The following is a 47,949-nucleotide window of genomic DNA, read 5'->3' on the forward strand; positions in this document are numbered from 1 at the left end:
CCGGACAAGAAAAGAAGATCAGAGAGTCTTCACGCGGCCGCGACCTGCGGCGCGGATCCATCTCACGGAGCTGACACAACGACCGGCCCCGGTCGGCCATTCCCCCGCCCGATCAGCGGCGGGACCATATACAACCACCGGCACCGGCCGGTCATTCCACCCGCCAGCAGCGGGACCATATACAACCACCGGCGCTACCCGCTCATTCCGCCACCCGACCGGCCGATCAACAGCCCCGGCGCGGGGACCATGTACAACGTCGGGGGCACCCGCCGCCTTCCCCGATCGCGCACCCGCCTTGCTCGATCGGCGCACGAGGGACGAATCCGGCATCGGCCACCAGGTGGTTCCCGTGCCCGTGAGCCGAAGGCGCCCCCTGCGCCCCTCGGTCAACGCCGGCCCCGTAGCCACCACGACGCGCATCGCCCGGGTGGCATGAGCGCGACGCGCCTCGACGACGTCGAGCAAGAGAGCTCAGCTCGTTGCCGGATCACCCGATAGGCCCAGCAGCCCGCCCGTACGCCGACCGCTTGGGAGTTACCTCAGTGGCGCTCAGTGACATCCAACTCCGGATCTCACAAATTCAGTCGCTCATCACCACCGGGGCCGGCCAGCCCGTCCTGGCACGGACCGGTACGACCGGTGGCGTCACCCAGAGCTCGTCGGTTCGCTTCGCCGCCGCATTGGACGCGGCCGTCACGGCGAACCAGCCCACCGGGGCTTCCGGGTGGACGGCGCCGACCCGTGGCCAGGTGAGCAGCGAGTTCGGACCGCGCTGGGGACGCCAACACGAAGGCATCGACATCGCGGCGGCCGCCGGAACACCGGTGCGGGCCGCCGCTGGCGGTGTCGTGCGCAAGGCCTCCTGGTACGGCGACTACGGCAACACAGTGATCATCGACCACGGCGGCGGCGTCTCGACCCTCTACGCGCACAACTCGGCCCTCTCCGTGCGCCCGGGCCAACGGGTCGAGGCCGGACAAGAGATCGCGGCCGTAGGCAGCACCGGTGACTCGACGGGCCCGCACCTGCATTTCGAGGTCGAAGTCGAGGGGCGACCGGTCGACCCGCGCCCCTGGCTCCGCCAGCGCGGCATCACCCTCTGACGCCGTCGCACGATCTCCTCCGCGCACGCGACCGGGCGGTAGCAGTGTGGCGCGGCGGCCACGGGCCGCCGCGCCTGCGGTGCGGTGTTTCGGGTGTTCGGGGTCAGCCCGAACTGCAGGAGACCGTCGGCCAGGTTGAGTTGCCGTTCGTCTGGATGGTCACACCCCAGTTGTTGCCGTTGCCGTTGGGTGTGGCGGTCAGGACCTGGGCGCTGGGGTAGCTGGCGTTGATGTTCCAGGTGGCGATGATCTTCGCGGGCGACGGGACGTTCATCGTCACGGTCCAGTTGCTGGAGCCGCTGACGGAGACGTTGAGGTTGTAGCGGTCGCTCCAACTCTGGCCCGCCGACAGCGTCGCGGAGCAGCTACCGCCTCCTCCGCCGCCACCGCCCCCACCACCGCCGCCGCCACCGCCACCGCCGGAGCCGCCGATCGTGATGTTCGAGCTTCCACTGCTCTGATATCCCTCTGTCGCCATGATCATGTAGTCATGACTGCCCAGACTCATCCCATTGCGGGCCCACGCGTCAAAGTGGTTGCCGGAGGTGATGGTGCCGCCCGTCTTCTTCGACTGTCGCACGCTCCAGTACTGGTTGAACGTCCTGGTGCCTTCGATGGACGGGGCGTTGTATCGCGTCGTCTGGTAGATGTCGTACGTGCCGCCATCGCTGGTGACCGTCCCCTTGTACGTTCCGGTCGGTCGGTACGTGCCCCAGTTGTCAACGATGTAGTACTCGACGAGCGGATTTCTCGTCCACCCGTAGAGCGTCAGATACGCGTTACCGGACGGGTTGAAGCTGCCCGAGTAGGTGACGCTCCTGCGTCCGCCGGTGCTCCAGCCCTTACCGGCGACGAAATTCCCGGTGTTGCGCCATGAGGTGCTGTAGTTACCGCCGGATCCCAGCTCCATCGAGACCGACCCTTGGCTATCAGTCCAGAATGAATAGAAGTAGCCGTTGTTGGTGCCGGTCTGGTTTGTGGTGATCGCCGCGTGGGCGGCGGTCGGCAGCATCATGGTGGCCGCGACCAGCACTGCCGCGCAGGCACCGGAGAAGAGCGCCCTGATGCCGCCGCGTCTGCGGCTCCGGCGGGCGGGGACGTCGTTCATGTGCGTGCTTCCTCCTCGTGAAGGCTGGCGGCGGGCCAGGCAGCGTGTTCCGACCCGGCGGAGTTGTTGGCGGCCGGGGGACGACCCGGATCGACAATGGTTGATGCCTCTCGATGGCGACAGTATTGGCCCGACGCTGCTGGGTTGTCAACGCTTCCCGGAAAGATTGCGGAACCACGTCGCGGCTCAGATGCCCTGGCTGCCGGCCGTTACTACCGGACGAGGCGCGGTGATCTGGCAGCGGTAACCTCCGTTGACGAGCGACATCCGGGCTCGCGTATCGGAAAGTTTCGAGGACTTTTCGGATCGTGCTCCGCGCCGCGCGATGGGGACCGCGGTGAGCAGCCGAGCGCGTTCCGCGGTGTCGCCGATCGGTCGGGGGCAGGCATCGGGCCGACTCGTTCGAGTTCGTGGAACCGCCACGGCGGGAGCTGGGCACCCGGGTCGGCTCCCGGGTGCCCAGCGGGACTGGCGATTACAGGGTGATGCCCAGTGCCTGTCGCAGCCGGTCGGCGATGGCCCGGTACCCGCGGGCGTTGGGATGGAAGGACTCCTCCGGGTCCGAGAGCACGAACCCGTTGGACCAGGGATCACCGCTGCACACGCGGTGCCCCTGGAACGCGTCGAACGCGTCCACGAACACGACCCGCGCGTCGCCGGTGGCGCGGACGGCCGCGGCGATCATGTCGCGGGCCTGCGCGGTCCCCTCGGCGATCCGGGTGAGTTCGGCGGTGTCGAGGGTCGCGTTCGTACCGAAGCAGCTCCCGCTCGTGGGCAGCGGGTCCACGCCCGGGATGGGGAGGAAGGCCGGGTAGCTCAGCACGACCAGCACCGCATCCGACCGCATCCGCGAGGTGATGTTCTGGTACAGCGACACGAGCCTGGCCTGGGTGGTCTGCAGCTCCGTCGGTGTGACGAGCGGAGCGCCGCCGCAGTCCGACAGGGCGCATTGGCGCAGCTTCGAGGCGAAGCCGAGATCGTTGCCGCCGATCGTCAACGTCACCAGCCGCGTGTACTGCTTCACGTACTCGACCTGCGGAAATTCCTCCAGGCTCTGCGGCGCGGTGAGCTCGTTGATCCGCGCGCCGTGACACGCCTTGAGGTTCGTTCGGTCGATCGACAACCCGCGGAAGCGGTCACCCTGGATCTGGACGGAGTAGGTGCCGTTGCCGCGCCGGCAGTTCGCCGGGTTCGGGCTACCGAGGTACGGCGGCGCGCCTGTGCCGGACGAATAGGAGTCGCCCAGCGCGGTGTAGCGGATCACCGGTTCCGACAGGCCGCTGGTGAACGCCCCCGTCCCGAGCACGATGTGCAGCAGGTCGGTACCGAGCCCGTCGCACAGCAGGTACCGCAGGCCCGGCAGCGGGCCGCACGCGCCCCACGCGGTGCCGATCGGCGCCAGCAGGTACAGCTCGAAGATCACCTCCACCTGGCGCCCGCCGTCGTAGAAGTCACCGGGGATCTGGATCCCGCCGTAGGTGGCTCCGTAGTAGTACTGGGAGAACGAGAACGGAGACCCCACGTACAGCAGCGTGCCGTCGTATCCGGCGCTCCGGTCGACGATCCCGGCGACGCCGTAGGCGTAGTCGAGGTAGAAGTTGCAGCCGAGCTCCGCCACATACTGGACGGTGGCAGAGTAGTTGTCCGAGTCGGCGTTGAGGGACGTCCGGGGCGTCACGTACTCCGTGCAGTACCAGGGCTCTCCCGGCTCTGCGGCCGCGCTCCGGCCACGGACGGCCGCTCCGGTTCCGGCCCGCAGCCCGTTCCCGGTGGCCTTCTCCGAGCCCCGCAGCGCCTTCGGGCTGATCGGCTTCGTCTTCGTCGTGAACGGTGCCGGCTTGGTGCCCTTGCGCGGAACCGCCACCGGTCCGGGAAGCTCGGGCTCCGGGTTCCAGGGCTTGTGCGACCCGGCCGCCGGCGCGGCCGCCGTGCCCGGCGGCGCGGACGGTGCCGCCACCGCCGGCGGCGCGGCCGCCAGCACGCCGACCGCGATCAGAATCGGCACGACGAGTCGCGGCCGTCGCCGCGCTGCCCAGCACTGTGATGCCATCTCCTACCCCCCTCGTGTGGGATCGGTTACCGGCAGGATGGCAAGCCGCGGCAGGGGTGCGGATCCGTAAAACTACGCAACCGACTACGCAGGCGGCCGGTGGTCGCGGGCGTGATCGGTGAGCCGGCGGGCCATCGCGGTACGGGAGTGCACCTGGAGCTTGGCGAAGACCCGGTTCAGGTGGGACTCGATCGTCCGGGGGCTGAGGTAGAGCCGGGCGGCGATGTCCTTGTTGCTCAGGCCGGTCGTCGCCAGGCTCGCGATCTCGTGCTCCCGCGCGGTGAGCACCGCGTCGCCGGCCGGTCGCCCGGACCGGATCGGCCCCGCGGCACGGTGGCCGGCGAGCACCGACGAGGCCCACGCGGCGCCGCAGGCGCGGTAACCCGCCTCGGCCCGGTCGAACGCCTCGCCGCCGCGACGCGGCTGCCCCGCGGCGAGGTAGCCGGCACCGGCGAGGTGGCGGGACAGCGCCTCCTCCATGGGCGTGCCGGCGGCGGCGAAGCCGGCCGCCGCCCCCTCGGCCAGTGCCGTCGCCCGATCGGGACCGCCCATCCGGTACGCGGTGAACGCCTGGGCGAAGCGGGCCAGCGCGACCTCGTACGACAGCCCGGCGGCGCGCGCCAGCCGCTCCGCGCGGTCGCCGGCGTCCTTCGCTGCGGCGAGGTCGCCCATCCCGGCGGCGGCGATGGCGGCGATCACATCCCGCGCCACCAGCACCGGCGGGTGGGCCGACAGTAAAGCCACCGGGTCGGCGAGCAGATCGCGCGAGCCGGCCCAGTCACCGGCGGCGGCGTGGGCGAGGGCGAGCTCCACGCGGTGGATCCGCCACCAGGCCCGGGATCGCGGCTGGCCGGCGGCGGCCACTTCGCCATGCCCCGCGGCGGTCGGGCCAGCGGTGGCGAGCGCGGCGGCCGGCCCGGCGGTCCACACCAGCGGGCGCAGCCGGACCGCCGCCGCCATCGCGCGCATCTCCGCACTGCCCACCCGGTCGGCGGCCGCCGACGCCTCCTCCGCGACCGCCACCGCCCGGGCCAACCGGCCACCGCGGGTGTGCATCAGGGACTCCATCACGAGCAGGTACGGCGAGGCGCTGCTCGGCCCGAGCGCGTCCAGGATCCGCCGGGCGCGGGCGAGGTGGCGGGCGGCGTCGGCCAGGTGCCCCAGCTGGATCTCGGCCAGCGCCAGCGGGGAAACGATCTCGACGTACGCGCGCAGGTCGGCGTCGCTGGTGGCGTCGACGGCGACGACCGCGGTGCCGAGGTGTTCGCGCGCGGACCCGGCGCACCCGAGGTACAGCGTGGCGAGCGCGCGCAGCGTCCGCGCGGCCGCCACGAGCACCGAGCGGCGCTCGTCCAGCAGCTCCAGCGCCCTCTCCGCGTGGTGCACCGCCGTGGCCGGCTCCTCCCGGAACGCGTCGACAGCCGCGAGTTCCACGTGCAGTTTCGCCTCCTCGACCGGGTCGAGCCCGCCGCGGGCGAGCCGGGCGCCCAGCGTCGCGGCCGCCTCGGCGAAGTCGCCGAGCTGTCGCGCCACCGCCACGCTGAACGTCTCGGCCTGCACGCGTACCGGCCCGCCGGCGCGGCACAGCTGCTGGAGCACTTCGCGGCTGCGTGCCAGCTCGCCGCTGCGGCCGAGCGCGCGGGCGTACCACATCGCCACCTCGGCGCGCCGGTCGTCCTGCGGGCCGGTGTCCGGCATGATGCGCAGCGCGGTGCCGAGCCATCGGGCGGCCTGGGCGGGAGCCTCGTGCGCGAACGCCATACCCGCGTCGACCAACGTCGTCGCCGCCGTCTCGTCGCCGTACCGCGCGGACTGCTCCGTGTGGTGGGCCACCACCTGCCGCGACGCCCGCTGCGTACGGAGGTATCCGGCCGTGCGCGTGTGCGCCTCGAACCGCCAGGCCGGTCCGGTCAGCGCGTACGCCGCGGCCCGCATCAGCGGGTGCCGGAACCGCAGCCGGCCGCCGTCCGCGTCGAGCAGCCCGAGCCGCCCGAGGTGGTCGACCGCGCCGGTCACCACGGGCATCGGCAATCCGGCGACGTGCCCGACGAGGTCGATCGTGGTGTGGTCGCCGACGACCGCGGCGACGTGGGCGACCCGCTGCACGGGCTGCTCCTGCGCGGTGATCTCCGCGGCGAGTCCGGCCAGGATGGACCGTCGCGACCCGGCAAGCCAGTCGGCGTCGACCGGGCTGTGCCGTCGGGCCAGCGTCGCCAGCCCGTCCAACGTGCGGTCGGGGAGCCGGGCCAGCGCCTGGATATACAAGGGATTGCCGAGGCTGGCACGCAGGATCAGCTCCCGGCGGCGGCGCGGCACCCCGGTCAGCAGGGCATCGACGCCGGCGGCGTCCAGCGGCAGCAGGTCGATCAGCACCGCCGCCGCGCCGAGCCGGGCGATGGCGTTCACCAGCCGCGCCGGCGGGCAGGCGCTGCGGAATGCCACCGCGAGCAGCATCGGCAGCTGAGGCGGCTTGCGGATCAGGTGCTCGGTCAACTCCAGCGAGGCCGAGTCGGCCCAGTGCACGTCGTCGAGCAGCAGCGCGACGCCCGGTCCCGGAGCCGCCGCGAGCATCCGCCGCACCATCGTCGGCATCGAGGGCTGCTTCCCGGCGCCCGGGGTGATGGTGGGCGGCTCCAGCATCTCCGCGTACATCCCGAACGGCACGCCCTGCTCGTACTGGGTGGCCCGCCCGGAGCAGACCAGCAGCCCGGCGCCGGCCGCCCGCCGTTCCAGCTCGGCGAGGATGCGCGTCTTGCCCAGGCCGGCCTCGCCGCACACCTCCACCGCCACGGACCGCCCGTCGCGCACCGTCGCCACCGCCTTGTCCAGCAACGCCAGCTCGGTGGCCCGGCCCACCAACGCCGGATCGTGCCCGAATCCCATCGCTCGGCTGGCCGCCATCTCGCCTCCCTCATTCGGAAGTGTTCCAGCGACATCGACCAGCGCCTATCGACTAATGGCCCGATCGCGTCAGGGGGTGGTCGGATCCCGCACGACCGGCCTGTTTGCGGACGCGCGCCGTGGGAACTCGCCGGGCCTGTCGGCGAGAGGAAGGCCTGAACGTGGACGACAACGAGTTCCTCGCCCTCGTGGCGACGCGGTCCGGGCTCTCGTCGCAGCAGGCCACGGCCGTCACACAGGCCACGCTCACCACCCTGGCCGAACGTATCGACGGCGGCGAGGCGCGCGATCTGGCCAGTCAGCTTCCCGCCGGACTTCGGGCGTACGCGTTCGGTGCCAGCGAGAGCAGCGATCGGTTCGGACTCGACGTGTTTCTCGCACGAGTCAGTGGCCGCGCGGGCCTCGACGGCGACCGGGCAAGAGACGGAGTGACCGCGGTCTTCGACGTCCTGCGGGACGCTCTCGGTCCCAGCGCGTATGAACAGGCGGTCGCACAACTGCCCGCGCAGTACGCCGACGTCGTCGACCAGACCGCACCGTTCATCCGGCGCGAGGGCTGACCGTCACACCGCGATCCGCAACGTCCGCGGGGGGTGCCCGTTGGTGGGTTGTCATGGGAGGCTTGCCCGCGTGACTCAGCAATCCGTCAACCGGTGTCCCTGCTGTGGCTACCGGACCGGGTGCACCACCTGCCCGGTCTGTTTCTGGACCGATGACGGACAGAGCGATGCGGACGCCGGCATGGTGGCCGGTGGCCCCAACGGGGAGGTCAGTCTGAGCGACGCACGGCTCAACTTCGCCATCTACGGGGCGAGCCACCGACGGTACCGGGACGTGGTACGTGCGCCCCGCAGCGATGAACTGCCGTAGCGGCGCATAGCACGGTGGCGTAGCGGCGTGATGTCACAGGACGCCGCCGGCCGGCGTCTCCATGTCACACGAGCGACAAGGAGACGACGATGACCAGTACGACTCGCGTTCCCCGCACGGAGATCACCGGGCTGTACGGCGGCCTGCTCAAGGTGGCGATGCGCAAGATGCTCGGCGGCGTGCCGGAGGGCGCCGAGGTGATGTGGCACCACCGGCGCGTCTTCAAGGACATGATGAGGTTCGGTGGCCGCACCGAGAAGTGGGACCGGCTGGAGCGCAACCTGGCGTCGTTGGCGACCATGGCTGCGGCCGCCGAGGTGGGCTGCAGCTTTTGCCTGGACCTCCACTACTTCATGGCCCACAACAAGGGACTGGACGAGGCGAAGGCGCGCGAGGTCCCACGGTGGCGGGAGTCCTCGGTGTTCACGCCGGTGGAGCGCCGGGTGATGGAGTACGCCGCGGCGATGTGCCAGACCCCGGTGACGGTCACCGACGACATGACCGCCGCGCTGCTGGACGACCTGGGCGCCGCCGGGGTGGTGGAGCTGACGGCCCGGGTGGGCGTCATGAACCTCACCGCCCGCGCCAACGTCGCCCTCGGTATCCGCTCGCAGGAGTACGCCGCGTCGTGCGGCCTGCAGCCCTTGGCCAGCAGGGTCGCGCACACGTGAGCGGGGACCCGTTCGTCCGGCACCGGAGCCTGCTGTTCACTGTCGCCTACGAGATGCTCGGTTCGGCCGCGGACGCCGAGGACGTCGTGCAGGAGGCCTGGCTCAAGTGGGACGGCGTCGATCAGGCCGAGGTGCGCGACCCGCGGGCCTTCCTGGTCCGGGTCGTCACCCGGAAGGCGCTCGACCGGCTGCGGACGCTGGCCCGGCGGCGCGAGGAGTACGTCGGTCCGTGGCTGCCGGAGCCGCTGCTGACCAGCCCCGACGTCGCCGAGGACGTCGAACTGGCCGACAGCCTGTCGATGGCGATGTTGCTGGTGCTGGAGACGCTCACCCCCACCGAGCGCGCGGTCTTCGTGCTGCGCGAGGTCTTCGACCTCGGGTACGACGAGCTGGCGGAGGCGGTGGGCAAGACGCCCGCGGCGGTGCGACAGATCGCGCACCGGGCCCGGGCCCGCGTCGCCGAGCGGCGTCCCCGCGGCGTGGCCTCCCCGGCCGACACCCGGAGAGCGCTGGAGGCATTCCAGCGGGCGATCGAGACCGGCGACCTCCAGGGCCTGGTCGACCTGCTGGCGCCGGACGTGGTCGCGCTGGGCGACGGCGGCGGCGTGAAGCAGGCCATGCCGCGCCCGGTCGTGGGCGCCGACAAGGTGGCTCGCCTGATCACGGCCGGTCTGGCGACGGTCGTCGACCGGATGTCGGCGGAGCTGGTCCAGGTCAACGGCGGGCCGGCGCTGCTACTCCGGGTGGACGGGGAGATCGACAGCGTGATGTCCGTGCGGGTCGTGGAGGGACAGGTCAGCGGCATGTACTCCGTCCGCAACCCCGAGAAGCTCTCGCGGATTCTGCAAGAGGCGTCGCTCAGTCGCTGACTCCGACTTCCGGACCGGGGACGGGCACGGGGAGGTCGGTTCAGCGGCGGGGCGGAGCACCGACGCTGCGCCGTGGGACCAGGGTCGGTGCGATGGTCTGCCGCAGCGGGCCGGCGATGTCCGACTCCATCTGGGCCAGCAGCAGGTCCAGGCTCGCCCGGGCGACCGCGGCGAAGTCGGGTCGCACGGTGGTCAGCGGCGGGATGAAGTACGCCGCCTCCGGCACGTCGTCGAACCCGACCACGCTGATGTCGTCCGGCACCCGCCGGCCGTGCTCGTGCAGCGCCCGCAGCACGCCGAGCGCCAGGTGATCGTTGGCGGTGAAGACCGCGGTGACTTCCGGCATCCGGGCCAGCATCTGCCCGCACCGGTACCCGGCCGCCGCGGACCAGTCCGCCGGGACCAACGGCGGCACCTCGGCGCCGGCCAGCTGCAATGCCTCCCGCCAGCCTTCGATCCGCCCGGCGCTGTCGAACCAGTCCGACGGGCCGGACACGTGCCAGACCGTCCTGTGCCCGGCGTCGAGAAGATGCTGCGTGGCGGCGCGGGCACCGGCGACCTGGTCGACGGTCACCAGGGGAATCGGCCGGCGCGGGTCGCCGTCGACGGTCACCAGGGGCACGTCCTGGGGTAGGCGTTCGAGGGCCTCTCCGGCCGACTCGACCGGTGCGATCACCACGATGCCGGCGACCCGGTGCGCCAGGTGGCGTTCCACCGCCGCCGAGATGGACTGGTCGTCGAGGTCCCGCACGCTGCCGACGCTGACGGCGAAGCCCGCATCGGCGGCGGTCTGTTCGAGGGCGGCCAGCAGCGACGCCGGGCCGTAGAGGGTGGTGTTCTGCGCGACCACGCCGATCACCTGGGATCGGCCGGTGACCAGCGCGCGGGCGGCACGGTTCGGTCGGTAGCCGAGTTCGGTGATCGCCGCCTGGACCCGCAGCCGGGTCTGCTCGCGCACGTTGGGGTGCCCGTTGAGGACCCGGGACACCGTCTGGTGCGAGACGCCGGCGAGGCGCGCCACGTCCGTCATCGCAGGACCGCGCACGGCCACCTCACCTTCCCCGCCTGCCCGTGGCGACCGCACCCGGTCGACGTCAGCTGGACCGGCCCGGTGATTCCGACCCTTGGCGCGGCCGCCACAGTGGTGTTCTCCGCGCGACCGACGCCGGATCGCCGACAGTCTACGCCAGCTGTCCTGCCGGCCACGGCGGCTGAGTCGCCGGTCAAGCCTTCGTGTCGGGATATCGATGAATTGACGGAGAGGTTCTCCCTTCCTCGGCGCGGAACACGAACTCGTTCGGCGCGACCGCCGTCACGGTGTTGTCAGAGAGAACCGTCGCACCGTCGCGGCACCGCCCAGGGACTGTGTCGCGTAGTTGAAGATGCCGAACCGGTACCCCATGAAGAACTGCCAGGCGTTGTTGAGGGTCAGCGAGTTGCCCAGTGCGACGAAGGTGACCCCGTCGGTGCTGTACGAGAACCTCGCCTGCCGGCCCGAGCCGGGTCGGATGTCGGCGTCGGCCCGCAGCCAGATCCGTCCCCCGGACACCGGGGCGCTGGCGATCTCGGTCCCGGTGCCGGTGGTGTTCCAGTTGTCGGTGCCCATGGTCAAACCGTTGGTCATGACCACCCGGGTGGCGCCGTTGTCCCGTTTGACGCCGATCCACGCCGACGTGTCACGCAGCATCGCCAGTCCGGCCCGGTCGCCGTCGCGCATCTCCGAGTAGTCCAACTCGATTGTTCCGGTGGAGGTCGGACCCTGGATGCGGTGGGTCAGTGTGTTGCGGGCCCGGTAGAGGTCGTTGGTCACCGAGGCGGTCTGCAGGCGCAGGCCGTTGTTCACCGACCACCGGCTGTTGTCCGGGTTGTGGTTCCATTCGTACTGGACGCCGAGGGTGGTGCCGGGGAAGGTGTCGGTTCCGGTGAGCGGCTTGACCGGACGCAGCGGCAGCGGGTTGGGATAGTTGACGCCCCAGGACCCGTTGACGGTCTGCACCTGCGGCCAGCCGTCACTGGTCCAGGTGATCGGCGCCAGGGTCGGCATCCGACCCCCGGGGTACGCGTCGGTGAACGCCATGTAGTACCAGGCACCGTTCTGGGTCTGCACCAGCCCGCCCTGGTGAGGCACGCCGCCGCCCGAGATCGGTCCCGGCAGGTTGAGCAGCACCTGCCGCTGCTCGTACGGGCCGAACGGGCCGTTGGTGGACTTGAGTACGTACTGACCGTTCGCCGGTCGGGTGAGCCAGATGTAGTAGGCGCCGTTGCGCTTGTAGAAGCGGGCGCCCTCCAGGGTGCCGATGCTCGACGGCGTCTGGTACACCTGCTGGGCCCGCACCTGGGTACGCCCGTCGGCGGAGAGCTGGGCGACACTGATCGTGCCGTTGCCGTACGCGACGTACATGGTGTCGTTGTCGTCGATCAGTAGCCCGGCGTCGTAGTAGCAGGTGGGGATGGTGGTGTGCCGGGTCCACGTGCCGTCGACGGCTGCCGCGGTGTAGATGTGGGTCTGGGCGAAGTCGATGCAGCCGGCCCAGTAGAACGTCCGGTTGCTCGGCCGGTAGTTGAGCGTCGAGGCCCAGATGCCGTCGACGTACGCGTGGCTGCCACCCGACATGTCGTACTTGGAGCCGAAGTCCAGCCGGGGCACCGAGTGCCCGGCGAACTCCCAGTTCACCAGGTCCCAGGAGCGGAGCACGGGCGCACCGGGCGAGTAGTGCATGGTGGAGGCGGACATGTAGTAGACGTCGCCGACGCGGATGATGTCGACGTCGGCAAAGTCCTGCCAGACGACCGGGTTGGTGAAGGTGCCGCCGGGGTTGCCGCTGCCGCCGACCCGGACCAGCTGCCACTGCTGGTGGGTGCCGTTGAAGTCGTCGTACTGCACGATGTTGCCGCCGTCGGCGGTCGAGGCGTTCTGCACCTCCAACGCCCGGTTCGAGTTCCGGTTGATCAACCGCACGTACCCATCGGCCGAGTCCGCCAGCCGGAACTGCTGGTTCGCCCCGTTGTGATCCGCCCACTGCACGATGCTCGCGCCGTTGGCCGTCGACCAGTTGTACACGTCGAGCACCTTGCCCGAATGCCGCGCCCTCAGCCGGTAGTAGCCGTCCCCCGAGTCGACGAACTGCCACTGCTGGCCGTTGCCGTCGTTACGTGACCACTGCGTGATTCGCGCCCCGTCGTTCGTCGCCAGGTTGTACACATCCAACGCCTTGCCGCTGTTCCGGTTCACCAACACGTACCAGGCGTTCGTATCGACCGACGCCGCCGACGCCGGCAACGGCGCGACGCCCACCAGGGCACCGCCCATCACCACCGCCGCAGCGACCGCCGCGACGGCCCGCGACAACCACCCACGGTGAAGCGGTACGACTCGCGAAAACCCACCGATGGCAAACATGATCCTCCTTCGATGACAGGAACTCGCGCTCCCCCGCCTTCACGCGGAGGGAGGCCGCCGCTCAGAACCCCCGGGCGAGCCGGTAGTACGCCTGGTTCCACCGGAGTTCGTCGGCAAAGCGGCCCGGATCGGTGTCCGCGTCGATGACCACCAGTTCCGTCCGGCTCATCTCGGCCAGGTCCCGCAGTTCCTCCACTCCGACCGCCTGCGTGAGCACGGTGTGGTGGGGGGCACCGGCGGTGATCCACGCCTCCGCCGAGCGGGGAAGGTCGGGACGGGGCCGCCAGACCGCCCGGGCCACCGGCAGCCGGCGCAGCGGGTGTGGCGGCGGCACGACGTCGACGACGTTGGCCACCAGCCGGAACCGCTCCCCCATGTCCGCCATGCCGAGCACCACGGCGGGACCCGGCGCGGCGTCGAAGACGAGCCGCACCGGGTCCTCCCGGCCCCCGATGCTCAGCGGGTGGACCTCCACGTTCGGCACACCCGCGGCGATGCTCGGGCAGACCTCGAGCATGTGCGCGCCGAGGACGAGCTCCGCACCGGGGGTGAGGTCGTAGGTGTAGTCCTCCATGAAGGAGGTGCCACCGTCGACACCGACCGCCATCGCCTTCAGCGTGCGGACCAGGACGGAGGTCTTCCAGTCACCCTCGCCGCCGAACCCGTACCCGTCGGCCATCAGGCGCTGCACGGCGATCCCGGGGAGCTGGCGCAGGCCACCGAGGTCCTCGAAGTTGGTGGTGAACGCTTCGAAGCCGCCCTCGCCGAGGAACGTCCGCAGGCCGATCTCCAGGCGTGCGGCGTACCGCAGGGAGTCGTGCCGCTCACCGCCGGGACGCAGGTGCGGTTCGACGCGATAGGTGTCGTCGTACTCCTTGATCAGGTCGTCCACCTGCGCCTCGGACACCTCGTCGACCACCGCGACGAGGTCGTTGACCCCGTAGGTGTTGACCGACACGCCGAAGCGCAGTTCCGCCTCGACCTTGTCGCCCTCGGTCACGGCGACATCGCGCATGTTGTCCCCGAACCGGGCGAGCCGCAGGGATCGCATCGCCGACCACCCGATCGCGGCCCTGGCCCAGGCCCCGATCCGCGCGACGACCCGAGGGTCGGTGACGTGGCCGGCGACGGTCTTGCGGGCCACGCCGAGCCGGGTCTGCACGTACCCGAACTCCCGGTCACCGTGCGCGGCCTGGTTCAGGTTCATGAAGTCCATGTCGATCTCGCCCCACGGCAGCAGGACGTTCGCCTGGGTGTGCAGGTGCAGCAGCGGCGTCCGGAGAGCGTCGAGCCCGGCGATCCACATCTTCGCCGGCGAGAAGGTGTGCATCCAGGCGATCACCCCGACCGCTCCCTGCACGGCCGCGTCCCGGCAGGCCGCGAGGATGTCGGTGCTGGAGGTCAGGACCGGCTTCCAGACCACCCGTACGGGAAGGTCCGGCGCCTGGTCGAGCAGCGCGGCGATGTGCCGGGACTGGTCGGCGACCTGCCGGAGCGTGTCCTCGCCGTACAGGCCCTGGCTGCCGGTGAGGAACCAGACCTCGGGCTGGGGCTGTGTTGCCATGTTGTTGCCTTCCGCGGTAGGGACGGTCACGTGAACCGGATGCCGATCAGGCGCTGGAGCAGGATGAAGGCGAAGAGCAACCCGCCGATCACGATCTTGGTCCACCAGGAGTTGAGGCTGCCGTCGAACGTGATCAGGGTCTGGATGACACCCAGCACCAGCACACCGAGGACGGTGCCGAAGACGTAGCCGGACCCCCCGGTGAGCACGGCGCCGCCGATGACGACGGCGGCGATCACATCCAGCTCCATGCCGACGGCGATCAACGGCGCGCCGGACAGGGTGTAGAAGGACAGCAGGATCCCGCCGACGGCCGAGCACAGCCCGCTGACCGTGTAGACCGCGATTCGGGTCCGGCCGACCGGCAGGCCCATCAGCAGCGCCGACTGGGCGTTGCCGCCGATGGCGTACACGTTGCGGCCGAAGCGGGTGTAGGCCAGCACGTACGCGGCGACGAGGACCACCGCGAACGCGACCAGCACGCTGATCGAGACGAAGTTCCCGGCGGGGTTGCCGATCCGCGCCTGCGACATGGTGGTCCAGAAGCCGTCGGTGATGGGGATGGAGGCGTCGCTGATGAACGTGCAGATGCCACGGGCGAAGAACATGCCGGCGAGGGTGACGATGAAGGGTTGGATGTCGAAGACGTGGATCGCGCAGCCCATCAGGAAACCGAGCGCCGGGCCGATCAGCAGCGCGATGACGAGCACCAGGGCCGGGGGCAGCCCGTCCTGGAGCAGGGCGGCCGACACCATGGCCGTCATGGCGACCACCGAGCCGACCGACAGGTCGATGCCGCCGGTCAGGATCACGAAGGTCATGCCGACCGCGACGACGAGCAGGAACCCGTTGTCGATGAAGACGTTGAAGACGACCTGGATGTTGGAGAAAGCACGGTACTGGGACACGCCGATGCCGTACGTGACCAGCAGCAGGACGAGGGTGGCCAGGACCGGGACGTGCCGCCGGGGAAGGTGCGGCCGCCAGGTGCGCCCGGTGGTCAATGACGTGCTGCTCATGCCGGCACCTGCTCCTTCTTCCGCTGCGGCGCGGCCGGCCCGGGCGTGCGGTCGCTGCGGCGCCGGCGGAACTTCGCCCGGAAGGCCGGCGACTGGATCAGGCAGACGGCGATGACGACGACCGCCTTGAACAGCAGGGACGTCTGCGGCGAGATGTTCATGGCGTACACCGTGGTGGTGAGGGTCTGGATGATCAGCGCGCCGAGGACGGTGCCGCCGAGAGAGAACCGGCCACCTGCCAGCGACGTGCCGCCGATCACCACCGCGAGGATCGCGTCGAGTTCGATCCACAGGCCGGCGGCGTTGCCGTCCGCGCTGGACACGTTCGCGGTGATCATGAAACCGGCGACCGCTGCGCAGGCGGCGCTGAGCACGTACACCAAAAAGACGACGCGACCCGAGCGGATGCCGGCCAGCCGGCTGGCCTCGGCGTTGCCGCCGACCGACTCGACGATCAGCCCGAGGGCGGTGCGGCGGGTGAACGCGGCGACCAGCAGGGCCGCCGCGAGGGCGATGAAGATGGCCAGCGGCAGGGTCAGGAAGTGGCCGAGCCCGATCGCCCGGTACGGGGCGGAGTTGATCGTGATGATCTGGCCCTCGGTGATCAGTTGGGCCAGTCCTCGGCCGGCCACCATCAGGATCAGCGTGGCGATGATCGGCTGAATGCCGATGACGGCGACCAGCAGCCCGTTCCACGCGCCGAGCACGAGCGCGGCGCCGAAGGCCAGGGCCAGCGCGGTGAGGACGGTGGACGGGCTGTTCCGGTCAGTCGCCGTACTGATGTGGAGACAGGCGATGGCACCGCTGATGGCGCAGAGCGAGCCGACGGACAGGTCGATGCCGCCGGTGGCGATGACGAGGGTCATGCCCAGCGCGACGAGGATCAGCGGGGCGCTCAACCGGAGGATGTCGATCGGGGTGCCGTAGAGGTGGCCGTCGTTGACCTCGATGGAGAGGAAGCCCGGCCGGTAGACGGTGTTCACGGCGATCATGAGCCCCAGCACGAGGACGGGCCAGAACAGGCGGTGGCCGGTCAGCGGGCGGAGGCGCTCGGCGACGGTGTTGATCGGTTCACCTCCTCCCGGTGGGTTCCGCTGGCGATGGTCTGCATGACGCGGTCGGCGTCGAGGGTGGTGTCGTTGTCGAGCTGGGCGACCATCGTGCGGTCGCGCATGACGGCGACCCGGTGACTCAGGCGCAGCACCTCCTCGAGCTCGGCGGAGATGAACAGCACGGCCATGCCGCCGTCGGAGAGCTCCACCACCAGCTTCTGGATCTCGGCCTTGGCGCCGATGTCGATGCCGCGGGTGGGCTCGTCGAGGATGAGCAGGCGCGGCTCGGTGATCAGCCAGCGGGCCAGCAGCACCTTCTGCTGGTTGCCGCCGGAGAGGTGGCGCACCGGCAGGTCCGGATTCGCCGGGCGGATGCGGAGCGCCTTGACGTACTTCTCGACGAGCTCGTCCTGCCGGCGGCGAGGGATGGGCCGCAGCCAGCCGCGCGCCGCCTGCATCGCGAGGATCATGTTCTCGCGGACGGACAGCTCGGGGACGATGCCCTCCGCGCGGCGGTTCTCCGGGCTGAACCCGATGCCGCGGTCGATGGCCTGGATCGGGGTTCGCAGCGACGCCTTGCCGCCGTCCACCCGGACCTGACCGTGGTCGGCGCGGTCGGCGCCGAACAGCAGCCGCGCCACCTCGGTACGGCCGGAGCCGAGCAGGCCGGCCAGGCCGACCACCTCGCCGGCGTGGATGCGCAGGCTGAACGGGGTGACCCCGCCCTTGCGCCCCAGTTCCGCGGCTTCCACCAGCGGGGTCGAGTCGGACGGGGCGGCGATGTTCCGCTTCTGCTGCTCGTCGAGCCGCTCCAGGACGTCGAGTTCCTTGCCGATCATCTTCTCGACGAGGGTGAGCTGCGGCAGCTCAGCGGTCCGGTACTCCCCCACCAGGCTGCCGTTGCGCAGCACCGTGATCCGGTCGGCGATGCCGTAGACCTGGTCGAGAAAGTGCGTGACGAACAGGATCGCGACGCGCTCGTCCCGCAGTTGACGCATGATCCGGAACAGCTGCGCGACCTCACCGGCGTCCAGGCTGGAGGTCGGTTCGTCCAGGATGAGCACCCGGGCCCGCACGTCGATCGCCCGGGCGATGGCGACCATCTGCTGCACGGCCAGCGAGTACGTCCCGAGCTGCGCGGTGACGTCGATGTCGAGGCCGAGCCGGGCCAGCAGATCGCGCGCTCGCCGGCGCATCTCACCCCACCGGATGAGGCCGAGACGACGGGGCTCCCGTCCGATGAAGATGTTCTCGGCGACCGAGAGGTTGGTGCAGAGATTGACCTCCTGGTAGACGGTGCTGACACCGGCCGCGGCGGCCTGCATCGGCCCGGTGAGAAAGACCTGCTCCCCGGCGAGGGTGATGATCCCCTCGTCGGTGTCGTAGACGCCGGTCAACACCTTGATCAGGGTCGACTTGCCGGCGCCGTTCTCGCCCATCAGGGCGTGGACCTCGCCCGGGAACAGCCGGAAGTCGACGTTGTGCAGCGCGCGGACCCCGGGGAAGGTCTTGGTGATTCCGGTCATGGTCAGGACCGGATGGCTACCCGTCATCCCATCGGACCTCTTCTGGATGGCGTCGGTGCGGCAACGAGGTGGAGTCAGTACTTGCGGTTGGGTAGCGCCTCCTTGGCCTGTTCCTGGGTGAAGGTGGTCTCCTCGGTCTCAATCCGGGCAGGCACCTGCTCGCCGGCGTGGATCTTCTTCACCAGGTCCATCAGCTGAGGACCGAGTAGCGGGCTGCACTCCGCGATGAAGTTGAACTTGCCGTCCGCCAGCGCCTGCATGCCGTCCTTCACCGCGTCGATGGTGACGATGACGATGTCCTTGCCGGGTGTCTTGCCGGCGGCGGTGATCGCCTCGACCGCGCCCAGACCCATGTCGTCGTTGTGCGCGAACAGCACGTCGATGTCCGGGTTGGCCTTGAGGAACTGCTCCATGACCTGCTTACCGCCGGCGCGGGTGAAGTCACCGGACTGGGAGGCGATGATTTTGAGGTTGGGGTTGGCGGAGATCGCCTCGGCGAAGCCCTTCTTGCGGTCGTTGGCCGGCGCGGAGCCGGTGGTGCCCTGCAGCTCGACGATGTTGACCGGCCCGGTCGCCGACCTGGTGTGCTCCACCAGCCACTCCCCGGACAGGCGGCCCTCCTTGACGAAGTCCGAGCCGAGGAACGTCTTGTAGAGCGTCTTGTCGGCCGAGTCGACGGCGCGGTCGGTCAGAATGACCGGGATCCCGGCGTCCTTGGCCTCCTTGAGGACGGTGTCCCATCCGGACTCGACCACGGGCGAGAAGGCGATGACGTCGACCTTCTGCTGGATGAAGTTGCGGATCGCCCGGATCTGGTTTTCCTGCTTCTGCTGGGCGTCGTCGAACTTCAGCTCGATGCTCGCCTCGGCGGCGGCCGCCTTGATCGAGCTGGTGTTCGCCGTCCGCCAGCCGCTCTCCGCGCCGACCTGGGAGAAGCCCAGAACGATGTTGTCGTCGCCGCCGCCGGTATCGCCGGTGTCGCTGTTGCCGCAGGCCGCCACGCCGCCGGTGAGCAGCACGGTGGCGAAGGCCGCGATGATGGTACGTGCGGTTCTCCTGGTTCTCATCTGTTCGCTCCTCAGGGTTGGGCATCCGGACCTCGGGTGCGCCGGGCGTGCGATCCGGGTGTGGCGGTGGGGTTGGCGCGAGAAGGGGTGGTGCCGGATGAGCGGTGCTGGTCAGGAGGTTGCCGGTCGCCCGGTCGCGCCGCGCTGGCCGTAGACGTTCTGGTACCGGTCGTGCAGCGAGTCGATGTCGGCCTGCGCGATCGGCAGCGGCTGCCCGAGTGCGCGGGCGAGGTGCGCGGTACGTGCGACGTCCTCGCACATCACCGCTGCCTTGACCGCCGCGCGGGCGTCCCTGCCGATCGTGAAGACCCCGTGGTTGCGCATGAGCACCGCGGGCGATCGGTGCCCGGACAGCGTGCTGACGATCCCCTTGCCGATGTCATCCCCGCCGATCAGCGCGAACGGCCCGACCGGGATCTCTCCGCCGAACTCGTCGGCCTGCGCGGTCAGCCAGCACGGGATCGCCTCGCCGCGGGCCGCCCAGGCGGTGGCGTAACCGCTGTGCGTGTGCACGACACCGCCGACCTCGGGCATCGCGCGGTAGACGTAGGCGTGGGCGGCGGTGTCGCTGGACGGGGAACCGGCCCCGTCGACGACCGTCCCGTTCAGGTCGCAGACCACCATGCAGTCCGCCGTCAGGTCGTCGTAGTCGACGCCGCTGGGCTTGATCACCATCAGGTCCTGGCCGGGCACCCGCGCCGAGACATTGCCGGCGGTCCACGCCACCAGGTCGTACCGGGTCAGCTCGCGGTGCAGGCGGGCCACGGTCTCCCGCAGCCCGGTCACCTGCCGAACGACGTCGCTGTTCATCCGGCCACCTCCAGAACCGTGTCGGCCGGCACCGCGGTCGCGTCGACCGCGTTCCGGATCGCCCGCAGGCGGAGCATGACGTCGTTGGCGCCCCGGCCGAAGTGGTCGTGCAGCGCCCGGTACTCGGCGTACAGGGCGTCGTACGCGCGGACGTTCTCCGGGTTCGGCTGGTAGACACCCTCGTCCACCCGCCCCATCGCCGCCGAGGCCTCGTGGATCGTCGGGTACGCCCCGGCGGCGACCGCCGCGTGGATGGCCGCCCCGAGCGCCGGCCCCTGGGCGGAGCCGATGATGCTCAACGGTCGGTTGGTGACGTCGGCGTAGATCCGCATCAGCAGCCGGTTCGAGGTGAGCCCGCCGGCGACGACCAGGTCGGTGACCGGCACCCCGGCCGCGACGAACGCTTCGATGATCATTCGGGTGCCGAACGCGGTGGACTCCAGCAGCGCACGGTAGATGTCCTGCGGCCGGGTGGCCAGCGTCAAACCGACGATCAGACCGCTGAGGTCGTGGTTGACCAACAGCGAACGGTTGCCGTTCCACCAGTCGAGCGCCACCAGGCCATGAGCGCCGACCGGCTGGGCGGCGGCCAGCTCGGTGAGCCGCTCGTGCGAGTCCACCCCGGCCGGGGCGGCGTGCCGGACGAACCAGCCGAAGATGTCGCCCACCCCGCTCTGCCCGGCTTCGTAGCCCCACGCGCCGGGGCTGATGCCGCCGTCGACGACACCGCACATGCCGGGCACCTCGACGGGATGGGTGCCGTTGAGGATGTGGCAGGTGGAGGTGCCCATGATCGCCACCAGCCGGCCGGGCCTCAGGGCCTGGGCGGAGGCGGCCGTGACGTGCGCGTCGACGTTGCCGACCGCGACCGCGATGCCCTCCGGCAGGCCGGTCCAGGCCGCGGCCCGGGCGCTGAGGCTGCCGGCGCGGTCGCCCAGGGGCAGCAGCGGGCCGTCCAGCTTGGTCAGGAAGTCCGCGAAGCCCGGGTTGAGCGCGCTCAGGTAGTCCGTCGACGGGTACCGGCCGTCCTGCCGGAGACCCTTGTAGCCGGCGGTGCAGACGTTGCGGGTCTCGGTGCCGCACAGCTGCCACACGATCCAGTCGGCCGCCTCGACGAAGCGCTCGGCGCGCCGGTATGTCTCCGGGTCCTCCTCCAGGATCTGCAGACCCTTGGCGAACTGCCACTCGGCGGAGATCTTGCCGCCGTAGCGGCCGATCCACGACTCGCGGCGCTCGTACGCCAGCGCGTTGATCCGGTCGGCGTGCGGCTGCGCGGCGTGGTGCTTCCACAGCTTCACCCAGGCGTGGGGCCGGTGGCGCAGGTCGGGGATCTCGCACAGCGGGGTGCCGTCGGCAAGGGTCGGCAGGACGGTGCAGGCGGTGAAGTCGGTGCCGATGCCGACGACCCGGGACGGATCGACGCGGGCGGCGGCCAGCGCGGCGGGGACGGCGTGGCGCAGCACGTCCCGGTAGTCCTCCGGGTCCTGCAGGGCCCAGTCCGGAGGCAGCGCCGGCCCGCCGTCGGGGAGCGCGGACTCGATGACGCCGTGGCGGTACTCGTGCACCGCGGTCCCGACCTCCGCGCCGTCGCTCACCCGGACCACCAGGGCCCGCCCGGACAGCGTGCCGAAGTCGACTCCGACAACGTACCGCTCGTCTCGGCCGTCCACACTGGTCATAACCACCTCCGTGCGAACAGTGTTAGCGCTCACATCGAGTGCCGTCAAGACGTCTGCCCGCAACAGCTCCGTAACGGAAGCGACGGCACGCGCGGCGCTTCCCGGGCGGCGGGCCGCATCTCGAACGAGCTGACCGCCGGAGTTTGAACTGTGGGCTGCGGAACGAGGACCGTCATCAGTCATTTACATCGAACGATGTAATCGCTAACATGCGTCGTGTCATCCCGGCACGTTGAGCTACCACCACGGCGTACCGACCGGGTGGGCGCCGGTGAACAACCCGGCGTGATCCGATACACCGTCGGCCAACTGCGGGTAACTGGGCGGACCCCCGGCGGACCAGCGGCCGGTCCGGGCGAATCACGTCATCCGTCTCGCCGACCGGGGCAGCTCAACCATTCGCCGTATTCCGGCGCCGGCAGCCCTCCGCCGCCGCCGGTCACGTCTCGGTTGAGGAGGAGCACGTGCGCACACGCAAGAAATGGCTGATGGCCGTCCTGGGCGTCCTGTCGGTGACCCTCGCGGCGACGGTCGCCGGCGGGGCCGTCGCGCCCCGGCCCGCGCAGGCGCTGAACAACGGCGTCGCCCGCACCCCGCCGATGGGTTGGAACACCTGGAACACGTTCGGCTGCAACATCAACGAGACCCTCATCCGGCAGATGGCCGACGCGATCGTCAATCACGGCCTGCGCGACCTCGGGTACAAGTACGTCGTCGTCGACGACTGCTGGTTCAACCCGGAACGGGACGCGCAGGGCAACCTCCAGGCGCACCCGCAGCGGTTCCCGAGCGGCATGAAGGCACTCGGCGACTACCTGCACTCCCGGGGGCTGCTGTTCGGCATCTACCAGGGGCCACTGGACCAGACCTGCGCCCAGTACTTCGACAGCTTCCCCGGCTCCACCGGCAGCCTCAACCACGAGTACCAGGACGCCCGGCAGTTCGCCGCCTGGGGGGTGGACTACCTGAAATACGACTGGTGCTCCCCCACGGGAACCATCAACGACCAGGTGGCGCGGTTCGGCATCATGCGCGACGCGCTGGCGGCCACCGGCCGGCCGATCGTCTACAGCATCAACCCGAACAGCATCCATGAGAAGACCGGGCCGCAACGCAACTGGAGCGACGTGGCGAACCTCTGGCGGACCACCGAGGACATCACCAACGCGTGGGACACCGGCCAGACCAACGGCTACCCGATGGGCATCCAGAACATCGTCAACGTCAATGTGCCGCTCGCCGGCTACGCCGCGCCGGGCGGGTTCAACGACCCGGACATGCTGGAGGTCGGCAACGGCGGCATGACCGACACCGAGATGCGCAGCCACTTCGCCCTGTGGGCGATGATGGCCGCACCGCTCATGATGGGCAACGACCTGCGCTCGCCCAGCGCGGCGACGCTGAGCATCCTGCGTAACCAGAACCTGATCGCGATCAACCAGGATGCCCTCGGCCAGCAGGCGGTCCAGGTCTCCCACGACGGCACGCGGCGGGTCCTGGCCAAGCGGTTGGCCAACGGCGACGTCGCGGTCGCCCTTTTCAACCAGGGTGGCTCCACGACGACGATCTCCACCACGGCGGCGGCGATCGGCAAGAGCGGCACCTCGTTCACCCTGCGGGACGCGTGGACCGACGGCACCTCCACCACCAGCGGGACCATCTCCGCGAGCGTTCCGGCGCACGGCACGGTGGTGTACCGGGTCAGCGGCGGCGGCACCACCGAGCCGCCCACGCCGAGCACGTTCCGGCTGCGCAGCGAGTCCGCCGGGCGCTGCCTCGACCTCGACAACTCCAACACCGCCAACGGGACCGGCACCCTGATCTGGGACTGCCACGGCAACGCCAACCAGCAGATCACCCAGAGCGGCCAGACGCTGCGGATCCTCGGCAAGTGCCTGGACGTGCCGACGAACGCCGGCAACGGCACCCGGGTGCAGATCTGGGACTGCACCGGCGGCACCAACCAGCAGTGGACGTTCAACGGCAACGGCACGGTGAGCAACGTCCGCTTCCCCACGCTGTGCCTGGACGTCAACAACGCCGGCACCGCGAACGGCACAGCGGTGATCCTCTGGTCCTGCCACGGCAACGCCAACCAGCGGTGGAGCCGGGCCTGACCGCCAGCCGGGACCTGTCGGGCCGGCCGGGGCGGACGCACCCCGGTCGGCACGGCAGGTCCCGCGGGCGGAGCCGTCAGCGGCTGCCCGCGCGCTTGACCACCCGCCGCCACACCCTTCGACGACCTGGGAGTCACCGTGAAACTGACAGTCCCGCGCCGGGCCCGATCGACACTACGGCGCGGCGTCGCCGCACTCGCCGGCCTGGTCTGCGCCGTCGCCCTGCTGCCCGGCCCGGCACAGGCCGACAACCCGATCGTCCAGCACATCTACACCGCCGACCCGGCGCCGTTGGTGCACAACGGCCGGGTGTACCTCTACACCGGACACGACGAGGACGGCTCGACCTACTTCACCATGCGCGACTGGCGGGTCTTCTCCTCGACCGACATGGTCAACTGGACCGACCACGGCACCCCCATGAGCCTGGCGACCTTCGCCTGGGCGGATGCCAACGCGTGGGCCGGGCACGTCGTGCCGCGCAACGGAAAATTCTACTGGTACGTGCCGGTACGCCAGCGATCGACCGGGCAGATGGTGATCGGCGTCGGCGTCGCGGACAGCCCCACCGGCCCGTTCCGGGACGCGCTCGGCCGGCCACTGGTCGGCAACAACGAGATCGATCCGCACGTCTTCATCGACGATGACGGGCAGGCCTACCTCTACTGGGGCAATCCCAACCTGTGGTACGTGCGGCTCAATCCCGACATGATCTCGTTCTCCGGCAGCCCGACCCGGATCCCGCTCACCACCGCCGGGTTCGGCACCCGCACCGGCAACGCCAGCCGCCCGACCCTCTACGAGGAAGGGCCGTGGGTCTTCAAGCGCAACGGGCTCTATTACCTCGTGTTCGCCGCGGAGTGCTGCTCCGAGTTCATCGGATACTCGACCGCGCCCGGCCCGACCGGACCGTGGACCTACCGCGGGACGCTCATGCCCCGGCAGGGCAGCAGCTTCACCAACCACCCCGGCGTCATCGACTTCAACGGCGGGTCGTACTTCTTCTACCACAACGGCGCCCTGCCCGGCGGCGGCGGCTACACCCGCTCGGTCGCGGTGGAGAAGTTCACCTACAACGCCAACGGCACCTTCCCCACCATCAACATGACCGCCGCGGGCGCTCCGCAGGTCGGCACCCTCGACCCCTACGTGCGCCAGGAGGCCGAGACGATCGCCTGGGGCTCCGGCATCGAGACCGAGCCGTCCAGCGAGGGCGGGATGAACGTCGGCTGGATCGAGAACGGCGACTACATCAAGGTCAAGGGCGTCGCCTTCGGTGCCGGCGCGACCTTGTTCTCGGCGCGGGTGGCCTCCGCCACCAGCGGCGGCCGGATCGAGGTACGGCTGGACAGCGCCAGCGGCCCGCTCGCCGGCACCTGCACCGTCGGCGGCACCGGTGGTTGGCAGACCTGGACGACCACCACCTGCGGGGTGAGCGGGGCCACCGGCACCCGGGACCTGTACCTGCGTTTCACCGGCGGCGGCGGCAACCTGTTCAACGTCAACTGGTGGCAGTTCAGCGGCGGCGGCGCGGCCGCGACGACGTACCGGATCACCAACCGCAACAGCGGGCAGGTCATCGACGTCCAGCAGCCGAACCTCGACAACCTCGCCGTGGTCGGCCAGTGGAACAGCAACGGCGCCGCGTGGCAGCAGTGGCGCTTCCTCGACGCCGGCAACGGCAACGTGCGGCTGCAGAGCGTTCACAGCGGAAGGTGCGTCGACGTGATGGACTTTTCGACCGCCGACGGCGCCCGGATCGTGCAGTACACCTGCCACGACGGCCTGAACCAGGTGTTCAGCTGGAGCGCGACCGCCGACGGCCAGCACAACCTGGTCAACGCGAACAGCGGCAAGTGCCTGAACGTGGTGGGCGCCTCCACCACCGCGGGCGCGGCCCTGGAGCAGCGGACGTGCACCGCCGCGACCAGCATGCAGTGGTCGCGGTCCTGAGCGACGCGATGGCCCGGGGCCGGGTGGTGACGGCCATCGTCACCACCCGGCCCGCTTTCAGCTAGCTACGCAGGGTCCACTGCTGGTTGCTGCCGCCGTGGCAGGCCCAGAGGTGGACCTTGGTGCCGTTGGCGGTGCCCTGGCCGCTGGCGTCGAGGCAGAGCCCGGACTGGACGCCGGTGATGGTGCCGTTGGAGTTGACGCTCCACTGCTGGTTGACCTGACCGTTGCAGTCCCAGATGATCGCCAGGGTGCCGTTGGCGGTGCCCTGTCCCGACGCGTCGAGGCACTTGTTGCCGTACACCATCAGCTGCCGGCCGGCGGTGTACGTCCACCGTTGGTTCGTCCCGCCCTGGCAGTCCCAGAGCTGCGCCTGGGTGCCGTTGGTCGTGCTCGACCCACCGATCTCGAGGCAGCGGCCGGACTGCCCGCCGACGATCTGCCCGGTCTGCTGGCCACCGCCACCGCCGCCCTGCGGTCCGGCGGCCGCCATCACCGCCTGGGCTCCGGCCGGCCAGTTGCCGCTGGTTACCGTCACGTTGCCGGAGACGACGTTGCCCCGGTCGCCGTTGGTCACGTTGGTGCTGCCGTTGCTCGACCAGTTGTTGGTCACCGTGAAGTTGCCCATGTTCTCGGCGAACCAGTAGTTGGCGGTGGCCCAGGTGCCGGTGGCGGAGAAGACGTTGTTGCGGGCGGTGTAGTAGCGCGAGCCCTCGTCGAAATACAGCCCGAAGTGGCCATTGGTCCGCAGGCAGTAGTTGTCGCTGATCAGGCCGCCCGGGTTGGCCGACAGGGTGTAGATGCACCCGCCGTCGTTCATCTGCTGCATGACGTCGTGCACGTAGTTGCCGATCAGCCGGTTGTTCGACGCGGTGGTGGCCGTGCTGTAGCGCGGCTGATAGTTGTACAGGCCACGGTCGGCGTAGTGGTTGCTCCCGCCGGCGTCGTTGGATCCCCAGCCGTAGCCCATGGACATGCCGGTGTACGGCATGTTGTAGACCTCGTTGTACGACACGGTGGCGTTGGTGACGTAGGTGGTGAGCACCGAGACGATGCCCCGGTGCTCCACGCCCAGATCGTGCAGCCGGTTGTTGCTGATGGTGATGTCCCGGTTGACCATCCGCTGGTCGCTCGGGTGGTGGGCGTCGGCGCGCACCCCGCCCACGACGATGCCGCCGGCCACGTTGCGGGCGATCTCGGACCGGGTGATCGTGATGTTGCTGGCGCCGAGGCCGACCCCGCTGGCGTGGGCGTTGGCGTCGTTGCCGATCCCGATGGCCGTCTGTCCCAGATTGACGAACTGGGCGTCGGTGAAGGTGATGTTGTTGGCCGCGGAGACCTGCACGGCGGCGGGTGACTGGAGCCAGTTGGGCCGGGTGGCCTCAAACTGCGAACAGCCGTTGTGGCAGGTGCTGAAGCCGGGCCAGTTCCAGTTGCCCTGGATGTAGGCGCCGGTCTGCTGGTCGGCGTAGCCCTGGTTGCCGCTCGGGCCGAGCCAGCTGGTGCCGGTGAAGGTGATCCCGCTGAAGGTCAGGTGGTGTGCCGGCGCGTCGTACGTGCCGCCGACCTGCACCAGGGACTGCAGCGTCGGCAGCTCCACCCGGGCCGTCGTCATGTTCTGGCCGGCGAGCGGGATGTAGGAGAGTGCGCCGCTGCCCGGGTCGAGATACCACTCCCCCGGCGCGTCCAGGAACTCGTAGGCGTTGCTGAGATAGAGCGGCCCGGCCCGGTGCGGGCTGGTGAAGGTGTCGTACCCGAAGTTGTTGTTGCTCCAGCCGGGCTGCTGCATCCGGATCAGGTTTCCGCTGATGCTCTGCACCGACACGTACCGGTCGGTGAACGAGTTGACGCTCTCCATCTGGATCCGGCTCTGGTTGCCCAGGTTGTTCAGATAGCTCAGGGCGCTGTTGGTGAACCTCATGCCGGTGGCGTCCGCGGTGAAGTCGCCCCGGTTGACCTGGGTGCGCGCCCGGGTGGCGATCGCCCCGTCGACGTAGAGCTGCCGGCTGTCCACCCCGGCGCCGACGTTCGCCCGCCAGATGTTGCGGCCGGCGTCCGCGAGGGACCAGCCGGTGACCGCCCGGGCGCCGGTGAGCACAGGCCGCGCCGACGGCGCGGCCTGCCACACCACCCGGTATCCGTTCGTGCCGGAGTCGGCGGCGGTCAGCCGCAGCGGCGACGAGAGCCGGTACACCCCGTCGGCCAGTTGCACGACGATGTCGCCGGACATCGAGCCGGTCAGCGCTCGCACCGCGGTCTGCGCGGCGGTCAGCGAACACGGTTGGGCCGCGCTGCAACTGGTGCCGCTACCGGAAGGCGAGACGTAGAGGGTCGTGGTGGCGGCGAGCGCCGGCGTGGCGGACGTGAACACGGCGGCCGCGGCGGCCAGCGTCGCCGCCGCGGTTGCGGCCAGCACCCGCCCGGGCGCGGTAGGGGGTGAGGGTACGAACACCGGATGCTCCTTCTCTGGTCGGGAACGGTGGGATGGATTGACCGGACGCCCGCCACCGACGCGATGACGCCGCTCATCGGAGGATCCGGCGCAGATGGCCCAGGCCGTCGCGGGCGAGTCGGTCCTGCGACGGCGCGAGCGGACGCCAGATCGACGCGGCCGTCGCGATCGACTCGTTCTCCGTGGTGAACGACTCGATGCAGACCGCGCCGCGGTACCCGGTTGCGCGCAGGGCGGCGAAGAACCGCGGCCAGTCGAAGTGGTCGGCGCCGGGCGCGCCGCGGTTGGTGCCGCTGACCTGGACGTGCTTGATGCGCGACCCGGCGAGGGCGACGGCCGCGTACGGGTCGGCCTCCTCGATGTTCAGGTGATAGGTGTCGAGCATGATGCCGACGTGCGACGGCAGGCCGTCGAGCAGCTCGACGGTCTGCTCGACGGTGTTGACGACGCTCGTCTCGTAGCGGTTGAGCGCCTCCACCCCGATCGACACACCCCGCTCACCGGCGTGCTCGGCGACCGGTGCCAGCGCCCGGCGGAAGTCCGCGTAGCAGCCCGCGCGGGCCGCCGGGGTCATCCGCCAGGTGCGGCCGACCGAGGCGTAGACCGGGCCCCCGACACATGGCGCGCCGATCGCCGCGGCACTGTCCACGCAGCTCATCAAATAGCCCACTGTGGCGGCGATGACGGCCGGGGCGGCGGCCACGAGCTCCCGTCCCGGCGGGGTGACCGCGCAGACGCCGGCCGCGGTCAGGCCGTACGCCGCCAGCAGGTCCCGGGTGCGGGCCGGGTCCCAGTCGCCGGGCTGCTCGATCGGCAGCTCGATCGCGTCGAAGCCGAACCCGGCGATCCGCGGGACCAGCTCGGCCAGGGCGCGGTCGTCGACCGGCGAGGCCCACACCCAGGGGTTGACGCCGATGGCGTACACCGGCACCTACTTCCAGCGCCGCGGGTAGCCCGGCAGGTCGGTGCAGCCGCACATCGCGTAGTGCAGCGGCGGCAGGTCCGGGTCGAGGTAGCGGTCCAGGTTCTCCTGGGTGATCGTCGGCTGCGGCAGCTTCCACGGGTTGGCCACCGGCTGGCCGTCGAGGATCCGCAGCGCGGCGATGATCGGCGTACGCCACTGGTAGGTCGGGTAGGTCGGCGCGATCGCGGTGAGGCCCGCCTGCTTCCAGATCCTGAGGAAGTCGAGCTGGTCCTCACCGTTGATCGGCGGCACGGGCCTGCCGGCGTCCTGGAACGCCTCGACCGCGGCGACCGCCACCGCGCCGGCGTCCATCCAGACACCGTCGATCGTGCCGTACCGCTGGAGGTAGTCGTTGACGATCTTCTTGGTCTTGGCCGGGTCGCCGTCGGTGAACTCGACGCCGACGACATCGACGTTCGCCTTGTCGAAGGCGACCTTCGCGGCCGACCAGCGAGTCTCCAGCACGTCGACGCCGGGCAGGATCCGCAGGGCGAGCAGCTTGCCGCCGCGCTTCATCCGCTGGCTGACGAACTCCGCGCCGACGTGGCCGAAGCCGTAGCCGCCGATGGGGTTGATGAACGTCACCGGACAGCTGGTGTTCACGCCCCGGTCGAAGACGACGACCGGCAGGCCCGCCTTGCATGCCGCCTCGACGGCCGGGGTGAGCGTGGCGGTGGTGTTCGGCGAGACGACGAGCGCGTCGCAGCCCTTGCCGAGCAGGTCGTTGATGTCGGCGATCTGCTTCTGGTCCTTGCCTTCGGCGTCGACGTGCACGAACTCCCTGATCCGGCTCCGCTGCGCCTCGACCTCGGCCTGCATGGTCTTGAAGCCGACCTGCCGCCACGGGTTGTTCAGCGCCGCGTTGGAGAAGCAGAGCTTGTGCGGGCCGCGCCGCTTGAACTTCGCGGTCTCCACCATCGTCGGGTTGAGCGCCTGCTCCCACGGCTTGTCGGCCGGGCCGGTCGGCGCGGCGTCGAGCAGCGCGAGCTCGGCCTCGTAGTCGGCCCGCACGAAGAACTTCGACTGTTCCCCGGTGCCCGCCGCGCTGGCGGTCGGGCTGCCGGACGGGCTCGCGGCCGGCTCGTCGGTCGCGCAGGCGGCGAGGGAGAGCAGGGTGACGGCGGCCAGCGCCGCCATGCAACGTCGCACTATGTTTCCCCTATCTGGACGGTGAACGCGATGCCGAGAGCGCCACGGCGAGCAGGATGATCGCGCCCTGAACGGTCGATCTGAGGGCGCCGGAGACGCCGTAGAAATTCATCAGGGCGAGCAGGAGCTCGAGGGTCAGCGCGCCGAGCATGGCGCCGGCGACCGATCCGCGACCGCCGCCCAGCGCGACACCCCCGAGGACGACCGCGGTGATCGCGGCGAACTCCAGGCCGGCGCCGGCCTGGAACGACACCCCGCTGTAGCCGCCGAGCAGGATCGCCGCCACCGCCGCCGCGACGCCGCTGAGGACGAAGGCGATCGTCCGGTGCCGCCAGACGCGTACCCCACTCAGCTCGGCGGTGCGCGGGTTGTCGCCGACGGCGACCAGCGTGCGCCCGAAGTCCGAGCGCGCCACCAGCACGGCCAGCGCGCCGAGCGCGAGCAGCACGAGCAGGGCGTACGGGATGCGGCCGAGCAGTGGCACGTCCTCGACGGCCCGCCGGCCGAACCGGCGGAACTCCTCAGAGAGGGCGCCCTTGGGTGCGCCGTCGGACCAGTAGTAGACCGCGCCGACGAGGATGAGAAACATGCCGAGGGTGGTGATGAACGACGGCACCCGCAGCCGGGTGGTGATCAGACCGTTGACCAGCCCGACCAGCGCTCCGCAGCCGAGCAGCAGCAACACCACCGGCCAGGTGCGGGCCGGCTCGCCGTCGATGAGCCGGGCGGCGATGACCGCCTGCGCGGTGACCAGCGACCCGATCGACAGGTCGAACTCGCCAGAGACGATCACGAAGTACTGACCGGCGGCGAGCAGGATGATCGGCGCCGACCGGCCGAGGAACGACATCAGCGACGGCGGGGCGAAAAAGTCGGGCTGCCGGACGGCGACCAGGACCAGCAGCACGCCGAGGATCGCGAGGATGGGCAGCAGGCCGCCGGGGCGTACCCGCGGCCGCATCGGCAACGGTCGGGATTGGACTGTCATCATGTTCACGACCGCCCTCTCCGCAGGGCCCGGCGGGCGTAGACGGCGACCGCGGCGATGATGACGGCGCCCCGGATCACCTGCTTGAAGAAGGCGTCGACCTCGAGCTGGTTGAAGATCGCGTCGATGCTGGCGAGCAGCAGCACACCGCCGACGGTGCCGGCGACGCCGCCGCGCCCGCCGGCGAGAGCGGTGCCGCCGAGCACCACCGCGGCGATCGACTCCAGGTCGTAGAGTCCCTCGGTGCCCACCCGGGGCGCGCCCGCGCCGAGCCGACTGGCGAGGTAGATCCCGGCGAGCCCGGCGCAGAGCGAGCACAACACGTGGGCGGTGACCAGCACCCGGTCGTTGCGCACGCCGGAGAGGCGGGCGACCTCCGGATCGCCGCCGACCGCGACCAGGTGGTGGCCGAAGCGGGTCCGGGCGAGCGTGAACCAGGCCGCCGCGGTGACGGCGACCAGCAGCAGGAACGACAGCGGCACCGGCCCGATCCGCTGGTAGCCCAGGGTCCGCACGAGGGTGGGCGCGGTGACGCCGGCCGGCCCGTCGTAGCCGTTGTCGAGGTAGCCCTTGAGCAGTAGCCCGACGCCGAGGGTCGCGATGAACGCGTTGATCCGGAACCGGGTGACCAGCAGCCCGTTGAGCAGCCCGACGCCGGCGCTGACGGTGAGCGCCAGGCCGACCGCCGGCAGCACCGCCCCGTCGCTGCCGTTCATCGTCTCGGCGGCCACGAGGGTGCTCAGGCTGATCAGGTAGGCCACCGACAGGTCCAGCGAGCCACCGACGATGACCAGGGTCTGGCCGACGGCCACCAGGCCCAGCCCGGCGGCGACATGCAGCAGGCTCACCACGGTCGCCTGGTGGAAAAGCTGACCGCCGTCGACCGCGACCACCAGCCCGCCGATCGCGACGGTGAGCACCAGGGCCACGAACACGCCCGGCACCGGCCAGCGCGCCGGCAGCAACGACTGGGCGCTCACGCGACCGTCTCCCGCGCCGTACCCACCGCCAGGGCGACCACATCCTCCTCGGTCGCGCCAGCGGGCAGCTCCCCGGCGATCCGGCCCTCCCGCATGACGAGGATCCGGTCGCTCATCCCGAGCAGCTCCGGCAGGTCGGAGGAGATCATCAGAACGGCCGCGCCGGCGCGGGCGAGACGGCGCACGAGAGCGTGGATGGCCGACTTCGCGCCCACGTCGATGCCCCGGGTCGGTTCGTCGAAGAGCACGATCCGCGGGTTGAGCGCCAGCCACCGGGCCAGCACTACCTTCTGCTGGTTGCCACCGGACAGGAAGCGGATCTCCTGGTCGTAACCGGCGGCACGGACGTCCACGGCGGCGAGCAGATTCCGGATCCGTACGGACCGCGCGGCGCGGCGGGACCACGCCCGGCCCATCGACCGGCTGGCGAGCAGCGCGTTGTCGAGCACCGACTGCCGGGCGACGATCCCCTCGCCCTTGCGGTCCTCGGTGACGTAGGCGATGCCGGCCCGCAGCGCCGCGCGGGGCGAGCGCAGTCGGACCGGCCTGCCGTCGAGCGTGACGTGGCCGGTGGAGAACGGGGCCACGCCGAAGAGCGCCCGGGCCAGCGCCGACCGCCCGGAGCCCTGGAGGCCACCGACGCCGAGCACCTCGCCGGCCCGCAGCTCCAGGCGCACGCCGTGCAGCTTCCGGTTCCCGCCGTCGCGTACGGTGAGCCGCACCGGGCCGAGGTCGTCGGGGGCGGCGCGGTCGGGGTAGTAGCTGGACAGCTCCCGCCCCACCATGTGCCGCACCAGCTCGTCAGGAGTGGTGTCCGCGGTCGGCACGGTGGTCACCCGGCGGCCGTCCTTCAGGACGGTGATCCGGTCGGCGAGGTCGAAGACCTCGGTGAGCCGGTGTGAGACGTAGAGCAGGCCGATGCCGCGCTGCTGGAGCCGGCGCACCAGCCCGTAGAGCAGCGCGACCTCGTGGTCGGCCAGCGCCGCGGTCGGCTCGTCCATGATGAGCAGCCGCGCGTCCAGGGCGAGAGCCTTGGCGATCTCGACGATCTGCTGCTGGGCGACGCCGAGCCGCCCCACCCGGGCGTCGGCCGGCAGGGCGGCGGCCCCGACCGAGGCGAGCAGTTGGGACGTGCGGTCGAGCATCTCCCGGCGGTCCACCAGGCCGCGGCGCAGCGGCTCGTGGCCGAGGTAGACGTTCTCCGCCACCGTGCGCTCCGGCAGCAGGTTGAACTCCTGGTGGATGATGCCGATGCCGGCCCGCTGGGCGTCGCGCGGGCCGCGGAACGCGCGCCGTTCATTGTTGAACACGACGCTGCCCTCGTCCGGCGGGTAGCCCCCCGAGACGATCTTCATCAGGGTCGACTTGCCGGCGCCGTTCTCGCCGACCACGGCATGCACCTCGCCCGGCCCGAGGTCGAGGTCGACATCCGCCAGGACGCGCACCCCGAGGAACGACTTGCCGATGCCGCGCAGCGCGAGCAACGGCCGCGGCCGGGGATCCGCCATCACCGACCGTCACTCACGGTAGTGACCAACAGGATCGGTACGCGCGGCGTCGAGGTGGCCGCAGAGCCGGGGCCGACGACCAGCCTCCGCCCCCACGGATGACCCGATGTTTGCGTGCTCCAAACAGCTTGACATGAGCAAAACATCACACGTATGAAGATAGATGTTTCGATACCTCTCCGCAATCCTCGATTAACGCTCCGGCCAGCCAACGCCCCGATCGACAGCGTCGCCGACAGGGCGTAACCAGGAGCGGCCAGCTCCACCTCGGACGGACAGGCAGTGTGAACGAGAACATTGGCGTCCTCCGATGTATATCTCGTCCTGGGTGCTCCGACCACGGGAGCCAGGGAACGCGCACACGTCACTGTGTGTGACGTTCCTGCCAAGGTCGCCGTCAGTGCCGACCCCGGCACGACGACCGCCCGACGGCCCCTGCCCTGCCGCCCCGGCGCCCCCTGACACGCGGTCGGGCCCGTGGTCGTGATCCCCCGTTGTCCGCCTGAACTAGGAGACCCCATGCGTCGCAACACATGGATCATCGGGGTGATCGCGGGCCTGTTACTGTCGCTCGCGATCGCCCCGCCGGCATCGGCCGCCCCGGCCTTCCGGGCCCTGCTCTTCACCAAGACCACCGGCTACCGGCACGACTCGATCTCCGCCGGCGTCGCGATGTTCCAACAGCAGGCGGCGGCGAACAACTTCGAGCTGGTGCACACCGAGGACGCGAACGTGTTCACCCCGGCCAACCTGGCCACCTTCGACGTCCTCATCATGTTCCAGACCTCGGGCATGGTGTGGACCTCGGCGGCCCAACGCCAGGCGGTGGAGGGCTTCCTCGCCAGCGGCAAGGGGATCGTCGCCGTGCACAACGCCATGGACATGGGCATCGAGGGCGAGTACCCCTGGTGGGACCAGACCGTGAACGCCGGGGCGCACATGCCGGAGCACTCCCCCGGAGTGCTGCAGGGCACCGCCATCGTCGCCGACAAGAAGCACCCCTCGACGGCCGGCCTGCCGGACCGCTGGGTCCGCAGCGAGGAGTGGTACAACTTCGACCAGAACCCGCGGGGCGCCGTGCACGTCCTGGTCACCGCGGACGAGCGGACCTACAACCCCGGCCCCCGGGGGATGGGGCACGACCACCCGATCTCCTGGTGCCGCACCGTCGCCGGGGGCAAGGTCTGGGCCACCGCCATGGGGCACGCCGCGGCGTCGTACAGCGAGACACCCTTCCGCGACCACGTCCTGGGCGGGGTGAAGTGGGCGGCCGGCAACAAGCCCGGCGACTGCGGCGGCACCGTCTGGGGCAACTTCGAGAAGCGCACCCTCGACAGCAACAGTGTCGACCCGATGGCGCTGGCCGTGGCGCCGGACGGGCGGGTGCTGTACGTCCAGCGCGGCGGTCAGGTCAAGATCTTCAAGCCGAGCACGAACAGCACGGTCACGGCTGGCACGCTCAGCGTCTACACCGGCGGTGAGGACGGCCTCACCGGGTTGGCGCTGGACCCGAACTTCGCCAGCAACGGGTACGTGTACCTGTACCACTCGCCGGCCAACAGCTCCACCGACGTCAACCGGGTCTCCCGCTTCACGCTGACCGGTGACACGCTGAACATGTCGAGTCAGGTCACCATCATCGACATCCCGGCGTACCGGGACCGCACCTTCTCCGAGCCCGGTCACACCGGCGGGTACATCGACTTCGGCCCGGACGGGAACCTCTACATCGGCACGGGTGACGACGTGCCGCCGAACCTCGACCCCAACTGGCAGGGCTACGCCCCGCTGGACTGGCGGCCCGGCAAGCAGATGCTCGACGCCGCCCGGACCGCCGGCAACACCAACGACCTGCGCGGCAAACTGCTGCGAATCCGGCCGCAGGCCAGCGGCGGTTACACCATCCCGGCGGGCAACCTCTACCCGCAGGGCACGGCGCAGACCCGGCCGGAGATCTACGCAATGGGCTTCCGCAACCCGTTCCGCTTCTCGATCGACCCGGCCAACGGCTGGGTCTACCTGGCCGACTACGGACCCGACCGGAACCCCCCGACCACCAACCGCGGCCCCGAGGGGCTCGTCGAGCTGAACGTGATCAAAGGACCGGGCAACTACGGCTGGCCGTTCTGCCACGGCGACAACCAGCCCTACGCTCCGTACAACCCGGACACCGGCGCGGTCGGCGCGAAGTTCAACTGCGCCGCGCCGGTCAACAATTCGCCCAACAACACCGGCCTGACCAGTCTGCGACCGGTCGTGGCGCCCAACCTCTGGTACGGCTACGGCACCTCGCCGACGTTCCCGGAGCTCGGCTCCGGTGGCTCGGCCCCGATGGGCGGCCCGGTCTACCGGTACGACCCGGCCAACCCGTCCGCGACGAAGTTCCCGCCCTACTACGACGGCGTCCACTTCTTCTACGAGTGGTCGCGCGACTACGTCAAGGAGGTGCACTTCGACTCCGCCACGGCGGTGACCCGCACCAACCCGTTCCTGCCGACGGCCCGGTTCAACAGCCCGATGGACATGGAGTTCGGCCGGGACGGCTCGCTCTACCTGCTGGAGTGGGGCACCAACTTCGGCGGCGGCAACAGCGACTCCGGGCTCTACCGGATCGACTACGTGCAGGGCGGCCGGTCGCCGATCGCCAAGGCCAGCGGCACGCCCACCAACGGCAATGCTCCGCTCACCGTCCAGTTTTCCAGCGCCGGGTCGATGGACCCCGACCCCGGCAACACGATCAGCTACCAGTGGACCTTCGGCGACGGCACCACCTCGACGGCGGCCAACCCGTCGCACGTCTACACCGTCAACGGCAACTACAACGCGCAGTTGAAGGTCACCGACAACACCGGCAAGTCCGGCTTCGCCAACGTGCAGATCACCGTCGGCAACACCGCGCCGGTGGTCACCATCACCACCCCACCCAACGGCGGGATGCTCACCTTCGGCGACCGGGTGTCGTACCAGATCAGCGTCTCCGACCCGGACGGCGGCTCAATCGACTGCGCCAAGGTGGTGCTCAACCCCGCGCTCGGCCACGACGACCACGCGCACGAGACGACCGAATATCAGGGCTGCTCGGGCACCGTCTCCACCGACCTGCTCGGTGGGCACCCCGACGGCGCCAACCTGTTCTACGTGCTCAACGCCCGCTACACCGACAACGGCGGCGCGGGTGGCGCGGCCCCCCTGACCGGGCACGCGCAGGTGATCCTCCAGCCCAAGCACAAGCAGGCCGAGTACTACAACAGCCAGTCCGGCACCCGGATCGTCGACCAGGCCGGCGCCGAAAGCGGCAAGCGAGTCGGGGACATCTCCAACAACGACTGGCTGGCGTTCACCCCGATGAACCTGACCGGCATCACGACCGTGAGCTATCGGCTGTCGTCGCCGTCCGGCGGCGGCTCGATCGAGTTGCGCGCCGGCTCGCCGACCGGCACGCTGCTGGCCACCACGCCGGTGCCCAGCACCGGTGGCTGGGACAACTACCAGTCCACGCCTCCGGTCAACGTCACCGCCCTGGCCGGGACCCACACCCTGTACGTGGTGTTCAAGGGCAGCGGCAACAACTGGTTCGACCTCGATTCGTACACCTTCGGCGGGCCCGGCATCGGCACCGGCGGCACCGGCGGTCCCGGCGGCGTGGCCGGCCAGACCTGGACGCTCACCGCCCAGCACAGCGGGAAGCTGATGGATGTCAGCGGTGTGTCCACCGCCGACGGCGCGCAGATTCACCAGTGGGCCGCCACCGGCGGCGCCAACCAGAAGTGGCAGGCGGTTGACGCCGGTGGCGGCGCGGTCTATCTGAAGGCGGTGCACAGCGGCAAGTGCGCCGAGGTGACCGGCGGCTCCACGGCGGCCGGGGCCTTCCTCCAGCAGGCCACCTGCAACAACAGCAACCAGCAGAAGTTCACCGCCACGGCGACCGGGACCGCCGGGGTATACACGGTGAAGAGCGTGCTGAGCGGGCTCTGCCTGGACGTCAACGGCGGCGCCACCAGCGACGGCGCCCGGCTGGTGCAGTGGACCTGCCACGGGGACACCAACCAGCAGTGGCGGTTCAGCCCGGCGTGACGGCCGCCCCCGCCGACCAGTACGCCCGCCGACCGGCTCCGCGCACCGCGGAGCCGGTCCCGCCGGGCCCGACCGTACGCCGCCGCCGGCCCTCCACAGCGGACCGGCGGCGCGGCAGCGGCTACCGCGGCGGCTCCGACAGCAGCCCGGCCGACGCCAGCGCGTCCCACAGGTCGTCCGGCACCGGGGCCTGCCAGCGGCACACGGTCTCGGTCACCTGAGAACCGTCGCGCACCCCGACGACCGTCGAGACGACGGCCGGGTGCCGGCGCACGAAGGCGAGCGCGGCCTGGGGCAGCGTGACGCCGTAGGTCTGGCAGACGACGCCGATGCGTCGTGCCCGCTCAACCATCTCCGTCGGGGCCGGCTGGTAGTTGTACGGCGCGTCGGCCGCCGGCCGGTCCCGGGACAACAGCCCCGAGTTGTAGACACCGGCGATCACCACGCCCACCCCGCGGCGCTGGGCGGCGGGCAGCAGGTCGCCGGCCGCGCCCTGCTCGAGCAGCGTGTACCGCCCGGCGCACATCACCACGTCGACGTCGGTGTCGCGCACGAACCGGGCCAGCATCGGCGACTGGTTCATCCCGGCGCCGACCGCGCCCACGACGCCCTGTTCGCGCAGCTCGACCAGGGCCGGCAGGGCCTCGGAGACGGCCTGCTCCCAGTGGCCGTCGGGGTCGTGCAGATAGACGACGTCGAACCGGTCCAGCCCGGTGCGCCGCAGGCTCGCCTCGAGCGAGCGGCGCACCCCGTCGCGGCTGAAGTCCCACACCCGGCGGTGACTCGCCGGGACGTCGAAGCCGTCGGGGTCGCGCAGATGCGCGTTCCCGGGCGTCGGCACGAGCAGCCGTCCGACCTTTGTGGACACCACGTACTCGTCGCGGGGCCGGTGCCGGAGCGCGGCGCCGAGCCGGCGTTCGGACAACCCGAGGCCGTAGTGGGGCGCGGTGTCGTAGTACCGGATGCCCGCCTCCCACGCGGTGTCGACCGCCGTGGCGAACTCCTCCTCCGTGGTCGCCCGGTAGAGATTGCCGCCCTGCGCCGCACCGAAGCCGAGCTCGCTCAGGCGTACCGCCGGTCGGCGCGGCAGCGGTCGGTCCTTCACGGCAGCTCCAGCCGGTAGACCCGCCCCGCCGTGTGCCGCCAGATCGCCGCCCGGTCGGCATCGCGCAGCTCCGCCAGCAGCTCCGCCACGGCCTCGACCCAGCGGGGGTACGCGGTGGCGAGCAGGCTCACCGGCCAGTCCGAGCCGAACATCAACCGGTCCGGGCCGAACGCCTGCAGGGCGTGCTCGACGGCCGGCCGCAGGTGCGCCGGCGCCCAGGGCGAGCGCCGCATCTCGGTCGCCAGACCGGAGAGCTTCGCCGTGGTGTTCGGCGCGGCCGCGAGCTTGCGCAGGTCGCGGCCCCAGTCGGCGATCCCCGGGCCGTCCAGCGCGGGCTTGCCCAGGTGGTCGAGGACGAATCGCACCTCGGGCAGGTCGCGCGCCAGCCGCGCGGCCATGGGCAGCTGGTGCCGGCGGACCAGCAGATCGAAGGCCAGGCCGGCGGCTCCCACCGCCGCGATCCCCCGGCGCACGTCCGGCCGGTCCAGGTACGCCGGGTCGGGCTCGTCCTGCACGAGGTGGCGGATGCCGACGAGGCGGTCTCCGCCGGGCGCCGCCCGCAGCCGGTCGATCCGGTCGGCGACATCCTCGGCGGTCAGCTCCACCCAGCCGACGACCCCGCGGACGAGGTCGCTGCCGGCCGCGACGCCGAGCAGGTCGGCCGTCTCCGCCTCGGTGGCGATCGACTGCACCACGACGGTCGCGGTGACCCCGACGGCCGCGGCCAGCGGAGCGAGGTCGTCGATGTCGAAGTCTGCGTCGATCGCCGCCATGGTGAGCGGGTCGATCCACGGCTGGGGGTGCCGCGCCCGGACCCAGAGGTGGTGGTGCGCGTCGACGATGCCGGTCATCGGCCCAGCCACCCTCCGTCGACGGGAAGCACGATCCCGTTGACGTAGTCCGACGCCGCCGACGCCAGGAACACCGTGGCACCGCCGAGGTCGTCCGGACGGCCCCAGCGGCCCGCCGGGATCCGGGCCAGAATCGCCCGGTCCCGGTCGGGGTCGTCGCGCAACGCCCGGGTGTTGTCGGTGGCGACGTAGCCGGGGGCGATGGCGTTGACGTTCACGCCGCGGGCCGCCCACTCGTTGGCCAGCGCCCTGGTGAGCCCGGCCAGGCCCGACTTGGCGGCGGCGTAGCCGGGGACGGTGATGCCGCCCTGGAAGCTCAGCAGGGAGGCGGTGAAAATGATCTTCCCGTGGCCGCGTTCGAGCATCGTCCGGCCAATCGCTCGGCTCAGCACGAACTGGCTGCTCAGGTTGACCTCGATGACGTGATCCCACATCTCGTCCGGGTGGTCGACGGCCGGCGCGCGCGCTATCGTGCCGCCGTTGTTGACCAGGATGTCGACCGGCCCGAGCTCGGTGAGCGTGCGCGCCAGCCGGTGCACGGCCGCCCGGTCGGCGAGATCGGCCCGCAGCGCGGTGAACCGGCGGCCGGCCGCCCGCACCCGGCGCTGCACCTCGGTGCCGTCGGCCTCGAGCCGCGCGGAGACACCGACGATGTCGGCGCCGGCCCGGGCCAGGGCTTCGGCCATGGCCAGGCCGATGCCGCGCCGGGCGCCGGTCACCACAGCGAGCCGCCCGGACAGGTCGAACGGATCGCTCATCGGGCGTCCTCCCGCAGGTCGAGCAGCACCTTCAGCACGCCGCCTTGCTCCATGGCGGCGAAGGCGGCGGTCGCCGCCTCGACCGGTTCGATCCGGGAGATGAGCTGACGCGCCGGGACCGCGCCCGAGCCGACCAGCCGGACCGCCTCGGCCATGTCCTCGCGCCGGTACAGGCGGGCGCCGCGCAGCTCCAGCTCCCGCCAGAAGAACCGGTGCAGGTCGACCGGACGGGGCCGGGGATGAATCGCCACCATCACCAACCGCCCCCGGGCGGCCAGCACGTCGACCGCCGTGGCGACGCCGGCGGCGGCGCCGGAGACCTCGAAGGCCACGTCCGCGCCCGTGCCGGCCGTGCGCTCGTCGACCAGGGCCACCACGTCGATCGCGTGCGGGTCGACGACCTCCAGCCCGATGCCGTCCGCGACCGCCCGCCGGTACGGGTCGGGTTCGACGAGCAGCACCCGCGCGCCACGACCCCGCGCAAGCGTGGCGATGAGCACCCCGACCGGTCCGCCGCCGACCACGACGACCTGGTCGGCGGCGGTCACCTCGGCCCGCCGTACGTCATGCACCGCGACGGCGACCGGCTCGACCAGCGCCGCGTGCTCGAGTGGCAATTCGTCGGGCAGCGGCACGACCAGATCCGCCGGCACGTTCCAGGAGGACTGCATGGCGCCGGGCGAGTCGAGGCCGAGGAAGTCCATGGCGTGGCAGACGTGCGGGTGCCCGCTCCGGCAAGCCGGGCACCACCCGCACGACCGGGTCGGCATGACGGTGACCGGCTGGCCGACGGACCAGCCGATGACGTCCGCGGCCACCGCGGTGACCCGGCCGGACATCTCGTGCCCGATGATCGCCGGGGCGGCGACCCGGGCGTCCAGGTCGCCGTGGTAGACGTGCAGGTCGGTGCCGCAGATCCCGACGTAGGCCACGGCGATCCGCAGCTGGCCGGGGCCCGGCGGCCGCGGGTCACGTTCCTCGATCGCGAGGCGCCGCGCCCCTCGGTAGACGACTGTCTTCATCGGATACTCCGTGTCGAGGCTCGGTGCGGTGGACGGACAGCGGGGCCGGCTCAGGGGCGTACGGTCGGCGACACGTCGTTGTGGGCGCGCAGCGGCGGGGCGGGACGCGGCCAGCCGGCAGCGACGCGGTCGGTGCCGCCCAGCAGCCGTCGTCCGGCCCGCTCCGGCCGGACATCGGGCCCTTGGGCCCGGTGGTCGTCCCGGGTCCGGGCGGCCGCCCGGATCCGGTCCTCGTCGATCCGGAGACCCAGGCCGGGCGAGTCACCCAGGACGAAGGCGCCGTCCTCGACGTGCACGTCGAGGGAGACGCCGACCGGCGCGGACAGGTCCTGCAACTCGCTGGTGAGATGGTTGGGCAGCGCGGTGGCGGCGTGCAGCAGCCCGATCGGGCTGTTGCCGATCGGGCTGACCGGCAGGTCGTGAGCGTGTGCCAGCGCGGATACCCGCAGGAAGTGGGTGATCCCCCAGACGGCGGCGGTCTGGACGATGTCGACGGCGCCGGCCGTGAGCAGGGGCCGATACTGCTCGAGCCCGGTGAGGTTCTCGCCGGTGGCGACCGCCGCCCGGATCCCCCGGCCGACGGCGGCGAGGCCGTCGGCGTCCCAGCGCCGCACCGGTTCCTCGATCCAGATCAGATCCAGGACGCGTTCGAGTTCACCGACGTGCCGCACGGCCTGCTTGCGGGTCCAGGCTTCGTTCACGTCGAGCATCAGGCCGGGACGCAGTCCCCGCCCGGCCTCGGTCAGCACCTCCCGGACCAGGCAGAGGCGATGCCGGTCACGCTCGATGTCCAGGCCGCCCTTGAGCTTGGCGGCGCGCAGCCCGTGCCGGGCATAGACCTGGTACGCGGCGACGAGCTCGTCGTCGGTGAGCGCGATGTCCAATGCGGACGCGTAGGCGGGCACCCGCCGATCGCGGCCGCCCAGCAGCCGCCACAACGGCTCACCGGCGGCCTGCGCCTTGATGTCCCACAGCGCGGTGTCGAGCGCGCCGATCGTGCCGAAGACCGGACCGGCGTGCCCCGCCTTGAAGGTGTGCCGCAACATGCGGTCGTAGAGGCTCGTCACGGCGCGGGGGTCCTCGCCCTCGACGGCCGCGAAGATCCGCTCGATCTCGACGTGCGGCCCGAGGCCGACCCCGGATATCCCCTCGTCGGTGTCGACGATGACGAGCGACACCGGGACGACGCCGTCGGCGTAGACGCCGTTGGCGTCGCCGACCGGCCGTCCCCATTCCTGGACGGTGTCGAGGGTTCGATAGCCGATAACCCGCATGTCAGCCCTTCGTGGCGCCGGCGGCGACCCCGTCGGCGATCTGGCGCTGGAGGAAGAGGTAGGCCACGAGGACCGGTACGGCCGCGATCAACACCCCGGACGCGAACGTGGGGATGTCGTCGGCGTACTGCCCCTTGAGCGCGGTCACGCCGACCATGAGCGTCCGGTGGTCTGCCGAGGGCATCATCACCAGCGACATGAGGACGTCGTTCCAGCAGAACAGGGCGTCGAGGATGCCCACCGACAGCAGGGCCGGGGTGCCCAGGGGCAGCATGATCCGCCGGTAGACGCCGTACACGCTGTTGCCGTCGATCCTGGCCGCGTCGACGATCTCCCCGGGAATGGTCTTGTAGTAACTCGTCATCAGGAACACCGTGAAGGGCAGGAACTGGGCCACGTAGACGAGAATCAGGCCGGGGTAGGTGTCGATCAGCCGGCTGTCGGCCATGATCCGGGCCAGCGGCACCATGATCACCTGGAACGGCACGAAGAGCCCCGCCAGGCATGCCACGAACAGCGCCGACGAGCCGCGGAACCGCAGCTGGCTCAGGGCAAAGCCGGCCATGGATCCGAGCAGGAGCAGCAGGAGCACCGACGACGTCACCGCGACCAGGGAGTTGGCGAAGTAGCGCCCCAGGCCGACGCTGCCCCACGCCGTGCTGATGTTCTCCCAGCGCAGCGCGTCGGTCAGGGAGAACCGGTCGAGGACGTAGTCGCGCCGCGTCTTCATCGCGACGTTGACGGTGAACAGCAGCGGATAGAGCGTGGCCAGCGCGAGCAGCGACATCGGGATCGCCAGCAGCCACCGGCTCAGCCGGGCGTGCGACATCAGTCCTCCCTCCCGGCGCGCCTGAGCAGCTTGATCTGGAGCAACCCGACGCCGAGCATGACCAGGAAGAGAACCGTCGAGGCGGCCGAGGCGAGGGCCGGCCGGTTCATCTGACCCTGCTGGATCCAGATGTAGTACTCCGGCAGGTAGGTCGAGCCCTCCGGGCCGCCGCTGGTCATCACGTAGAGCAGACCGAACATCGAGGTCAGCATCCCGATCATGGTGGTGACGGCGACGAACTGGATGGTGCGCGCCAGTCCCGGGACGATCACGTGCCGGATGACCTGGAGCAGTGACGCCCCGTCGACCCGGGCCGCGTCCAGGAGCCCGGCGTCGAGGGTGGCGAACCCGGCGAGGAACACCACCAGGGCCATTCCGAAGGTCGCCCAGACGTGCACGCCGACCACCACGAACATCGCGACGCCCGGGTCGCCGAGCCAGTCCACGGCGTCGATGCCGACCGCACCGAGGAGAGCGTTGAACGGGCCGTCGAAGGCGAGCAGGAGGTTGAAGATCGCTCCGACGATCACCGGGGAGAGCACCCCGGGAAAGAAGTAGACGCTGCGGTAGAGCCGGTGGCCGGGCACCCGCAGGTAGATGAACGTGGCGAGCAGGCCGGGGATCGCCACCGCCACCGGCAGCAGCAGCACCAGCAGCCCGACGTTGCTCAGCGCGGTGCGGAACAGCGGATCCCGGAGCAGCTCCAGGTAGTTGTCGAGGCCGACGGCCACCCCGTTGCGCTCGCCGTCGCCGGTGAAGGAGAAGTTGACGCCGAGCAGCAACGGGTAGAGCCGCAGCACGACGATGACCAGGGCAGCGGGGGCGAGCAGGAGGTAGGGGGCGAAACGCTCGGCCCTCGGGCCGGCGCGGCCCCGCCGGGCACCCGCGCCGCCCGGGCGTACGACCCTCGCCCCGTCGGTCCGCCCGGTGGTCATCGGGCGGACCGACGGCGGCGCGTTTCCGGTCGGCACGGGCTCAGCCCGCCTGGTCGGAAGCGGCCAACTGCTTCACCACCTCGTCCACGGTGACCGAGCCGCTGAGCAGTTGTTGGGAGAGCCGCCCCATGAGCTCCAGGGTCTTGGAGGAGAGCGCCACGTGCAGCGCGGGCTTGCCGGTCCTGAGCCGGGAGACGATCGTCGCGACGGCCGGCCCGCCCTGCGAGACGTCGATCGTCGTGTCCGCGGCGATCGCGCCGGCCGCCTGATAGAAGGCCTGCAACGCCTCGGTGGAGGTCAGGGAACGCACCAGGTCGGCTGCCACCTTGGGAACCTTCGTCCACTTTGCCACCCCGTAGCCGATGCCGCCGTCGTACGGCAGGCTCGGAGTGCTGCCCGGGGTGACGACCGGGGCGTCCAGCACCCCCAGCTTGTCGGCAGTCAGGAACTCGCTGAAGTCCTTCCAGTGCCCCACGTCCGACATCAGGCCGATGATGTGGGCCGCCTTGCCGGACTGGAAGAGGGCGAAGGAGTCGTTGAACATCGCGGTGGAATTGGCCCCCTGGTTGTTGAGGCCCGCGTCGCCGGCCTCCTTCCAGAGCTGGAAGATGCGCCTGACGTTGGGTGACTTCCAGTCGCGCCGCCCGGCGATCCAGGCGTCGTACTCCTGCGCGGTGAGGACGCCGGAGCCCAGGGCCGAGAGCCAGAACTGGATGCCGGCGCCCTCCTTGTTGCCCAGGGCGAAGCACGTGGCGCCCGCCTTCGCCAGGGCGGCGCAGTCGGCGACGAACTGGCTCCACGTCGTCGCCGGGCGCGCCGGGTCGAGCGCGGCCTTCTCGTAGAGCGCCTTGTTGTAGTAGATGGGGTGACCCTGCAACGTCACCGGGGCGGCGTAGACCTTGCCGTCCTTGCTGAACGCCTCCCAGCCGGCCAGCCGCTGCTTGTCATCAGCCACGTACCCGTCCAGCGGCGTCAGCGCGTCCACCCGGTCCCGGAGCTGGCCGCCGCCGTTGAACAGGATGACGTCGGGGCCCCGGCCGGCCTGGATCGCCGCGCCGAGCAGGGTGTAGTACTGGTCGAACGGTTGCGCCACGAACTCGACCTCGACGCCCGGGTGCTTCCGGGCGAAGTCGGCCTTTGCCTTTTCGACGTACGACGCGGCGCTGGCTTCACCGGACTTCCAGTCCCACACCACCAGCTTGCCGGCCTCGCCGCCGGGCGAGGACTTCGGGCCGGTGGCGGCGCCGCAACCGGTCAGCGCCAGTCCCGCGACGAGGACGGCCGACCAGACAACTCGCGTTTTCATCGCGGTCCACCTTGGAGTGAGGGGCTCGCCGGCGGGGGAACCGACCGAGGCCAACGTTACTCGTATCACGTATGACGTCAAGCGTCAGTCGTAAGCTGTCCATGGGTCGTGGCGGCATCGCGCACGGCGAGCCATCGGAGGGGACATGACGGCATCGCGGGAGGCACCCGTGCACACCTCGCAGGCCCCGGCCTGGACGCGTCGACCGGCGAACCTGGCCAGAGCGGTCACCGCGGAGCTGGTCGAGCGGATCGTCCGCGGCGTGCATCCACCGGGGACTCCCCTGCCCCCCGAGCCGATCCTGTGCGAGACCTTCTCGGTCAGCCGGACCGTCGTCCGGGAAGCGGTGAAGATCCTCCAGGAAAAGGGGCTGGTGCACGTCCGCCAGGGCGCCGGCACCACCGTCACCCCGCCGTCCATGTGGGACATGCTCGACGAGCTGGTGCTCGCGGCGACCATCGCCGAGGACGACAGTCTGGCCATCCTCGACGACCTCGTCGCGACCCGCCGCGTACTGGAGTCCGACATGGCCAACGTCGCCGCCCGGGTGGCCGATCAGCCGGTCATCGATCAACTGCGCCGGCTGGTGGACCGGATGGACGAACTGGTCGACGACCACGTCGCTTACCACGAACACGACCGGGCGTTCCACGACACGGTGATGCAGGCCTCCGGCAACCGGATCGCCCGCGGCGTCGTGCGGGCGCTGGAGAGCCAGGTCGCCAACACCGCCCGGTACATGGGTCGCACCGAGCGGTCCCTGTGCGTCGCGTCCAACCAGGGGCACCGCCGCATCTACGAGCGCATCGCCGCCCACGACCCGGACGGCGCCGCCGAGGCGATGTTCACTCACATCACCGAGGCCTGGCTGGTCCGGCGCAGCGGTTCCGGCCGACCCGACCGGCTGCAACGGTGACCGGCGGCGGGGTGGCCGCCACCCCGCGGTACGGGATGGCGGCCGCCCCGTCTGCTCGGCATCAGCCACGTTGCTGATCCGAATCAGGAGAACTGCGCGAAGAACCGCCAGATCTCACCCTTGGTCCAGGTGGTGACGCCGCTCTCGGCATACGTCCCCTCCACCGGACCGGGCATGTGGCCGTTGTCGAAGGCGGCCCACTGCACCGGATACCCGGAGCGGCACCCCGAGTAGGCGGTGGTGATGTGCGTACGGCTGCCGGCCGCCGGCTCCCGCGGACTCTGCGGGGTGCATCCGTTGTTCCGGACGAAGGTGTCGCGCAGCGAGCGCCCCATGGAGATGTTGAGGACGTTGTCCGAGATGCCGTGCAGCCCGAAGTACGCGATCGGCTGCGTGCCGCCGCTGCACCCGCTGAGCTGCGCGCCGGCGATGACCGCGACGGCCCGGAAGACGTCGGCCCGCGCGCAGGCCAGCGCGTAGCTCATCCCGCCGCCGTAGCTGAAGCCGAGAGCGAACCGCTGCCGGGGGTTGACGCAGAGGTCGCTCTCGATCCGCCGGATCATGTCGTCGACGAAGGTGACGTCCTCACCGCCGGCGTTGGCCCAGCCGTTGCCGAACCCCTGCGGTGCGACCAGGATGGCGCTGTTGTTCGACTGTTCCTGCTGCCCGTAGTAGGACCAGGCGGCCCCGCTGGTGCCGCCGGAGGAGACGTCCTGCATAGTGCCGCCGCGCCAGTGGAACGCGAAGATCAGCCGGTAGGGATTGTTGTTGTTGTAGTTGTTGGGGACGCGCAGGATGAACTGGCGGCTCTTGCCGTTGCTCTGGATCGTGTGCGTGCCGCTGGACAGCGTCGGCGCCTTGCCGCACCCGCTGCCGCCCGTCGGCGGCGGGGTGCCGCCGCCCCCGTCCATCCGGACCAGCTGCCACTGCTGGTTGGCGCCGTTCCAGTCGGCGTACTGCACGATGTTCGCACCGTCCGCCGTGGAGGCGCCCTGCACCTCCACCACCTTGCCGCTGTGCCGGCTGACCAGCCGGATGTGGCCGCCGTCCGAGTCAGCCAGCCGGAACTGCTGGTT

36 protein-coding genes are annotated in these 47,949 nt (G+C 70.8%); 9 read left to right on the top strand and 27 right to left on the bottom strand.

Annotated elements, in window-relative coordinates; all coding sequences use genetic code 11:
• Positions 1-752: 752 nt before the first annotated feature.
• A complete protein-coding gene (locus BLW47_RS25445; RefSeq protein ID WP_217634931.1) occupies positions 753-1,106 on the top strand; it encodes a M23 family metallopeptidase in 354 nt (117 codons plus the stop codon).
• Between the two features lie 103 nt (positions 1,107-1,209).
• Here the strand turns inward: BLW47_RS25445 and BLW47_RS23745 are convergent, their stop codons facing one another.
• The 3 genes from BLW47_RS23745 to BLW47_RS23755 form a co-directional block, all read right to left on the bottom strand.
• Positions 1,210-2,214 carry a glycoside hydrolase family 11 protein gene (locus BLW47_RS23745; RefSeq protein ID WP_091562668.1) on the bottom strand — a complete coding sequence of 335 codons (1,005 nt, stop codon included), beginning with the start codon at positions 2,212-2,214 and terminating at the stop codon, positions 1,210-1,212.
• 475 nt (positions 2,215-2,689) lie between these two features.
• On the bottom strand, positions 2,690-4,219 hold the full coding sequence (locus BLW47_RS23750; RefSeq protein WP_175543781.1) for an SGNH/GDSL hydrolase family protein: 1,530 nt from the start codon (positions 4,217-4,219) through the stop codon (positions 2,690-2,692).
• Between the two features lie 129 nt (positions 4,220-4,348).
• Positions 4,349-7,165 carry an AAA family ATPase gene (locus BLW47_RS23755; protein ID WP_091562676.1) on the bottom strand — a complete coding sequence of 939 codons (2,817 nt, stop codon included), beginning with the start codon at positions 7,163-7,165 and terminating at the stop codon, positions 4,349-4,351.
• 161 nt (positions 7,166-7,326) lie between these two features.
• Between BLW47_RS23755 and BLW47_RS23760 the strand changes: the two genes are divergently transcribed.
• From BLW47_RS23760 to BLW47_RS25455, 4 genes are all read left to right on the top strand, one after another.
• Positions 7,327-7,725, top strand: a complete 399-nt coding sequence (locus BLW47_RS23760; RefSeq protein ID WP_091562680.1) for a DUF2267 domain-containing protein — start codon at positions 7,327-7,329, stop codon at positions 7,723-7,725.
• A complete protein-coding gene (locus BLW47_RS23765; RefSeq protein WP_091562685.1) occupies positions 7,643-8,035 on the top strand; it encodes a CPCC family cysteine-rich protein in 393 nt (130 codons plus the stop codon). The genes BLW47_RS23760 and BLW47_RS23765 overlap by 83 nt, the downstream gene beginning before the upstream one ends.
• An 89-nt stretch (positions 8,036-8,124) precedes the next feature.
• Entirely contained in the window at positions 8,125-8,706 is a 582-nt protein-coding gene (locus BLW47_RS25450; protein WP_217634932.1) for a carboxymuconolactone decarboxylase family protein, read from the top strand.
• Complete coding sequence (locus tag BLW47_RS25455) at positions 8,703-9,575, top strand: RNA polymerase sigma-70 factor (protein ID WP_217634933.1); 873 nt, start codon at positions 8,703-8,705, stop codon at positions 9,573-9,575. Before BLW47_RS25450 ends, BLW47_RS25455 begins: the two co-directional genes overlap by 4 nt.
• Before the next feature lie 40 nt (positions 9,576-9,615).
• Here the strand turns inward: BLW47_RS25455 and BLW47_RS23775 are convergent, their stop codons facing one another.
• The 9 genes from BLW47_RS23775 to araB all read right to left on the bottom strand — a co-directional run bounded on the left by BLW47_RS23775 (position 9,616) and on the right by araB (position 21,692).
• Positions 9,616-10,605, bottom strand: coding sequence for a LacI family DNA-binding transcriptional regulator (locus BLW47_RS23775; RefSeq protein ID WP_175543782.1), 990 nt, complete (start codon positions 10,603-10,605; stop codon positions 9,616-9,618).
• A 282-nt stretch (positions 10,606-10,887) separates the two neighbouring features.
• The gene (locus BLW47_RS23780) at positions 10,888-12,975 is read right to left on the bottom strand and encodes a family 43 glycosylhydrolase (protein WP_091562692.1); all 2,088 of its coding nucleotides are present in this window, start codon (positions 12,973-12,975) and stop codon (positions 10,888-10,890) included.
• Between the two features lie 61 nt (positions 12,976-13,036).
• A complete protein-coding gene (gene araA, locus BLW47_RS23785) occupies positions 13,037-14,539 on the bottom strand; it encodes an L-arabinose isomerase (protein ID WP_091562695.1) in 1,503 nt (500 codons plus the stop codon).
• Between the two features lie 26 nt (positions 14,540-14,565).
• Positions 14,566-15,558 carry a galactofuranose ABC transporter, permease protein YjfF gene (gene yjfF / locus BLW47_RS23790; protein WP_091562699.1) on the bottom strand — a complete coding sequence of 331 codons (993 nt, stop codon included), beginning with the start codon at positions 15,556-15,558 and terminating at the stop codon, positions 14,566-14,568.
• Complete coding sequence (locus BLW47_RS23795; protein ID WP_091562703.1) at positions 15,555-16,625, bottom strand: ABC transporter permease; 1,071 nt, start codon at positions 16,623-16,625, stop codon at positions 15,555-15,557. Before BLW47_RS23795 ends, yjfF begins: the two co-directional genes overlap by 4 nt.
• Positions 16,592-18,163: a sugar ABC transporter ATP-binding protein gene (locus BLW47_RS23800; RefSeq protein WP_091562708.1), complete on the bottom strand. Its 1,572-nt coding sequence runs from the start codon at positions 18,161-18,163 to the stop codon at positions 16,592-16,594. The genes BLW47_RS23795 and BLW47_RS23800 overlap by 34 nt, the downstream gene beginning before the upstream one ends.
• Positions 18,164-18,210: 47 nt before the next feature.
• Positions 18,211-19,203 (bottom strand): ABC transporter substrate-binding protein, encoded by a 993-nt coding sequence (locus BLW47_RS23805; RefSeq protein ID WP_091562711.1) that lies wholly within the window; start codon positions 19,201-19,203, stop codon positions 18,211-18,213.
• Positions 19,204-19,314: 111 nt separating this feature from the next.
• Positions 19,315-20,013 carry an L-ribulose-5-phosphate 4-epimerase gene (locus BLW47_RS23810; RefSeq protein WP_091562715.1) on the bottom strand — a complete coding sequence of 233 codons (699 nt, stop codon included), beginning with the start codon at positions 20,011-20,013 and terminating at the stop codon, positions 19,315-19,317.
• A complete protein-coding gene (gene araB, locus BLW47_RS23815; RefSeq protein WP_091562718.1) occupies positions 20,010-21,692 on the bottom strand; it encodes a ribulokinase in 1,683 nt (560 codons plus the stop codon). Before araB ends, BLW47_RS23810 begins: the two co-directional genes overlap by 4 nt.
• A 488-nt stretch (positions 21,693-22,180) precedes the next feature.
• Between araB and BLW47_RS23820 the strand changes: the two genes are divergently transcribed.
• Both BLW47_RS23820 and BLW47_RS23825 read left to right on the top strand, forming a co-directional pair.
• On the top strand, positions 22,181-23,809 hold the full coding sequence (locus BLW47_RS23820; protein ID WP_091562771.1) for a glycoside hydrolase family 27 protein: 1,629 nt from the start codon (positions 22,181-22,183) through the stop codon (positions 23,807-23,809).
• 138 nt (positions 23,810-23,947) lie between these two features.
• Positions 23,948-25,762 carry a family 43 glycosylhydrolase gene (locus BLW47_RS23825; protein ID WP_217634934.1) on the top strand — a complete coding sequence of 605 codons (1,815 nt, stop codon included), beginning with the start codon at positions 23,948-23,950 and terminating at the stop codon, positions 25,760-25,762.
• Positions 25,763-25,823: 61 nt separating this feature from the next.
• Here the strand turns inward: BLW47_RS23825 and BLW47_RS23830 are convergent, their stop codons facing one another.
• The 6 genes from BLW47_RS23830 to BLW47_RS23855 all read right to left on the bottom strand — a co-directional run bounded on the left by BLW47_RS23830 (position 25,824) and on the right by BLW47_RS23855 (position 33,803).
• On the bottom strand, positions 25,824-28,214 hold the full coding sequence (locus tag BLW47_RS23830; RefSeq protein WP_217634935.1) for an RICIN domain-containing protein: 2,391 nt from the start codon (positions 28,212-28,214) through the stop codon (positions 25,824-25,826).
• A 73-nt stretch (positions 28,215-28,287) separates the two neighbouring features.
• Positions 28,288-29,139 carry a sugar phosphate isomerase/epimerase family protein gene (locus tag BLW47_RS23835; protein WP_091562779.1) on the bottom strand — a complete coding sequence of 284 codons (852 nt, stop codon included), beginning with the start codon at positions 29,137-29,139 and terminating at the stop codon, positions 28,288-28,290.
• A 6-nt stretch (positions 29,140-29,145) separates the two neighbouring features.
• On the bottom strand, positions 29,146-30,327 hold the full coding sequence (locus tag BLW47_RS23840) for a substrate-binding domain-containing protein (RefSeq protein WP_245737034.1): 1,182 nt from the start codon (positions 30,325-30,327) through the stop codon (positions 29,146-29,148).
• A 10-nt stretch (positions 30,328-30,337) separates the two neighbouring features.
• Complete coding sequence (locus BLW47_RS23845; RefSeq protein WP_245737045.1) at positions 30,338-31,288, bottom strand: ABC transporter permease; 951 nt, start codon at positions 31,286-31,288, stop codon at positions 30,338-30,340.
• A gap of 32 nt (positions 31,289-31,320) precedes the next feature.
• Positions 31,321-32,295 (bottom strand): ABC transporter permease, encoded by a 975-nt coding sequence (locus BLW47_RS23850; protein ID WP_091562726.1) that lies wholly within the window; start codon positions 32,293-32,295, stop codon positions 31,321-31,323.
• Positions 32,292-33,803, bottom strand: a complete 1,512-nt coding sequence (locus BLW47_RS23855; protein ID WP_091562730.1) for a sugar ABC transporter ATP-binding protein — start codon at positions 33,801-33,803, stop codon at positions 32,292-32,294. Before BLW47_RS23855 ends, BLW47_RS23850 begins: the two co-directional genes overlap by 4 nt.
• 519 nt (positions 33,804-34,322) lie before the next feature.
• On the opposite strand from BLW47_RS23855, the gene BLW47_RS23860 reads away from it, so the two are divergent.
• Positions 34,323-37,877 (top strand): ThuA domain-containing protein, encoded by a 3,555-nt coding sequence (locus BLW47_RS23860; protein WP_091562734.1) that lies wholly within the window; start codon positions 34,323-34,325, stop codon positions 37,875-37,877.
• A gap of 121 nt (positions 37,878-37,998) precedes the next feature.
• Here the strand turns inward: BLW47_RS23860 and BLW47_RS23865 are convergent, their stop codons facing one another.
• Genes BLW47_RS23865 through BLW47_RS23900 form a run of 8 tightly spaced genes read right to left on the bottom strand, consistent with a single transcriptional unit; the run spans position 37,999 to position 45,957 of the window.
• Positions 37,999-38,982, bottom strand: a complete 984-nt coding sequence (locus BLW47_RS23865) for an aldo/keto reductase (RefSeq protein ID WP_091562738.1) — start codon at positions 38,980-38,982, stop codon at positions 37,999-38,001.
• Positions 38,979-39,833: an amidohydrolase family protein gene (locus BLW47_RS23870; protein WP_091562742.1), complete on the bottom strand. Its 855-nt coding sequence runs from the start codon at positions 39,831-39,833 to the stop codon at positions 38,979-38,981. The genes BLW47_RS23865 and BLW47_RS23870 overlap by 4 nt, the downstream gene beginning before the upstream one ends.
• Positions 39,830-40,591 carry a 2-dehydro-3-deoxy-D-gluconate 5-dehydrogenase KduD gene (gene kduD / locus BLW47_RS23875; protein WP_091562746.1) on the bottom strand — a complete coding sequence of 254 codons (762 nt, stop codon included), beginning with the start codon at positions 40,589-40,591 and terminating at the stop codon, positions 39,830-39,832. Before kduD ends, BLW47_RS23870 begins: the two co-directional genes overlap by 4 nt.
• Positions 40,588-41,613 carry a zinc-dependent alcohol dehydrogenase gene (locus tag BLW47_RS23880; RefSeq protein WP_091562751.1) on the bottom strand — a complete coding sequence of 342 codons (1,026 nt, stop codon included), beginning with the start codon at positions 41,611-41,613 and terminating at the stop codon, positions 40,588-40,590. Before BLW47_RS23880 ends, kduD begins: the two co-directional genes overlap by 4 nt.
• A gap of 50 nt (positions 41,614-41,663) precedes the next feature.
• On the bottom strand, positions 41,664-42,887 hold the full coding sequence (locus BLW47_RS23885) for a mandelate racemase/muconate lactonizing enzyme family protein (RefSeq protein WP_091562753.1): 1,224 nt from the start codon (positions 42,885-42,887) through the stop codon (positions 41,664-41,666).
• A gap of 1 nt (position 42,888) precedes the next feature.
• Positions 42,889-43,716: a carbohydrate ABC transporter permease gene (locus BLW47_RS23890; protein WP_091562756.1), complete on the bottom strand. Its 828-nt coding sequence runs from the start codon at positions 43,714-43,716 to the stop codon at positions 42,889-42,891.
• A complete protein-coding gene (locus tag BLW47_RS23895; RefSeq protein WP_091562787.1) occupies positions 43,716-44,651 on the bottom strand; it encodes a carbohydrate ABC transporter permease in 936 nt (311 codons plus the stop codon). The genes BLW47_RS23890 and BLW47_RS23895 overlap by 1 nt, the downstream gene beginning before the upstream one ends.
• Positions 44,652-44,691: 40 nt before the next feature.
• On the bottom strand, positions 44,692-45,957 hold the full coding sequence (locus BLW47_RS23900; protein ID WP_091562760.1) for an ABC transporter substrate-binding protein: 1,266 nt from the start codon (positions 45,955-45,957) through the stop codon (positions 44,692-44,694).
• A 145-nt stretch (positions 45,958-46,102) separates the two neighbouring features.
• Between BLW47_RS23900 and BLW47_RS23905 the strand changes: the two genes are divergently transcribed.
• Positions 46,103-46,873, top strand: coding sequence for a FadR/GntR family transcriptional regulator (locus BLW47_RS23905; RefSeq protein WP_091562764.1), 771 nt, complete (start codon positions 46,103-46,105; stop codon positions 46,871-46,873).
• Positions 46,874-46,956: 83 nt separating this feature from the next.
• Here the strand turns inward: BLW47_RS23905 and BLW47_RS23910 are convergent.
• The coding region (locus tag BLW47_RS23910; protein ID WP_217634937.1) for an RICIN domain-containing protein at positions 46,957-47,949 on the bottom strand (993 nt) is incomplete at its 5' end.

The sequence above is a fragment of the Micromonospora pattaloongensis genome (assembly GCF_900107255.1).
Classification (GTDB): Bacteria; Actinomycetota; Actinomycetes; order Mycobacteriales; family Micromonosporaceae; genus Micromonospora_I; species Micromonospora_I pattaloongensis.

Bases quoted from the DNA above. Each gene is read 5' to 3' on its own strand.
- BLW47_RS23900 (WP_091562760.1), bottom strand. From the start codon at position 45,957: ATGAAAACGCGAGTTGTCTGGTCGGCCGTCCTCGTCGCGGGACTGGCG.
- BLW47_RS23870 (WP_091562742.1), bottom strand. From the start codon at position 39,833: ATGACCGGCATCGTCGACGCGCACCACCACCTCTGGGTCCGGGCGCGG.
- BLW47_RS23860 (WP_091562734.1), top strand. From the start codon at position 34,323: ATGCGTCGCAACACATGGATCATCGGGGTGATCGCGGGCCTGTTACTG.
- BLW47_RS23755 (WP_091562676.1), bottom strand. From the start codon at position 7,165: ATGGCGGCCAGCCGAGCGATGGGATTCGGGCACGATCCGGCGTTGGTG.
- BLW47_RS23745 (WP_091562668.1), bottom strand. From the start codon at position 2,214: ATGAACGACGTCCCCGCCCGCCGGAGCCGCAGACGCGGCGGCATCAGG.
- araB (WP_091562718.1), bottom strand. From the start codon at position 21,692: ATGACCAGTGTGGACGGCCGAGACGAGCGGTACGTTGTCGGAGTCGAC.
- BLW47_RS23820 (WP_091562771.1), top strand. From the start codon at position 22,181: ATGGCCGTCCTGGGCGTCCTGTCGGTGACCCTCGCGGCGACGGTCGCC.
- BLW47_RS23765 (WP_091562685.1), top strand. From the start codon at position 7,643: ATGAACAGGCGGTCGCACAACTGCCCGCGCAGTACGCCGACGTCGTCG.
- kduD (WP_091562746.1), bottom strand. From the start codon at position 40,591: ATGAGCGATCCGTTCGACCTGTCCGGGCGGCTCGCTGTGGTGACCGGC.
- BLW47_RS23885 (WP_091562753.1), bottom strand. From the start codon at position 42,887: ATGCGGGTTATCGGCTATCGAACCCTCGACACCGTCCAGGAATGGGGA.
- araA (WP_091562695.1), bottom strand. From the start codon at position 14,539: ATGGCAACACAGCCCCAGCCCGAGGTCTGGTTCCTCACCGGCAGCCAG.
- BLW47_RS23775 (WP_175543782.1), bottom strand. From the start codon at position 10,605: ATGACGGACGTGGCGCGCCTCGCCGGCGTCTCGCACCAGACGGTGTCC.
- BLW47_RS23805 (WP_091562711.1), bottom strand. From the start codon at position 19,203: ATGAGAACCAGGAGAACCGCACGTACCATCATCGCGGCCTTCGCCACC.
- BLW47_RS23895 (WP_091562787.1), bottom strand. From the start codon at position 44,651: ATGACCACCGGGCGGACCGACGGGGCGAGGGTCGTACGCCCGGGCGGC.
- BLW47_RS23800 (WP_091562708.1), bottom strand. From the start codon at position 18,163: ATGACGGGTAGCCATCCGGTCCTGACCATGACCGGAATCACCAAGACC.
- BLW47_RS23880 (WP_091562751.1), bottom strand. From the start codon at position 41,613: ATGAAGACAGTCGTCTACCGAGGGGCGCGGCGCCTCGCGATCGAGGAA.
- BLW47_RS23855 (WP_091562730.1), bottom strand. From the start codon at position 33,803: ATGGCGGATCCCCGGCCGCGGCCGTTGCTCGCGCTGCGCGGCATCGGC.
- BLW47_RS23845 (WP_245737045.1), bottom strand. From the start codon at position 31,288: ATGCGGCCGCGGGTACGCCCCGGCGGCCTGCTGCCCATCCTCGCGATC.
- BLW47_RS23905 (WP_091562764.1), top strand. From the start codon at position 46,103: ATGACGGCATCGCGGGAGGCACCCGTGCACACCTCGCAGGCCCCGGCC.
- yjfF (WP_091562699.1), bottom strand. From the start codon at position 15,558: ATGAGCAGCACGTCATTGACCACCGGGCGCACCTGGCGGCCGCACCTT.
- BLW47_RS23810 (WP_091562715.1), bottom strand. From the start codon at position 20,013: ATGAACAGCGACGTCGTTCGGCAGGTGACCGGGCTGCGGGAGACCGTG.
- BLW47_RS23780 (WP_091562692.1), bottom strand. From the start codon at position 12,975: ATGTTTGCCATCGGTGGGTTTTCGCGAGTCGTACCGCTTCACCGTGGG.
- BLW47_RS25450 (WP_217634932.1), top strand. From the start codon at position 8,125: ATGACCAGTACGACTCGCGTTCCCCGCACGGAGATCACCGGGCTGTAC.
- BLW47_RS23890 (WP_091562756.1), bottom strand. From the start codon at position 43,716: ATGTCGCACGCCCGGCTGAGCCGGTGGCTGCTGGCGATCCCGATGTCG.